The organism is Vibrio sp. S234-5 (assembly GCF_000960595.1).
Lineage (GTDB): Bacteria > Pseudomonadota > Gammaproteobacteria > Enterobacterales > Vibrionaceae > Vibrio.
Map to the genome: position 1 here is coordinate 57,672 of NZ_JZAM01000209.1, position 57,671 is coordinate 115,342.

The following is a 57,671-nucleotide window of genomic DNA, read 5'->3' on the forward strand; positions in this document are numbered from 1 at the left end:
TAGTTGTTTTACATCGGCAATCTCGGTGTCATTTAACACAAAGCGAAGACGTGTCAGACAATGGCTGACGCTAGCAATGTTGTCGCTACCCCCGACCAGCTCGATCAGACGTTGAACGTCTTGGCGCGCTATCTTACTCATAACTCTGTCCACCCTATTTTATGGATTTATGCAATTATAGTTGTTTTAATATGGGAACATTCCCATTTACAGGTTAAATAGTGCCAGTTTTCATAAATAAACAAAATGGGAACAGTCCCATTAATTGAGTAGGATCACAGTAAATTGGAAAAGCGTTTTATAATGAAGCGCTTAGCGAATCAGTGGTGCTTGGGTAAGATGGGTGATGGTTTCGTGACCACTCAGTTGGGAAATCAACATCTTAGCGGCTTTTTCACCCGCTAGGTGGTAGCCGGGATCAACGCTGAAGATCTTGGGAAAGAGAAAAGAGAGCAGCTCATTGCCACCGACGCCTGTCACGCGGACCTCTTCACGTCCGAGTTCTTGTAGACGTTTGAGCACGCCCAGCGCCAAGGTATCACTGGCACAGACAATCGCCTGCGTCTGCTCGGTGAGGACCTTATCCACTAAACGATACGCGCTCTCATGGCTCAATTTGCCCGTTTGATAAACTGGCGTCAGCTGATGTTGCTGACACCAATTCCGATAGGCGTTGAGACGTGCCAGACCGGTGGTTCGGTCTTCAGGATTGACACCAATATACGCGATATGGCGCAGGGATTGTGCCAGCAAATGCTCCAGCGCCAGTTCAATCACGCGTTGGTTGTCGTAGTTAATTGAAGAGACCGAGGTCTCTTCGGTCGCAATCACCACTACGCGGTGTTGCCATTCGGCGACTTGCTGCATGTCACAATCGGTAAAGCCAAACAAGATCAACCCATCCACATTGCGCCGCCGCAGTACATCCAAATGCTCATTGGTCTTGTCCCGGTCAAACTGGCTCTCCATGATCACCACATCGTATCCGGCTTGGTAGAAGATATTGAGCATGGTGCTCACCGCACGATTTTCTGAGGGAGAATCGAGACGCGAGATGATAACGCCCACCACTTTCTGGCTGCCACCGCGCATCGACTGCGCAGATTTCGACGGCACATAGCCCGACGCCGCAATCACTTCCTCCACTTTGGCACGCGTTTCTGGTTTGACTTTAGGGTCATTGGTCAGAACTCGCGACACGGTGGATTTCCCTACGCCGGACAAACGTGCGATGTCTAAAATGGTCAGCTTTTTATTCATATCGAGTCAAGATCACTCATTGGAGAAGAAAAAGGCCGCTTAGCGACCTTTCAGATGTTGTTTCACGTACTCGGGCACCTCACGGATGCTCTCCAGCACCGCGGTTGCCAGCGCTTCGCCTTGCTCTGTGAGCGGTTTTCCGGTCTTCACCAATAACTTGGTGCCGACACCAGCCGCGTCAGCGGCCATCATATCTTCCGCTTTGTCGCCCACCATAATCGAGTTGGCCATATCGATCTTCAAGAAATCACGCGCTGAAATAAACATGCCCGGCTTAGGCTTGCGGCAGTCACAATCTTGCTTGTAATCGCCAATACCGTGCTCGGCATGATGCGGGCAATAATAGATGCCGTCGAACTCAACCCCATTGTCAGCGAAATTCCAGTCCATCCATTGAGTCAGAGAGAGAAAGCGATCTTCACTAAACTTACCACGCGCTATCCCCGACTGGTTGGTGACCAAAACCAGTAAGTAGCCCATCTCTTGCAGGGCTTTGGTCGCTGCGAATACACCATCAATGTATTCGAAATCATGCTCATCGTGAACATACCCATGATCGACGTTAATCACGCCATCACGATCTAAAAAAACAGCAGGTTTGGCCAAAATCTATATCTCTGTCAACAGGGTAACTTAAAGCGCGATTATAACCGAAAAGGCGACGTTTGCGAGTTTCAACTGCCACACAGCCAGCTCAATCGCTCTGCATAGACTATTCTTCTCTATCTAATGACGATTTGATTGGTAAACCGCTAAACGTTTGGACGTCTAGACGTAAAAATATCTATTGACTTGAAAACGTGAAAGCCATAGCATCATCTGAAAAGTGAGCCAGCGCTCAAAATATTATTCTGTTGTCCCTGCACAGGTATAAAAATGATTGAAATTAGTCAGGTAAATAAAGTGTTTTATCAAGGCAGTAAGGAAATACATGCTTTGAAAAACATCAACTTACATATCGCAGAAGGCACCATTTTTGGTGTTATCGGATCATCGGGTGCAGGGAAAAGCACGCTGATCCGCTGCGTGAACATGCTCGAAGCGCCAAGCAGCGGCCGCATTGTGGTGGACGGCGTTGACCTCACCACCCTCAGCAAAGCGCAACTGGGCGAAGCACGCCGCAACATTGGCATGATTTTCCAGCATTTTAATCTGCTCTCCTCACGCAGCGTGTTTGACAACGTTGCCCTGCCACTGGAGTTGGCAGGCAAGAGCAAAGAGCAGATCAAAGAGAAAGTGACGCAGTTGCTCAAACTGGTTGGCTTATCGGACAAACAGGAAAGCTACCCTGCCAATCTCAGCGGCGGGCAAAAGCAGCGCGTAGCGATTGCCCGTGCTTTGGCGAGCGATCCGAAAGTGCTGCTGTGCGACGAAGCCACCAGCGCACTCGATCCGGCGACCACGCACTCGATTTTGGAACTACTGAAAGAGATCAACCGCAAGCTGAAAATCACTATGCTGCTTATTACTCATGAGATGGATGTGGTGAAAAGCATCTGCCACGAAGTGGCGATCATTGGCGACGGCGAACTGGTTGAAAAAGGCACGGTTGGCGAGATCTTCGCCCATCCGAAAACCGAGCTGGCACACGCGTTTATTCGCTCTACCTTGGATCTCTCCATTCCGGAAGATTACCAAGTGCGCTTGCAGTCAAAGCGTGTAGAAGGCAGCTATCCACTGGTCAGGCTGGAATTTACCGGAGCAACGGTGGACGCGCCGCTGGTGTCTCAGATCTCGCGTAAATTCAATATTGATATCAGCATTCTCAGCTCTGATCTCGATTACGCAGGCGGCGTCAAGTTTGGCATGATGGTCGCTGAGCTGTTTGGCAATGAAGAAGACGACAACGCCGCACTGGAATTTTTGCGCGAACATAACGTAAAAGTGGAGGTACTGGGTTATGTCCTTTAATACGATTGCACAGTGGCTGAGTTTAAATGGCGATCTCCTGCTGGGCGCAACTTGGCAAACCTTGTACATGGTGGCGGTGGCTGGCGTAGTCGGTTTTGCGATCGGCATTCCGCTTGGCGTGATTCTGCACACCAGCAAAAAAGGCGGTTTGTTGGAAAACACCAAACTCAACAAAACCCTTGGCGCCATTGTCAACGTAGGCCGCTCGGTGCCTTTTTTGGTGCTGATGGTGGCGATTATTCCGGTGACGAAATTACTGGTAGGCACGTTTATCGGCACCACCGCTGCCATCGTACCGCTGACCATAGGTGCGATACCTTTTGTTGCCCGTTTAATTGAAGGCGCGCTGCTGGAAGTGCCGTCTGGTCTGGTTGAAGCGGCGCAAGCCATGGGCGCTACGCCACTGCAAATTATCACTAAGGTACTGCTTCCTGAAGCGCTACCGACCATTGTTAACTCTGTCACTATCACCTTAGTGACGCTGGTCAGCTACTCCGCGATGGCAGGAACCGTTGGCGGTGGCGGTTTGGGCGATGTCGCCATCCGTTATGGTTTCCACCGCTACGACGTGGTGATCATGGCGGTGACTGTCGTCATGTTGATTGTGCTAGTACAGATTATTCAGTCTATCGGCGATGCAATTGTACGCCGCGTAGACCACCGCTAAGAATTGCAAGATAAAAATATAAGGAGATTTACGATGAAATTTAGCCTCAAAGGTTTATTGACGATTGCCGCCGCTGCCTCAGCACTGATTCTCTCTGGTTGTGGTGAAAAAGCCGCAGACAACAGCAAGATCAAAGTGGGCGTGATGGCAGGTGCCGAAGCCCAAGTTGCAGAAGTGGCGGCGAAAGTGGCCAAAGAAAAATATGGTCTAGATGTTGAGCTAGTGACCTTCACTGACTACGTCACACCAAACGCAGCGCTGGATGACGGCTCTATCGACGTCAACGCGTTCCAACACAAGCCGTACCTCGATCAACAAATCGCTGACCGTGGTTACAAACTGACTATCGCAGGCAACACCTTTGTTTACCCAATCGCAGGCTACTCAAAGCAAGTGAAATCGGTAGCAGAAATCCAAGACGGCGCGCGCATCGCTGTTCCTAACGATCCAACCAACCTTGGTCGTTCACTGCTGCTGCTGGAGCAACAAGGCCTGATCAAACTGCGTGACAAAGTTGGCCTACTGGCTACCGTTCGTGACATCGTTGGTAACCCGAAAAATCTGACTATCGTCGAACTGGATGCCGCTCAGCTCCCACGCTCACTGGACGACGTTGCTCTGTCTATCATCAACACCACTTACGCGAGCTCAATCAATTTGACTCCGCAAAAAGATGGCGTATTTGTCGAAGACAAAGAGTCACCTTACGTTAACCTGATCGTGGCGCGTCAAAACAACGTGCAAGCGGAAAACGTACAAAACTTTGTCAAAGCATACCAAACCGAAGAAGTGTACAAAGCGGCTTCTGAGATCTTCCAAGGCGGCGTAGTAAAAGGCTGGTAATTTCGAACGTCGAAAGCAAGAAATCATTGGGGTTGACGTGTAAACGTCAACCCTTTTTATTTTCAGCGATTACTTTAAGTGATCCCAAGAGATATTGGAGACGATACGGCACGTATCGCATTTGAAGTGGAAGATGTCGTGCAGCGCCTGCGCTTGTAGCCACTCACCGCCACATTTCGGACATTTACGCTTCTGCTCGTCCGCCAGCGAGGTGCCACCAACCCGATACTGATAGTAATAAGTCGGGATCTGCGTGAGGTACTCGATCCGCCCGCGCAAATCCCAGCCGCGACGAAACAGCACACTGTCAACATCACAAATCTCATGCAGCGCGGCGTGCTCAGCGCGGCAGCCGCCAGCCATCTGGATCTCATCACACGCTTGCCATTCCGTTTGCCATTTGATCACCGCTTTATGATCGCCGTTTAACGTCGGGCCATTGCGATACAACGGAATCGGCAGCAAGGTTTCACCGCTACGCAGCGGTGAGCAGGTGTGCACATAGGTGGTGTAGAGGACCTGCCAGCTTGGTGTCTCTTCATCGGCCGCTTGTTCTGAGTTGATATCCCGCCCCAGCAAGCGCATTTTCGGCGCTAGAAGCGCGGCTTCAGACAAACGGTCCAAGCACACGCGCACGAAATCCGAATGGTAGCGAGGATGCAAACTCTCTTTTTCCGGGCACACGACGCGGACAAAAAACTCGCCATCGCCCATCACAATCGGAAACTCACGCCCCAGCACTTGGCCGTTATAGCGCAGCGCATCCATCAAACCGTTAATCGCTTTGTCGACCGCGCTCACCGTTGTGTTATCAAAACATTCAAATTGCAATTCAACGACGTACATACTTACACCACAACCTCTAGATTCGCCAAAAACTCCGCCACATTTGGCGCAAGCACTTCTCTTTTGTCGGTGCCAAGCCTTTCTAAGATCACGTTCCCCGTGAGATTACAGATGGAAATCACGTCCAACTCGGCATCGGTTACGGCAATAAACACCGTCGGCTTGAGTTTCAAACGGCGCTGCGTCACCAAATGGCCCAAAATGTTCTCCTGCAAGCGGCTGAAGTCCTCTTCGCTCCATACTTGCAGCAGCGTCAGCTCATTACCTTGCCAAGTGGCGTTCATATCCGCCGCATACTGACTGCCGTAGAAAGCTTTGATGTCATCATGCAAAGTGAGCTCGATCGCGCGTTCGACATTGGCAAAATCGGCCGACTCGTCCAAAGCAACAGGCTGCCACCACACTTGATGTTCGGTTTTGCGTTGGATGCATGGAGAGTCGAGATCAACCAGATCGTCACTGCATGGCAGCTCATTATGTGTCTGTTGCCAGCACAGCTGAAAACGCTGGCTGAATTCGGCAAGCGCTTGTGAGACTGGATTGGTCATGAAAACTCCTAGTTATCCTGAGTTGCAAGATGGCTTTTAAGCGATGGATTAAGTAAAATTCCCGCCATTCTAATCGAAAATGACCACAAGTATGAGCAAATATTCTGACGCCAAAGAGCTGGCTGGCCTGACTTTGGGTAAAAAAACCGAATACGCCACACAATACGACGCAAGTTTACTTCAACCTGTCCCACGCAGCCTCAACCGCGACGATCTGCAATTGGGTGCTAACTTGCCGTTCATGGGTCACGACATCTGGACGCTGTACGAACTCTCTTGGCTCAACAGCAAAGGCTTGCCACAAGTCGCGGTGGGCGAAGTGTATATTCCGGCCACCAGCCCCAACTTGATTGAGTCAAAATCCTTTAAGCTCTACCTCAACAGCTATAACCAGACTCGCTTTGCCACTTGGCAAGCGGTGGTTGAACGCTTAACAAATGATTTATCCGCCTGCGCGGGTGAGCGCGTGACTGTGGAGGTCAATCCACTTAGCCACTACACACAACAACCGATTGTGACCATGGCGGGCGAATGCATCGACGATCAAGATATCGAGATCGAGAGCTACGCTTTCGACCAATCTCTACTGCAAGATGCTGCGGGACAGACGGTGGTGCAAGAAACGCTGCACAGCCATCTGCTGAAATCGAACTGCTTGATCACCAATCAACCCGATTGGGGCAGCGTGGAAATTGATTATCACGGCAAACATATTGATCGCGAAAAGCTGCTGCGCTATTTGGTCTCATTCCGTGAGCACAATGAATTTCATGAGCAGTGCGTCGAGCGTATTTTTACCGACATCATGAAGTACTGTGCGCCACAGAGCCTCACTGTGTACGCACGTTACACCCGTCGTGGTGGTTTGGATATCAACCCTTACCGCTCCACACAACAAGCAAAACCTGCGCACAACCAGCGTATGGCTCGTCAGTAACGATATCGCGTTGAGGGATTAAACATGGTGCGTTGGCAACGTCTAGTCGGCATTTTGGCTCTGCTTTTTAGCGTGCAGTTGCACGCTACGGTGCTCTCTTCCGTCTTATTGACAGAGGCTGAGCAGTTGGTGGATATCGAGCCAAGCCAAGCAAAGAAAATCGTGCAAAATTATCTGACTCAGCGCGAACTCACCAACAACCAAGAAAAAAGCCCTTCCGCGATTTCTCGCGACGACACCGACCGCACGCTGCGCACGCCAAGTGGCAGCGTCGAAGCGTATAAAATTCTCGCCCGTGCGGAATTTGCTTTAGGCAACACCCGTTCAGCGCTGGTGCAGCTCAATACCGCGGAACAGCTGACTAAAACCTTTCAACTGCCTTATCTCAATTTGGATGTGAAGCTGCTGCGTACCCAGTTGTTGTGGCAATTTGATAAAGACTACCTCAAAGCCAAACGCGCGTTAGACGAAATCAGCAGTCAGTTGGAGCTCGCCAGCACCTCTTTACAGATGACCGATAGCGTCAAGTACCGCTTGTTGATGCAGCAAGCGCTGCTCGCATCACAGCAAAATGATTTGCAACAAGCAGAGCGCTACTACGGCGAAGCACAAGAGCTGATTAAAAACAGCCGCTCTGAAAATACTCTGATTGATTACCACATCGCCGTCGGTGAGTTTTATCTCTCTCATCAAAAGTACAACTTAGCCTTGTCGGAACTGCTGTTTGGCTATTGGAAAGCGATTGAAGGCAACAAAAGCGCGCGACTCGCCAAAGTGAATCGACTGCTGGCACAACTGTTTGAAGAGCGCCGCGTGCTCGACAAAGCGCTGGAATACCTTTCGCAAGCGGCCGATTTTTATGATGGCTATCCCAATTCGCCTATCCTTGCTCAGGTGATGGAGAGAATGGGCAACATCTATTTTCGCCAAGGCAAATACAATTTGGCGCTGGTACACTACTTTAACGTGCTGGATCACGACAGCTCGACACGCGACGTACAGCAAGTGGTCAGCATTCGCCTAAGCCTCGCGGCAACCTACCTGCAACTTTATAACTATCCGTTGGCGGAGCAATATCTGGAACGCGCGCTTGAAGTGTTGGAATTTGCCGATATCCCGAAACTAAAAGCGCAAGCGGCGCTGCTCAAATCCGGCTTGGCCTTCTATCAAAACGACAGCCAAGGGGTCATCGCCAACGCCAACAAAGCACTAGATATCACCGCGAGCGCCGCAGAAGAACATTTGACGATCCGGCAACAAGCCTATCAATTACTATCGCTGGGCTACGAACAAGGTAAACAGTTTGATTTGGCGCTAGAGAGCCTGAAGCACTACAACCAGTTAGTGAGCATTGAACAGAAAAAACTCAATCAGATCAGTGAAGATGCGTTTCGTCAGCAAAAAGAGTTCGCCGAACAAACCATTCACTATACAGGCCAAGCTGAACAGCTCGAAAAAATTACCATCGAGCACGCCAAGTTCCAGAAAATCGCCTTTGCACTGTTTTTGCTCTCACTGGTACTGTTTTTACTCCTGATGAGACGAGGCGTGCTACTGCAGCGGCAAACGACGCAGATCGAACAGCTCACCGCCGATCTCTATACCCATTCGCGCTCCAAACTGCGTAACTTGCGCATGCTCAATGCGAAACTGTCCAATTCGCTGCGTAAAACCAATCAAACCTTTGAGCAGTGGCAACTCGGGGAACTGATCCATGAACCGCTGAATGACCGTTTGCGCTTCGTGATGATCGACCTGCCCTTCCTGCGCAGCATGTATGTGCAGCACGGGTACAAAGCGGGCTTAGAACTCGAACGGGCATTTGGTACGTTTCTTAGTGACAAAATCAGCAAGCCTTCACGCTTGTACCATTTTTCCGACGCGAACCTGCTTTACATCGAGCCCAACACAGAACGTCATTATTCGGCCGAAGACATTTTCGCCAAAGTGCAAGCTTGGGTTGATGAGTTTGCCGCTGTGCACCACATCAACCGCACTGTGCGCATGGGCATGGCCGATTACCCATTCTTACCTCGCGCCTACACGGCAATCAACGACCAAGAGTTGCTTGATCTGCTGCTGCTCGCCACGCACTTAGCACGCGAAGTCAGCTTGTTGGATAAGAGCAGTCACTATGTTTATCTAAAAGCTATCGACAACGCGCCCGCGGCGAGTCTTGCCTCCGGTAACATAAGGGATGCCGCGCAACAAGCGATCCATCAAGGGTTAATCAAAATGCACTCGTCTTACCAGAATGAGGACAACCTCAAAAATTTATTAAAAAATGGCTAAATCTCGCGCGCTTAAACCGCCAAATAGATGACGCTATAATGTTTTTTGTTATTATCAGGGTCATCGTTAAGTAGTACATGGACTGTGTTGTCGTTCACAATGGGCATTTTGGAATCCGATATTCAAGCGCAACTGCATCAGTTGAGTTGTCAATTAGACCAACTCAGGCTGACACATCGTGACACATCACTCAAATTCAAACGCGAACAGCTTGTTCTCAAGCGAATTGTGACTTCGCTGAGTGCCGCCTGTCAGGTGTCTGATGCTACACTGAGTCAAAATTTACAGGCTATCCAGCGCGAGCTGGAACAACAAAAAGATGTCAGTCGTTTGCTCCCGCGCTTGGTGGTGCTGGAAAGAATGCTGAGACAACGAACCGTGGCTATGGATAAACAGACCAGTTTTCTTGACGAGCAATTAAAGCACAGTGGCGAAACCCTGCAACGCGTAGCGGGCTTGCCCGCGCAACTCAAACGCGAACTGCGCAACCTGATGGGGTTTAGCCATGGCCAAGGGCGCAATGTCGATCACGCGGTCAAACTGCTCAATATCTATGAACGCGCGTTAAAAATTATCACCTCAAACTCTCGGCTCAACTTTAATGAGCAAAACAGTCTCGACAGAAATCAACTGGACTGCTTAGCGACAGAGCTGCAAAACGCAATTACCGAGTTGGACTTTGAAGGCGAGTCGGGCGATTTGCTGCTCGATATCCGCACTAAGCTGTTGCTCGGTGTCTCCGCGGAAGCGTTGATCGAACTCACTTTGCAGGTTTTGAAGTTGGTCATTGAAGGGACCCATTTCGAGCGTAAAGCGTCAGAGCAGTTTCTCGAACAGCTCAACGCTTCGCTTGCTGCCAATCTAAAAACCTCCCATCAGAATGTCGATCAAAGCCAAACTTACTTTGAGCAGCGCCAGCAATTTAATAAAGAGCTAGGCAAACTGGTGGCCAAAAGTCGCTTTTCGGTCGACAGCGCCACCGAACTTGAGCAGCTCAAAGCCACGGTTTCACCACTTCTGGCACAGATTGAATCACTTTCGCAGCGCTTGAGCCTCGCTGAAGAAAAAGAACAGGTGCTGCAAGAGCGGTTGCAATACGGGCAGCACCAGCTTGAAGCGGTATTTGACGTCACTCAAGACTATCGCCGCCGCTTGGAGGATCAGGCGCAGCGTATGCTGCTCGATCCACTCACCAAAGTGTATAACCGCACGGCGTTTAATGACCGTTTAGAGCTGGAATATCGACGTTGGATCCGCGCGCAACACAACTTACGAGTCGTGCTGCTCGACATCGATAGCTTTAAAGCCATTAACGACAGCTACGGCTACACCGCCGGCGACAAAGCGCTGAAAATCATTGCACGCACCATCCGTAAAGTCGCCGCAGATACCGACACGGTTGCCCGGTTTGGTGGCGAAGAGTTCATTCTACTGATTCCCGAGCAAACCGATGAATACGCGCTGAACTTGGTGAAAAAGATCCAAAGCGAAATCAGCAAACTGCCGTTTAAGTTTCGCGAGCAACAAATCACCATCACATTAAGTGCGGTTTCCACCGCGTTTGGTGAAGCGGATAACCCAGAATATGTCGTGGATCGCTTAGGCACCATGCTCAAAGAGAGTAAACAACGCGGCTTGAATCAGCTCGACTGGCGCTGAACAGTTGCACAAAAATACAGCAGACGAACCTGACTCTTCTGTCAGGTTCTGATTTTTCAACTAGTTATCACGTTTCTTTTCCGCCATCCTTTGCTAAGCTAACAAAACTCCCATGATTTTTGTGCCACAGAGCATGGCTCTGTGGCAGCAATCCAGCCTGCACTCCATTCGCCAATTTCTACAGCGACGTTATCTACAGGGCTCGGGTTGCCACTATTAACCACAATGCTAATAACCACAACGCTAAGCAAGGAGGCCTTATGATTACTCATATCAGCCCTGCAGGAAGTATGGATCTGCTCTCTCAGTTGGAAGTTGAGCGCCTAAAAAAAACCGCCTCTAGCGAACTGTATCAACTGTACCGCAACTGCACGCTAGCGGTACTCAACTCCGGTAGCCACACCGATAACTCCAAAGAGCTGCTGGATAAATATCAGTCCTTTGATGTCAACGTGATGCGCCGTGAGCGCGGCATCAAGCTGGAACTGACTAACCCGCCAGAGCACGCTTTTGTCGATGGCGAGATCATCAAGGGCATTCAAGAGCACCTGTTTGCCGTGCTGCGTGACATCGTTTACGTCAACATGCATTTGGCCGACAGTCAGCGCTTGAATCTGACCAACGCCACGCACATCACCAACCTGGTGTTCGCTATTTTGCGCAACGCGGGCGCGTTGATCCCGGGCATAGAGCCTAATCTGGTAGTGTGTTGGGGTGGGCACTCTATCAACCCGACGGAATATCAATACACGCGTGAAGTCGGCAGCGAACTCGGGCTGCGTGAGCTGAACATCTGTACGGGGTGTGGGCCGGGTGCAATGGAAGGGCCGATGAAAGGCGCGGCCATTGGTCATGCCAAGCAGCGCTACGCCCATCAACGCTACCTTGGTTTGACTGAACCATCAATCATTGCTGCTGAGCCGCCAAACCCAATAGTCAATGAACTGGTGATCATGCCTGACATTGAAAAGCGTTTGGAAGCATTTGTGCGCATGGCTCACGGCATCATCATCTTCCCCGGTGGTCCGGGCACCGCCGAAGAGCTGCTTTACATCCTCGGCATCATGATGCATCCGGAAAACGCCGAACAGCCGATGCCGATCGTCTTGACGGGGCCGAAAGAGAGTGAAGCCTACTTCCGTTCAATCGATGCCTTTATCGGCGATACCTTAGGCGAAGAAGGGCGTAAACACTACCAAATCATCATTGACAACCCGGCGGAAGTGGCGCGAGTAATGAAACAGGCGATGGGTAAAGTACGTCAGCATCGCAAAGACACCGGTGACGCCTACAGCTACAACTGGTCACTCAAAATTGAGCCTGAGTTTCAGTTGCCGTTTGAGCCGACCCATGATTCGATGGCGAGTTTAGATTTGCACCTGAATCAAAAACCGCAAGTGCTGGCCGCCAATCTGCGTCGAGCTTTCTCAGGGATTGTCGCGGGTAACGTCAAAGCGGAAGGCATTCGCGAAATCGAACGTAAAGGGCCTTTTGTGATTGATGGCGATCCGGTTTTAATGAAAAAGATGGACAAACTGCTGCGAGATTTCGTCGCGCAACATCGAATGAAATTGCCCGGCGGCAGCGCTTATGTGCCTTGCTACAAAATCGCACCAAGCTCAAACGGTGGTCGATAGCGCAGGGATTTTCCGTTACACTCAGGGGCCATTGGCCCCTTTTCTTTTTGCAGTATTTTGTTATGGCTATTCATCTTGTTATCATCGATGCGCTCAACCTTATCCGCCGAGTCAACTCCGCTCAGCCCGATCCGCACGACATCGCTAATACCATCACCAATACTGGCAGAACACTGCAACGCATTATCCGCGAAGCCCAACCCACTCATATTGTCGCCGTGTTTGATCACTTAAGCACCGACCGAGGCTGGCGCGCCAAAATCCTTCCTGAATACAAGCAAGGACGCAAACCCATGCCAGAGCCTTTGCTGCAAGGGCTGGAAAAAATTCAAGACGCTTGGTGGGAAATGGGTATTGACTCTTTGCTTTCCGAAGGGGATGAAGCCGACGATTTGGTGGCGACACTGGCACAAAAAGTCGCCAGTCACGGCGAAAAAGTGACGATTGTCTCTACCGATAAAGGCTATTGCCAACTGCTCTCTCCTACCCTGCAAATCCGCGACTACTTTCAGCATCGTTGGCTAGATGAGCCGTTTATTGCCAACGAGTTTGGCGTCAAACCGACACAGCTCGCCGACTACTGGGGTTTGGCAGGCATCAGTTCAAGCCAAGTGCCCGGCATTCCTGGTATTGGCCCGAAGGCAGCCAAAGAGATACTGACGCAGTTTGATGACATAGAGCAAGCCAATCAAGGTGATGCGCTGCCCACCAAATACCGAAAAAAGTTTGACCAGCATATTGATCAAGCGCGCCGCTGCAAACAGGTCGCAGCGTTAAAAACCGATATTGAACTTGGCTTTAATCTGCAAGATCTGCGTTTTAACCCCTCATCTTCATCGCAATAGTGCCAGGCAAATGCAACAGAATAGCCCATTCTTCACCGTACATTAGCCATCGCTATGTTTATCTCTCATGTGGTGTAATGGGTTACATTCACAATAATTAGATTAATTTAATCAATACCTTACTGAGTATTGATTATTCTATAATCATGATCACGGCACTATTGATAGATATCTCTATTTTTCATTACTCCAACAAGGAGTACAACAATGAAAAATATCATCTTACTTTCCCTATCCGTCGTTCTATCGCTGCCTGCTTTTGCTGAAACCTGTGGTCAACATTTGGAAAAAGGCATGCCTTCCGTTCACCCCGATCAAGTGTTGTGCCGTGAAGGCTACGCGGTCGGCTACAACTACACCACCAAGAATGCCGATTGGGTTGCTTACCACATCACGGCCGAGAGCGTGAATGCCTCGTACAAGCGCAGCAACAGCTTTAAAGTGGATAATGAGTTACCTGAGTATGCGCGCTCGACCTTAACCGACTACAGCAGTTCTGGTTACGATCGTGGCCATCTCGCCCCCTCTGCGGCGATGGATTTTAGCCAAACCTCCATGCAACAAAGCTTTTTGATGAGCAACATGTCTCCGCAGCTACCGGGCTTTAACCGCGTTGGTTGGCGACTGTTGGAAGAACACGTACGTGACTTAGCCAATGATTACCATGAACTCTACGTCGTCACCGGGCCGATTTATCAAGGTGGCGACGGCAGCATTGGTAACGGCGTGGCAATCCCGAGCGCTTTCTACAAAGTCATCTTAGATCCCGCGTTCAACGACGCGATAGCGTTCATCGTGCCGCACCGCGATGTGTCCGGCAGTGAACTGGTCAATTTTGTCACGACCGTAGACGAAGTTGAAAGACAGACTCAGCTCGATTTTTTCTCTGAAATCGCAGATGCCAGCGAAGAGAGCATGGAATCTCAATTGTGGGAGATGTGGCCGACATCGAACTAATGATTTGATTTTAAAAACATGAGAATGAAGAAACGCTCCGAGGAGCGTTTCTGTTTTAGCTGCGATTAATGCGGCGAAATATTGGATAAACACTGCACGTGCACAGTGATCTCTTCACGGTCGTGATAGAGATGCTTGGCTTGCAACCTGAATTTTACTTTATTCTCAATCAGGAACATTTTCAGGTTTTCAATATCTTGCAACACCTCGTCGTAGCGGCCTTTCATTGGCAATTTGAGGTTAAAGATCGCTTCTTTAGCCCAACCTTTGAGGATCCACTGCCCCATCAAGTGAGCAACGCGCGCCGGCTTTTCCACCATATCGCACACCAGCCAAGTGACGTTCTTACGATCGGGCTCAAACTTAAAGCCATCGACCATGTGATGACGTATCTGGCCGGTTTCCGTTAGGCTTTCCGCCATCATGCCGTTATCCACGCAGTGGACAAACATCGAACGTTTGACCAGCTGATAAGTCCAACCGCCCGGACACGCGCCGAGATCGACCGCCCACATTCCCGAGGCTAAGCGGGTATCCCACTCTTCGCGAGGAATAAAGACGTGAAACGCTTCTTCCAATTTCAGGGTTGAGCGACTTGGCGCATCGGCGGGAAATTTCAGACGAGGGATGCCCATAAAGAAGCGCGAATTGTTATCCGAGTAGGAGTACCCGACAAAACAGTGCCCTGAGGCCACAAAGCAAACGTGCAACACGGGCTTTTTCGCATGCTCTTTTGCCATTAGGAAACCTTTTCCGCGCAAGGCCTGACGCATTGGCACCGTGAACTTACGACAAAACTTCAGCAGCTCTTTCGCTTCATTGGTGTCTGGCGTTTCGATACGCAGATCACCACACATGGGGAAGCTATCGACTTCCTCAAGTTGAGATAAAATCGGGCTAATGCGATCCTCGGCGGGCAGATCGGTAAACTCCGCTGCGACAGCAAACATCTGCCTTGCAAAGATCAACGCGTTGAAATCCAACTCACGAGCTAGCCTGTCGGCATCGCCTGCTTGGTAGCACTCAAACAGGACGTATCCTGCGTTTTTAAACACGCGTGGAAAGCCATAAACCTCTAGCTGAGTCGCTTTATCTTGAATCTCACCGGCGCACTCTTTTTCAAAGCCGGGGCGACAATAGAGCATTAACTGTTTCACTTAGATACCTCGTTCGTTTTCAAAGCCGCGAGCATAAACACCAGCCAGCCGACCATAAACATCAATCCACCCAGTGGCGTTACAGGGCCAAACCATTTTATCCCCGTCAGCGCTAACGCGTATAAGCTGCCACTAAAGCAAAAGATGCCGATGATAAAGCAAATCGCAGCGATGAAAAAATAGTTTTGCGCTTTACTTGGCAACGTGCTGCGAAGCAGCAGTGCGCACAGCGCAATCGCCAAGGTATGCCAGAACTGATACGTCACTCCGGTTTCAAACACCTCGAGCAAATAGGGCGCTAAGCTGCTTTTCAAACCGTGTGCGGCAAAAGCCCCCAACGCCACCGCTGTCGCAGCAGAAGCGCCAACAAAGGCGAGTAACCACTTACTTCTCATTTTGCATTCCTTGAATAAAGGCGGTTAACTGCACAACCGCTGTATTGATATTGTCCTGATCACTCAGCCCTGAGCGTTTTCTCGGCTTAAAGCTGTGGTCACCATCGGGTAAAAATCGCATCTGCACCGCCGGAGAAAGCGGATACTCAGCGCACTCGCTTTGAGTGCCAAACGTGTCTCTTTCGCCTTGCAGGATCAGCGTGGGTTTGGCTATCACCGCAAGGTGTTCACCTTTGAACTTTTCCGCGTTACCCGGAGGATGAAACGGAAAACCGAGGCAGGCGATGGCGCTGACCAGTGGATGGTCGCCAAGCAGGCTGGCCATCCGACCGCCCATCGACTTGCCGCCAATCACCACAGGCACCGATGTAACCGACTCAATCACGTCAACAAACGCTTCGAGCAGTTTCGGCGCGCGATCTGGCGGCCGCTTTTTACCATCTTGAGCTCGTTTCACCATGTAGGGAAAATTAAAGCGGATGACACGAATGCCATTAGCGGCCAACCCTTGTGCCACAAGGGTCATGAAGGCGTGATCCATCGGCGCGCCTGCACCATGGGCAAAAATAAACACTGGCCCATCTTCAGGGCCATCAACCATGTAGGGCAGACTCATCCAACACCTCTTCTTGTTCTTTACGTGCAGTTGCTAACATCCAATCGCGGAACGTAGCGATGCGCCCCATCTCCGCCTGCTGATCATGACAAACCACATAAAAGGCATTCTTAGAGAGCAAGATTTCATCAAACGGGGCAATCAAGCGCCCGGCTTCCATTTCTGGCCGCGCCAACACATTGTTGCCGAGCGCGACTCCTTGGCCGTGCGCTGCCGCCTGCAACACCATGGTGGAGTGGCTGAAGATCGGCCCTTGATTGACATTCACCTCATCTAAACCGTTTTCTTTGGCAAACTGTTTCCAATCTTTTCTCGAGGTGTCATGCAGTAGGGTGTGATATTTCAAGTCACTTAGAGATTCTAATGGTTTGTTGCTTAAAAGTAACGAAGGTGAACAGAGCGGGATCAAGTACTCCTGATAGAGTTTGTCGGCACGCAGCCCGGGCCAATATCCGGCTCCATAGTAAATCGCCACATCAACGTCGTCGGTCAAAGAGCCTTCATCCATATCCACGGCTTTGATCCGGACATCGATATCGGGCTGCTGCGCGTTAAAATCGGCTAAACGCGGCACCAGCCATTGAATGGCAAAACTCGGCGGCAGACTGATGGTCAAAGCCCCTTTTTCACTGCGTTCCAGCACTTTATCGGTCGCTTCAGACAAGGCGGTAAAAATGTCTTTGATGTCGAGAAAGTAACTCTGCCCCTCTTCGGTGAGCAGCAGAGAGCGGTTACGGCGGCGAAACAGCTTCAAGGAGAGAAACTCTTCTAATGCTTTAATCTGGTGACTGACGGCGGCTTGGGTAACAAAAAGCTCCTCAGCAGCACGGGTGAAACTGAGGTGTCTGGCGGCGGCTTCGAACACGCGAAGTGAGTTCAGTGGCGGTAATCTACGTGACATACAACTTACTTACCATTAGTTTTTTTTAATCTGAAACATTATAAATTGTCCGTTGTGGAACAGCCAGAGAAATTCTATATTTCACCCCGCAACGCTGGCCTGAACGGCTTGATTCTCTTTAGAATCAATTGGCTTAGTTGTTGCGATGTTGTGTTTGCAAACTCGTATTTCGAGTTAGGTAGATTTCTACCATGATGTTTTGTCTCACTCCCTGTGACAAAACATATACTTCCTGTATTTATTTTTGACCTGTCTGTCAAATTTGTTACACCGCCTATATTAGGCGGTGTTTTTTTATCTGTCGAAAACACCTTTTACCCCGTTAAAACCGACAGGTAATAAAAAACCACAGGTAATAAAAAATCCGAGTGACAACACTCGGATTTCATGGACTTCAATAGATTTTCGGCGAACTATGGGCGATACACTTTCACGTTCTTAAAGCCTTGTTCTTGCAAATAAAGCGCTTGCAAACGGCTCATCACCCCACGCGCACAATAGAGCAGGTAGGTTTTCGATTGGTCTAAATCACCGAATTGAGTGCTGAGTTTGTAAAACGGAATGTGCTTAACCTCGATGCCTTCGATTTCCAGAGGGTTATCATCCTCTTCATCCGGGCTGCGGATATCAAGCACAACCGCATGTTCTTCAATCGCTTGAACTTGCTCAACTTCCGGCGCTGCCTGCTCAGACTCTTTGGCAATGTCGCGAATGTCCATCTGACGGGCATTGCGCACCACTTGCTCGAGAATGGCAAAATCGAAGTTGGCTTCTTCTGCTTCCAGCTTCTCTTTCACCGCTTTAACGGTCGGTTTTTTCGAGATCACGCCACAGTATTCCGGCATCGTCTTAGCAAAATCTTCGGTGCCAATGTCACGCGCCAGTTTGATGATCTCATCTTTGTCCCAGTTAATCAGAGGGCGCAAAATCAAACGGTCGGTCACGTTATCGATATGACGCAAGTTGGTGAGGGTTTGGCTCGACACCTGCCCCAGCGCTTCACCTGTCACCAGTGCTTGGATGTCAAACTTCTCGGCAACCATGCCCGCTGCGCGCATAAACATACGCTTGAGCACCACCCCCATCTGACCATCTTCGACTTTCTCCAGGATTTCGCCCACCACAGGCTCAAAATCGACCGAGATAAAACGCACCTTGGCCGAAGAGCCGTATTTGTTCCACAGGTAGTGAGCGACTTGCTTCACGCCAATCTCATGAGCCGGGCCGCCGAGATTGAAGAAGCAGTAATGCACTTTTGAACCGCGCTTGATGTGCAGATAGCTCGAGACACCTGAGTCGAAGCCACCAGAGATCAGGCTGAGAACATCTTCCTGAGTTCCGAGAGGGAAACCGCCCAGCCCTTTGTAATGCGCGAGGATCTGATTGAGCTTATCGTCAATCACCTCAACTTTGATGGTCACTTCTGGGTTGTGCAGTTTGACCGATGCGCTCGCAACGGCTTGGTTTAAACCACCACCGACATAACGCTCAAGTTCAATCGAAGTGAAATCGTGTTTGCCACGACGCTTAGCGCGCACCACAAAAGTTTTGTTTTCGATGCGCTCGCGATTGAGCTCCAACACCTGCTCATAGATATGGTGCAGGTCGTTAAAGTCAGATTGCTGCACTTCCAATATCTGTTGGATACCCGGCGTGCTGGTGAGAATTTCCAACACTTGCTGACGATATTGGTCGCTGTTCGCTGCCACTTCGATGTGGTCGCGACGGTTAAATACAGCCACAGATTCAGTGCGATTCTGAATAATGATGCGGATGTTGCTCTCAAGAATCTTGGTAAAGCGCTTACGTACCGATTCACTCTTTACAAAAATTTCTGGATGGGGCTTTACAATAAATTTCATAGTTCGATTCGCAATCTGTTGGCTATCAAAGAACACCCGCGTTACTGCGAAGGTGTCGGCGTTAGGGCGCAAGATTATACACGAATTATACCTATAAAAAAGACGAGCATTGCTGCTCGCCTTGGTGATTACTGGTGGTTATTGAGGAAGGGCTGGTATTTCATCGCTATAGAGTGGCTCCCCTTGCATGATGCTGATCTCTACCCGACGGTTCTTCGCTCGGTTTTCGTCAGTGTCATTGGGAACTAATGGCTCAGTATCTGCCATTCCCCGCACACGCAAGCGTTGATGGGAGAAACCACGCACCTTTTCCATCTCTTGCGCCACCGACACCGCACGCTGTGCAGAGAGATCCCAGTTAGAACGGTACAGTTCCGAATCCAACTGCAAACTGTCGGTATGGCCAGAAATGCGCACAATGCCCGGCACATCTTTCACCAATTCGGCAATTTGCCTTACTAATGGGCGAAACTTTGGTTGCAAGAATGCAGAACCTTCAGGGAAGGCGCCTTTTTCTCGCATACGAATGACGATTTGCTGGCCAAGGTTCTCCAGCTCGATCGCACCTTGCTCTATCTCTCGCTGCAATGCTTTCTTGATGCTCTCCATCACGGTTTCCATCTCTTGCGACATAGACTCGGCTTGCTGCTGCTGGCGCTCTTCCTGGGTATTTTGATTGCTTTGCGTCGAGGTTTCCGGCGACTGACCACCAGTCAGTTTTCCTTCATCGCGCTTCGTGCCGCCCGCGCGATCCGATTCGCCATCGTGAAACTCTAACGTCTGCTGAGTAATGTCGATCGTCTGCTGCATGATGACGTCAATTGGCGTTGGCTCGGGGCGCCCGGGGCGAAACTCTTGAGCAATAATGCTGGTGCCCTTGGGAATATCTTTCACCTCAAGACGGTTTTGCACCCCAAAGGCAAACTTCATCGAACCTGCGATCTGCTTAAACTTGAGCACATCCATCTCAGAAAACGACAGCAGCAACACGAAGAAACACATCAGCAATGACATCAAGTCAGCGAATGTTCCCATCCATAACGGCAATCCGGGAGGGGGACATTTACACTTCTCTTCATCGTCCATCACTCACTCCCGTGATTACTCGTTAACGTCGAGAGCACGTTTACTCTCATTGAGATAGTTTTTCAAATAGCCGTCAATCACTCGTGGGTTTTGCCCATCTTGAATCGCGAGCACGCCGTCCATAATCAGGCGGCGATTGAGCGTCTCTTGGTCACGGCGCAGTGCCAATTTGTCAGCGATAGGAAAAAAAATCATGTTCGATAATACCGCGCCGTAAAGAGTCGTCAAAAGAGCAACCGCCATCGCAGGGCCGATGGACTTCGGGTCATCCATGTTAGATAGCATCGCCACCAGGCCAACCAGTGTACCTATCATCCCCATTGCCGGGGCAACGTCACCAAAGGCGCGAAATACCCCTGTTCCTTGCGTGTGACGCTCATCGGTCAGCGCAATGTCTTTTTGTAATGCAGCTCGGACTACATCAGCATCGTGGCCATCCACGAGCAAATCGATTCCTTTTTGCATAAAACTGTTGGAGATTTCCATCTCTTCCAGAGCGAGAAAGCCACCTTTACGCGCCGCGTCTGCCATTTCAACAATTTTGGCGATCAAATCCTCTGGCTCATCTGCCTTAAACATAAATGCTTTGCCAGCGACTTTAGCCGCGCCGAAAAACTGCCCCATTGTGAACTTCATCAACACAACAAAGACCGATCCACCGACAACAATCAGGATGGAGGTCACATCGACGAACATCATGATGCTGCCGCCAAGAACCATCGCCATGACAACGAAGGCAAGGCCACCAATCAAACCTAAAAGGGTTGCTAAATCCACAAAGCACTCCTCATGCTATTTATGTTTTTACTGCTGCGGGAAAAAACAGATTATTTCTTTTATCGACAACGATTAAGCTTCTTTTAGTAAAAACTTGGCTATTGAATCACAAAAAAGGCGGTAAGCGGCAAAATCTCCGTCGACCACCACGCTTTACGACTAAAGCAAGTGTACGACGATAGCCCATTTACTGCCATTGGCTTGGGCAAGTTTACTGCCATTTGCTAAGAGTGGAAGCTTGTTTTTGTTCTCGCTCGCTTCCTCTATAATAGTCGCCCTCAATTTCAGATAAATTTCCCTGCTTAAATTTGACCAAGCAAGCACGCTAAGGTAACTTTCGGGCATTCTTTACAAGGCAGAAACAGTATGGCGACGAAGAAACCAGAAAACATGTCCTTCGAGGCAACCATCGAAGAGCTGGACGGTTTGGTAGATCAACTGGAAAACGGTGATTTGACCTTAGACGATGCGCTGAAAAAATTTGAGCGTGGTATCGCGCTCGCCAGAGCCAGCCAAGCGAAACTCAGCGAAGCAGAACAACGTGTCAGCATTCTTCTTAGCGAAGACGATCAAGCGCCGCTGAGCGATTTCACTATTCCGTCAGAGTAATTTTTTGCATGAATAATTCTATGATTGACGTATTGACGTCGTATCAAAAGCGCAATAATGAGCAACTCCATCATTGGTTGGACGGTTTACCGCACCAAAATCAGGCGCTGATCCAGGCGATGCGGTACGGTCTCGTTCTGGGTGGCAAACGCGCTCGCCCCTTTCTGGTTTACATTACCGGCGAGATGCTCGGCTGCGCGCCAGAAGAGCTTGATACGCCCGCTTGCGCCATTGAGTGTATTCATGCCTATTCTCTGATCCATGATGATCTCCCGGCCATGGACGACGATGAGCTGCGCCGCGGCCAACCAACCTGCCATATTAAGTTTGACGAAGCGACCGCCATTCTCACCGGCGATGCGCTGCAAACTCTGGCCTTCTCCATTCTTGCTGAAGGGACCTTGTCTGCACAAGGCGAGTCGCAGCGCGTACGTATGGTTCAAGCACTCGCAGAAGCCTCAGGCGCTCAAGGCATGTGTATCGGCCAAGCGCTCGATCTGGCTGCGGAAAACCGCTTGGTTAGCCTAGAAGAGCTAGAAGAGATCCATCGCAATAAAACTGGCGCTCTGATGCGTTGCGCAGTTCGACTTGGCGCGCTCGCAGCGGGAGAAAAAGGGCGTGAAATTCTGCCGCAACTAGACCAATACGCCGCCGCCGTTGGCCTCGCGTTTCAAGTACAAGATGATATTTTGGACATCATCAGTGACACCGAAACGCTCGGAAAACCGCAAGGTTCTGATCAAGAACTCAACAAAAGTACCTATCCTGCGTTGCTTGGTTTAGACGGCGCTATTGAGAAAGCTCACACTCTGTTACAGGAAGCACTTCAAGCTTTGGATGCAATCCCATACAATACCCAATTACTCGAAGAGTTCGCCCGATACGTCGTCGAGCGCAAGAACTAAACTATAAGCGCGCATATTTATGACTCTTGATATTTCAAAGTACCCAACACTGGCACTGGCAGAAGATCCGCAGGAGCTGCGTCTGCTCCCAAAAGAGACGCTGCCAACGCTGTGCGATGAGCTGCGTACCTATCTGCTTAACTCCGTCAGTCAGTCAAGCGGTCACTTAGCATCCGGCCTTGGCACAGTCGAACTCACAGTCGCTCTGCATTACGTCTACAACACCCCCTTTGATCAGTTGATCTGGGATGTGGGCCACCAAGCCTATCCGCACAAAATTCTTACCGGCCGCCGTGAGCAAATGTCCACTATTCGGCAAAAAGGCGGTTTGCATCCGTTTCCTTGGCGTGAAGAGAGTGAATACGACACTCTGTCTGTCGGGCACTCTTCCACCTCCATCAGCGCCGCTTTGGGGATGGCAATCTGCGCGGAAAAAGAGGGGAAGAATCGCAAAGTAGTGAGCGTGATTGGTGATGGCGCAATTACCGCGGGCATGGCTTTTGAAGCGATGAACCACGCAGGTGACGTACACGCGGATATGCTAGTGATCCTCAATGACAATGAGATGTCGATTTCAGAAAATGTTGGGGCGCTGAATAACCATCTAGCGCGTCTCTTGTCTGGCAACTTTTACACCTCTATGCGTGAAGGCGGTAAGAAAGTCCTCTCAGGTATGCCACCAATTAAAGAGCTGGTGCGTCGCACCGAAGAGCATCTTAAGGGCATGGTTGTGCCGGGTACGTTGTTTGAAGAGCTGGGCTTTAACTACATCGGCCCGATTGACGGCCATGACGTCACGGAACTGGTGAAAACACTTAAAAACATGCGTGAGCTGAAAGGCCCACAGTTTTTGCATGTGATGACCAAAAAGGGCAAAGGCTACGAGCCAGCTGAGAAAGATCCGATCGGCTATCACGGCGTGCCTAAGTTTGATCCCGCACGCACTAGTTTGCCCAAAAGCAGCGGCGGTAAACCGAGCTTTTCGAATATCTTCGGTGATTTCCTTTGTGATATGGCGGCGCAAGATCCCAAGTTAATGGCGATCACTCCGGCCATGCGTGAAGGCTCTGGCATGGTGCGTTTTTCCAAAGAGTATCCAGAGCAATATTTCGATGTGGCGATTGCCGAACAGCACGCCGTGACACTGGCAACCGGCATGGCGATTGGCGGTTACAAGCCTGTCGTCGCCATCTATTCGACCTTCTTGCAACGCGGTTATGATCAGTTGATTCACGATGTGGCTATTATGAATCTGCCAGTGATGTTTGCTATCGATCGCGCGGGATTGGTCGGTGCGGATGGCCAAACTCACCAAGGTGCATTTGACTTAAGTTACCTGCGCTGCATTCCCAACATGCTGATCATGGCGCCAAGTGATGAGAACGAATGCCGACAAATGCTTTACACTGGCCACCAGCATAACGGTCCGAGCGCGGTACGTTATCCTCGCGGCAGTGGTATGGGCACACCGATTGAAGAGGCGTTTACCGCCCTCGAAATTGGCAAAGGCCGCCTCATTCGAACGGGTGAGAAAGTGGCGATTCTCAGCTTCGGTACCTTCTTGGCAAATGCCCTCAAAGCGGCCGACAACCTTAACGCGACCGTCGCCGACATGCGTTTTGTTAAACCGCTTGATGAAGCGCTGATCCGCCAACTGGTTGCCACACACGATGTGATTGTCACCGTGGAAGAAAACGCCATCGCTGGCGGCGCTGGTGCCGGTGTTGTGGAATTTTTGATGCAGGAAAAACTCATCAAACCCGTTCTCAATCTTGGTCTGCCGGATAAGTTTATTCCTCAAGGTACCCAAGAAGAGCTGCATCAAGAGCTTGGGCTAGATGCCAATGGCATTGAGCAGGCAATTTTGGCTTACCTAGCCAAATAGTTCGCTTCTAGCAATGAAAAAGGGTTGGCTCAATTTGCCAACCCTTTTGTTCTCCAACACTCACATTGCCATACATAACGCCGCTTAACTTAGCCAGCCTGCGTAGTAGCCTACCAAGTAGAGAGCGAGCGCTGACATCACGCCCGCCACAATGTCATCAAGCATAATCCCCAAGCCGCCATGCACTCGTTTATCCAACCAGCCAATGGGCCACGGCTTAACCATGTCGAAAAAGCGAAACAGCACAAAACCAGTCACCAGCCATTGCCATTCACTCAACGGAATATTGAGCGCTGGCACAATCAACATAGTGATCCAAAACCCGGCAAATTCATCCCACACTATCGAACCGTGGTCGTGAACGCCCATATCCGCCGAGGTAACTTGGCAGATTTTTATCCCCAGCACACACGCAAGCAGTACAACCAATAAATAGATGGGTAATGGCAGGTAAGCCAGCAGAAGGAAAAAAGGCACAGAAGCCAGCGTCCCCATGGTACCGGGCACCACTGGCGACAAACCGCTGCCAAAACCGGTGGCCAGTAAATGCCAAGGATTACTCAATGAGAGCTTCGCCAACGGGTTACTCATTTGTTTTGCCCCTTAAAGTGATCAAAACCGCAAAGTTGCCAATCCAACTTAGTGCCGTTGTCATGCAGTTCAAAAAAGCCTTGTGGACGAATTTGCCCGATGCAGGTGACTTTGCAACCAACATGCGCCAGGGAACTTTCTAACGAGCCGCGGCTCTCTTCTGGGACGGTGAAACAGAGCTCGTACTCTTCGCCGCTGGTAAGCGCATATTGCTGCGCCGTCTCTCGATCATCGAGAAATGAAAGCAGCTCTGATGAGATAGGCAGTTTCGAGACGTCAATGCTCACACCGACGCCTGAGCGCTGCAGAATATGGCCCAGATCCGCAACCAGACCATCGGAAATATCAATCGCCGCCGATGCCAGCCCCACCAAGGCTTGTCCGGCCAAAATGCGCGGCATACTCAGGTAGTGTGCCTTCTCCAGCGCCAAAGCGGCTGGGCGGCTGCGCTGCGCGCCATTAAGGATCACATCAAGGCCCGCTTTGGCATCACCCAAGGTGCCCGTCACAAACACGTAGTCTCCCGGTTTCGCGCCACTGCGTTTGAGCGCTTTTCCTTCGGGAACGTAACCTTGCACCGTCAGCGTTAAACTCAGTGGCCCTTTGGTGGTATCACCGCCAATCAACTGGATGCCAAAATAGTCGGCTAGCTTGAAGAACGCATCACAAAAAGGCGCAAGCCAAGTTTCGTCTGGTTCTGGCATGGTTAACGCCAAAGAGACCCACGCAGGTGTCGCGCCCATGGCCGCCAAATCACTGATATTCGAAGCCAACGCCTTGTGCGCCACCCAAGCCGGATCGGCTTCTGGCAAAAAATGAGTGCCACAAACTAAGGTATCGGTACTGATAGCCAGTTGCACATTGGCGAGAGGTTTTACCAGAGCACAGTCGTCTCCAGCGGCAAGGTAAACATCTTTACGTTGTGCCTGACGGCCAACGAAGTATTTTTCAATCAGATTAAATTCGCCTGAGATCAAAATCCTTTCCTTTGTATAAAAAAGGTCAGCAAGTGCTGACCTTTTTTTGTAGAACGCTTGTTACTTTTTGCGAACATGCGGTGCGGCTTTATCCAACACACCGTTGACGAATTTGTGGCTATCTTCTGCCGCAAACACTTTCGCTAGCTCAATCGCTTCGTTAATGACCACTTTGTAAGGGACATCTTCACGACGCGTCATTTCGTACATTGCCAGACGGAGCAATGCCAGCTCCATCATATCCAGATCCTGCATAGGGCGTGAAACGTAAGGACGAATCTTGCTATCCAGTTCCGCGTGACTCAATACAACACCGGTCAACAAGTCACGGAAGTATGCAACGTCAGTTTCAGGAGCAGTCAACGCAGGCTCAGCAGCGCGATGTTCTTCTTCATCGTACTTTTCACCTGACAAAAATTGCTCTTCGATGGTGGCAACATTTTCTTTAGTAATTTGCCATGAGTAAATTGCTTGTAAAGCGAATTGACGTGCATTACGACGTGCGGCTGGTTTCACACTGGCCCCCATTAGGAATCGATTTCAGAAAGAACGTTGATCATCTCAAGCGCGCTCAGTGCAGCCTCTGCACCTTTGTTACCAGCCTTGGTTCCTGCGCGTTCAATAGCTTGATCGATCGTATCAACAGTCAAGACACCAAATGCGACTGGAATGCTAAATTCCATCGACACTTGTGCCAGACCTTTATTCATTTCACTACAAACATAGTCAAAATGCGGCGTGCCACCACGGATAACTGTGCCCAGAGAAACAATCGCATCATACTTGCCAGTTTTAGCAACACGTTGAGCAACCAGAGGAAGTTCAACTGCACCAGGGCAACGTACGACAGTGATGTTGTCATCGCTAACTTGTCCGTGACGCTTTAAAGTATCGATGGCACCAGACAATAAACTTTCGTTAATAAAACTGTTGAAACGAGAAATAACGATAGCAATTTTTGCGTTTGGCGCGGGGAAGCCACCCTCGATCACTTTCATAAGCCTTCCTTTAACTATGTTCATCAAGTGAGAATCGCCGGATTCTAGCACAAATTTGTGAGCAATATCTAATGGTATTTCGCCGCCGATTATCCTGCCAGCGGTGCCGTTATCTGCCAGTTTTAGTCCGTTAGGAGGAAAAACTCAGATAAAAAACGCAGCCAAGCGGGGCTGCGTTTCTCTTATCGGTCACACGAACGTCAGTTGGCTATTCACACACGTATTCAACGACGTTGAGACCAAAGCCGCCCAGCGCATGGTATTTCTTGTTTGATGAGGAGAGCAGACGCATGTCATGCACCCCAAGATCGGCCAGAATTTGAGAACCAACCCCAACACGGCGTGATGTTCCCTGTTTTTTCGCCAGTTTCGGCGCATCGTCTTTATCTTGCGCTTCAAACATTTTCACGCGGTGGATCAAAAGCTCCGGCGACTCTTCGTTGCCAAGAATAACCAGCACCCCACCCTCTTGGCCGATACGGGCCATCGCTTTATCGAGCGTCCAACTGCGCTCAGCATTGCGGTCACTGCGCAATAGATCGGTAAAGGTGTCTTGCAAATGCACGCGCACCAATGGTGTGTTTTGTTTTAAATCGCCTTTGCACAGAGCAAAATGGATCTGCTGGTCGATGATGTCGCGATAAGTAACCAATTCAAATTCGCCGTATTCCGTCGGCAGTTGGCACTGAGCGACACGCTCGATGGTGGTTTCGGTGTTGTTGCGATACTCGATAAGATCAGCGATGGTGCCTAACTTCAAACCATGCTTTTCAGCAAACAGTTCTAAATCTGGGCGACGCGCCATGGTGCCGTCATCATTGAGGATCTCGACAATCACGGAGGCAGGCTCCAACCCGGCAAGGCGCGCCAAATCACATCCCGCTTCGGTATGACCTGCGCGAGTTAATACGCCGCCATCTTGCGCCGCGAGAGGAAAAATGTGCCCCGGCTGAACCAGATCCGCCGCTTTCGCTTCTTTGGCAACCGCAGCTTGCACGGTACGCGCGCGATCGGCGGCAGAAATCCCGGTGGTCACCCCTTCGGCCGCTTCAATCGAGACGGTAAAATTGGTGGTGTACTGGGCATTATTGTCCTGCACCATTGGTGGCAGGCCAAGACGCTTGCAGCGCTCTTTGGTCATGGTCAGACAAATCAGGCCTCGCCCGTGGGTCGCCATAAAATTAATCGCTTCAGGCGAAATGTGTTCTGCGGCCATGATCAGGTCGCCTTCGTTTTCACGGTCTTCGTCATCCATGAGGATAACCATTTTCCCCAAACGAATATCGTCGATAATTTCCTGTGGAGTGCTGATCGGCATAGTCTCTTTCCTGTCAATTAAGTGCAGAGCGTTAGATTCTGTGTAGTCTGAATTATCGTCTCAATGTGTCAATAAGCGTGCTAACGTTCTGTGAACTAAGCAAAACCATTCTGTTGCAGAAACGCCATCGTAAGGCGAGATTCGGGTGCCTCTTGCGCCTGATTTCCTTGCAACAGACGCTCCATGTAGCGCGCTAGCACATCCACTTCCAGATTCACTTTGCGCCCAACGTGGAAATCATTGATGGTCGTCTCTTCGCCGGTGTGCGGTACGATCGTCAGCTTAAAGGCGTTTTTACGCAGGTCATTGACGGTAAGACTGATGCCATCAACCGTAATCGAGCCTTTTTCGGCGACGTACTTGCTTATCTCTGCAGGCATGTTTACCCAGAACTCGATCGCCCGGCCAACCTGATTGCGCTCAACGATTTCCCCTACGCCATCAACATGCCCCGACACGATGTGTCCGCCAAAACGGGTGGTTGGCAACATGGCTTTCTCTAAATTGACTTTGGAACCCACTTGATAATGCGCAAACCCGGTTTTTTTCAGCGTCTCTAGGGAGAGATCGGCGCTGTAGTAGTTCGGGCCAAAATCAATCACGGTCAAGCAAACGCCATTGGTGGCAATACTGTCACCTAACTTCACGTCCGACATATCCAGCTTACCGGTTTGCACCGTCACGCTAATGTCTTCACCGCGCGGAGTGATCGCCGTCAGCGTGCCTACGGCTTCAATAATTCCTGTAAACATTTAATTTTCTTTCTCTTTAGGGGTCGCGATGATGCGGATATCAGGGCCGACCATGCGTACGTCTTTAATGGTTAAATCCATCACTTGCGCCATATCGCTCAGACCAAGTGCGCCAATCAGCCCACGCCCATCACTGCCCATTAACTTAGGGGCTAGGTAGACAATCAACTCATCAACCAAGCCTTTGCTGAGCAAAGCACCAGCCAAAGTGGCCCCAGCTTCAACCCAGACATGATTGACGTTGAATTTGTGGGTAAGGCTTTGCAGCGTACGAGACAGATCCAGACTGCCTTGCTCATCAAACTCTGGAGCAAGATCGCCAAGTGGACTGACAACCACTCGTTCCCCAGGCGTTTGGAAAAGTTTGAGCGAAGAAGTGAGTTGCGACTGACGATCCAAAATCACTCGTACAGGCTGGCGCAGGTTACGTTCTTCATAGTGTGCTTGCACTGAAGCAGGCAGCTCAGACCAACGCACATTGAGTGAGGCGTTATCTTCAATCACGGTTTTGCTGGTCGATAAAATCGCCCCCGCTTTGGCGCGAAACCGTTGTACGTCACGGCGGGCATTCGCGGAGGTAATCCACTGGCTTTGACCGTTGCTAAGCGCACTTTGCCCATCTAAGGATGCGGCCATTTTCAGCTGCACAAACGGCATCCCTGTTTGCATGCGCTTAATAAAAGCAGGGTTGAGAGCGACGGCCTCGGCTTCCATGAGGCCGACGTGCACGTCAATACCGGCATCTCGCAGCATTTGAAAACCGCGTCCGGCCACTTGCGGATTCGGATCTTGCATCGCGCCAATCACTTTCGCTACGCCCGCCTTAGTCAGGCCTTCGGCACACGGTGGAGTACGGCCATAGTGAGAGCAGGGCTCTAAGGTCACATACGCCGTTGCGCCGCGTGCTTTTTCACCCGCCATGCGCAGGGCATGCACTTCCGCATGCGGCTCGCCAGCTCGCGCGTGATAGCCTTCGCCAACGATTTCTCCGTCACGCACCAACACACAACCCACATTCGGGTTTGGCGCAGTGGTATAGATGCCCCGTTTGGCAAGGGCAATTGCCCGAGTCATCATTTGGTAATCAAAAGCGGTAAATGGGGATGGGGTCATGGCTAATCTTCTAACCTCGCAATCTCTTCGCCAAACTCGCGAATATCTTCAAAGCTACGGTAGACAGAGGCAAAACGGATGTAAGCCACTTTATCGAGATGTTTGAGTTGCTCCATGACTAAGTTACCAATCATTTTACTCGGCACTTCCCGCTCACCCGTCGCTCTGAGCTTAGATTTGATCATGCTGATCGCCAATTCAATCGCATCAGCGCTGACTGGGCGTTTTTCCAGTGCACGCTGTATGCCACCGACCATTTTGTCTTCATTGAATGGTTCACGGTTGCCGTTGGACTTGATCACTTTCGGCATCAGCAACTCAGCCGTTTCAAATGTGGTAAAGCGTTCATTACACGCTAAACATTGACGACGACGACGAACTTGATGCCCGTCGGCCACCAAACGAGAGTCGATCACTTTGGTGTCGTTTTCGGAACAAAAGGGACAATGCATATCACCTCCCAATAATGGATAAGCCGGTCAACACTCGAGGAGCAAAAATGGACTTTTCGCTTGTTTTATTCAGCCTAATTCGAGTGATGAAATGTGAGCTAGTGTAGCGGAATTGCCTAAGCGAATAAAACAAAAAGGGGCCATGATGGCCCCTTTCGCGCTGATATTCGCAGGTTATGTTAACTGCGTGGCAGGTAATTGGCCTTGCCGACCCATTTGTAGCTGGTGAGCTCTTCCAAGCCCATTGGGCCACGGGCGTGCAGTTTTTGCGTTGACACGGCCACTTCAGCGCCGAGACCAAATTGCGCGCCATCGGTAAAGCGGGTAGACGCGTTGACGTACACCGCCGCCGAATCCACTGAGTTAATAAAGCGCTCAGCATTTTCCAAACTGTTGGTCATGATCGCATCCGAATGGCTGGCGTTGTGCTCACGCATATGTTCAATCGCTTGGGCCACATCCACCACCACTTTCACGCCCAGTGTGTAGCTTAGCCATTCCGTGTCAAAGTCACCCTCTTGCGCATCGCGCAGATTGTCGGCACTTCCCATCAACGCTTTCGCTTGCGGCTCTGCGACAAACGTCACTTTGTCATTCAAACGCGCCACCAGCATCGGCAAGAACTCGGCTGCAACCTGCTGGTGGACTAACAGCGTGTCCAGCGAGTTACACGCCGATGGGCGCTGCACTTTGGCGTTTTCAACGACGTCGAGTGATTTTTCTAGGTTTGCGCTCTCATCAACAAAAATATGGCTGATGCCAAAACCACCGATGATGACCGGAATGGTGCTGTTCTCTTTGCACATTTTGTGCAGACCAGCACCGCCGCGTGGAATGATCATGTCCACGTACTCATCCATTTTCAGCAGTTGATTGACCAACTCGCGATCAGGCTTTTCAATATACTGCACCGATGCGGCTGGCAGCTTGGCTTTGGCCAGTGCCGATTGAATCACATTCACCAGTTCCATGTTGGAGAAGAACGTCTCTTTCCCGCCACGTAGAATGCTGGCATTACCCGTTTTCAGACACAGCGCGGCGATATCAATGGTCACATTCGGGCGCGCTTCATAAATAACGCCAACCACCCCTAATGGCACGCGGCGGCGAGAAAGCTGCATGCCGTTTTCCAACACTTTACTGTCAATCTCACTACCCACAGGGTCAGCAAGGCTGATAACGTTGCGTACGTCGTTAGCGATGCCATGCAAGCGCTGTTCATTAAGAAGCAAGCGATCCAGCATTGCGTCGCTTAAACCCGCCTGACGCCCCAGTTCAATGTCTTTTGCATTCGCGGCTAAAATATCCGCTGCGTTAGCCTCAAGCTCATCGGCAATCAGCGCCAATGCGCGGTTTTTCTGCGCCGTGGAGGCGGTCGCGAGTTGAAAAGCCGCCTCTTTTGCCGCTTTGCCTAAATTGGTCAATTCCACCTGAAATCCTCTTTGCTGTTGCCGACTATTCTTGAATCACCACCATGTCATCACGGTGAATCACTTCTGAACCATAGTCGTAGCCCAAAATAGAGATGATGTCTTTACTGTGTTTCCCTGCGATTTTTGCCATATCTTGGTGCGAATAGCTGGCGATACCACGAGCGATCAGTTGGCCTTGTTCATTGGTGATGCGGACCACTTCACCACGAGAAAACTCGCCCAACACTTTGGTGACCCCTTTTGCCAGCAGACTGCTGCCTTTTTCCAGCACCGCTTTCACAGCGCCGCCGTCGATGACGATGTCACCAGAAGCGGCTGGGCCAGCCAAGATCCAGCGTTTGCGGTTTTCCAATGCCTCTTCGCATGGCAAAAAGCGTGTGCCTTGCGGCGCATCACCCAGTGAATCAAAAATCACGTTCTCTGCGCGGCCAGCAGCGATGATGACTTCAATACCTGCGCGGCGAGCAATATCGGCCGCTTGCAGTTTGGTCGCCATGCCACCAGTACCAAGCGTGGTGCCACTCCCGCCCGCGATTTTACGTAACGTGTCATCGATGGTTTTCACTTCTTTGATCAGCTCCGCATTGGGATCTTTGCGCGGATCGGCTGTAAACAGCCCTTTTTGATCGGTGAGCAGCAAAAGCTTATCTGCACCACATAAGATGCCCACTAAGGCAGAAAGGTTGTCGTTGTCGCCGACTTTGATTTCGCTGGTGGCCACGGCATCATTTTCGTTTACCACCGGAATGATGTCGTTCTCGACCAAGGCATTGATGGTGTCACGCGCGTTAAGAAAACGTTCGCGATCTTCTAGATCCGCACGAGTGAGCAGCATCTGGCCGATTTTAATCCCGTAGATGGCGAACAACGATTCCCACGTCTGAATCAACTGGCTTTGCCCAACAGCCGCCAGCAACTGCTTGCTCGCCATCGCATTGGGTAGCGCCGGGTAACCTAAGTGCTCTCGCCCGGCAGCAATTGCCCCTGACGAAACAACGACCACCGAATGGCCTTGCTTTTTGAGTTCTGCACACTGGCGAGCCAGCTCAACCATATGAGCTCGGTCAAGTGCCAACGTACCACCGGTTAACACGCTGGTGCCCAGCTTCACAACGACCGTTTTTGCCTGGAATGCTGCGCTGCTTTGTTGATTCGTAGTCATGATGTCTTCTGAAATGAAACACAAATTAAGATAAGAGTGGTTGTTTTAGCAATCTAATCGGCAATTCACAAGCAGAAAAGGTGCGAAAATCGCACCTTTTTAATTGTTAGAGCGCAAGCCTTAGAAAATCAGACAAATTCTACCGACTCGTCATGATAGGCGACGGTTAACTTAAACTGTTCATCCAAGGTTTTCACCAGCTTGGCATGAAAACAGTGCTGAGTTTGGTTCACTTCCGTCGCGACTTTTTTAGGCAGCGCTTCATTGAGCCAATTTCCGTCAGTATCGTATTTTCCCGCATGGTATTTTGCCGTGAATCCCCCTTCGACAGATTCAAGTACCATCCACCAGCCCCAAAACTCACGCAGTTCAGGGGACTTTCGATCATCTACACAAACAGACAAGCAGTCAAAGTAGTAATGCCCTTCCTTAGACTGAGGGTCTCTCAGGTAAGGCCCCATCGCACGCAGTTTGGTCAACAAACGGTTGTGAGTTGGGTTATTCGTCACTTCTGACATGTTGAATCTCCATTTTCTTCAATGTTAAGAATGACAATAATTTTTATTTATCATGAGGTTATTTTATTAAACTCATATTTCACTCTTGACTAAATTAGGAGGTTTGTCACCTTAATAGTTCATCTTCCAGCCACTTTATCGCCAAATCGAGGGATTGCTCATATCCTTGTGTAATTGTTTTGGCGCTAATTTGCTTCGCTTTGCCATAATTGCTGTAAAGCGCAACTAACTGATTGTCTGAATGGGGAGAAACGGGGTCGCCTTCTAAACTCATTGCCAAGATTGGCACTTTGGTTTTGCGGCTTGAAAGGAACCCTTGCACTTTTAAAGACCACGCCGCCATTTGCCCGGAGAGGCTGTAAATATCCACGACATTTTTGCCAAGCCTCGAAGCGAGGACATCGAGATACATCTTCGGCATGCTTTGCAGTTTTTGCGGTGAAGCAAATACATGATGAATCGGTGCACCGAGCGTCACACACGCTTTGATTTTTTCCTGCTCAAGGAAAGATAAGCGCACCATAGTGTTGCCACCAAAACGAAATCCAATCAGGCCAACACGGTGGTGGTCCACATAAGGAATGGAAAACAGTTCATTCAATACGGCTTGATGCAGACAACTGTAGTCCTCGGTTAACGGCCATTTGGCGCTGTAGCCGACGGACGGCATGTCTACCGTCAGCATGGCAATGTCATGTTTAGCCAGATGATCACGAAACAGTCGCCACATATCGGTTTGCAAGCTGTCGAGACCCGCACTGACGATCACCACCGGATGCGGTTTATCGGTATTAGTCAAATGCAGATGAGCAACAATGGTGCCCTTTTCGTAAGGGATCTCCAGTTGTTTAATGATGTATTGGCTCTTCTCGGCGGCTTCGAGATAAGCGCGATTGGCCAGCACCTGAGCTTGCAGGGCTAAATTGTCGTTTTTAAGGTGAGGATATCCGGCAATGCTGTAGCAGAGTGAGGCCGAAAACAGCTCTTCTGCTGCCTTTTCCTTGGCCATCTCAGCGGCTCGCTTTTGATGCAACATCCCCAGTTTTGTCCACTCATAAGCCCAGTTACCACTGTGATAACCCATGACGGTATCCAGCCACTGCTCGTCCGTACGGGAATGTTTTGAAGAGGCGATAGAGGCCAAAACTTGCTCTTGCTCTATAGGATCAACGCCTTGCCATACCCACTGCAAACGGCGCAAGTTGCGATACCAAGCGTAACCCGTTTTGGCTTTCTGTTCGTCCAGCAGTGACTGGCTGGTTGGCATATATTGAGTTAATGCCGAGGTTTCTTTCGCCTGTTTATGCTTCACAAACAGAGTTTCAGACAAGTTTTTGCTGGTTTCTTCTTCAGACATACATGACTCAGGGCACTTAGCTAACATCAGAGATTTAGGCGAAACAGTATAACAGCAATAAAAAAAATGGCCCATGCAGGGGCCATTTTTTTACGCGTTAACAACGGTTTTACTTTTGCTTGCGATTGACTGGCTCTGCATAAGAGAGCGCCATATCCCAAGGTTGTTCAATCCATGTATCTTGTGCAATATCAACAACGTAGTCATCGAGCAGCGCTTTACCTGATGGCTTGGCACACACAGCAATCAATTTCGCTTTTGGATACATTTCACGCAACTTACGTGCTGTATCACCGCTATCGACCAAATCTTCAACGATCAAATAGCCTTCACCATCGCCTTCTGGCGCTTTGATGACGGTCATGTCACGCTGGTGATCATGATCGTAGCTAGAGATGCAAATCGTGTCGACGTAGCGAATACCCAACTCACGTGCCAAGATAGCACCAGGAACCAAACCACCGCGACTCACGGCCCAGATACCTTTCCACTGCTCTGCTGGCATTTGTTGCTCAGCCAGTTTGCGGCAGTAAGTTTGCATGGCATCCCAAGTAATAACGAATTTGTTGCTCATTGTAATAACCTAATTATTTGAAAATCTGTTGCCCCAAACGGTTTTCGGGCTCTCATCATGATGAGAGCCCGAAAAGTAATAGAATGTCTGGGTTTCGAGCTGCGCAAACGATTATTCTACCGGAACGCAACAGCAAAAGCTATTAAGCGAAAAGATACTTAACGATAAAGATCGCCGCCATCACCCACACACTCAAAGAGACATCGCGCCCTTTACCACTGAACAACTTAATGGCGGCATAAGCGATAAAGCCAAGCGAAATACCTTCCGCGATAGAGAACGTTAAGGGCATCAGCAGGCAGGTTACTACCACTGGCGCCGCTTCAGTGAGATCGCGCCAATCAATGCTCACTAGACCCGAAAGCATCAAGATTGCCACGTAGAACAGCGCTCCCGCTGTCGCATAAGCTGGGATCATGCCCGCGAGAGGAGAGAAGAACAGTGCCAACAGGAACAGCACACCCACCACGACCGCTGTCAAACCAGTACGACCGCCAGCGGCTACTCCAGAGACGCTTTCGATATACGAGGTGGTGTTTGAAGTACCTAGCAGTGCGCCAACCGAAGTTGCCGTCGAGTCCGCTAGCAGTGCTTTGTTCAGACGAGGGATCTTACCATCTTTTTCGATCAGGTCAGCTTTGGTTGCGACACCAACCAAGGTGCCGGCAGTATCAAACAGGTCAACAAAAAGGAAAGCAAACACGACCGAAATCATGCCAACTTCAAATACCGCGGAGAAATCTAGCTGTAAGAAAGTCGGAGCAATACTTGGCGGTGTTGACATCACACCAGCCCATTGCACATCGCCAAAAACCAGGCCCAATCCGGTTACCGCCAGGATAGCGATCATTACCGCACCTTTAACACCGCGATGTACTAAGGCGATAGTGAGGAAGAAACCAACAGAAGCAAGAACGGGAGCCAGAGAAGTAATATGACCGAGAGAAACCAGCGTTGCTGGGTTGTCAACAACAATACCTGCATTTTTCAGGGCAATGAAAGCCAAGAACAGCCCGATACCCGCTGAAATACCCGTTCTCAATGAAAGTGGAATGGAGTTGATGATCCACTCACGGATCTTAAAAATACTCAATAAGATGAACAGCACACCAGAGACAAACACCGCCGCCAGCGCGACTTGCCAAGTGTAGCCCATGCCTAACACCACCGCGTAGGTAAAGAAGGCATTCAGGCCCATGCCAGGTGCTTGCGCGATCGGACAGTTCGCCCACAAGCCCATAATGAAACAACCAATCGCTGCAGCAAGACAGGTTGCAACAAATACTGCTCCACGATCCATTCCTGCATCGGCAAGAATCGCTGGGTTAACAAAAATGATGTAAGCCATCGTTAAAAAGGTGGTGACACCTGCGATGATCTCAGTGCGCACATTGGTGCCATTTTCACTGAGTTTAAATAGCCTTTCGAGCATGATCGAATCCTGTAAGAGTAAAAAGTAAACGGTTGCGTAATCGATTGGCTGCCGATTATAAAGTTATCAAATAACAAATTCCAGATAGATTTTTTACTCGAATCGAGATTTCACTGGCTTCAAAGACAGAAAAAAGTAAGTCGAACGATGAAGAATGATATTTTTCTTTAGGAAACAATAAGAAAAAACAACAGGTTTAAGAACTGGTATGCAGAAAAAATCGACAATGTCATAAACTTTCAATAAATAAATCGACCGCTTTGCCGTTTTTACATTACAAAAATGCGGTCAAACCGACCAAATGCGGTCAATAAAATACATAGAGGAGAAATCGAGGTAGGACAAAATGCGGGCATAAAAAAACGCCACTCAACAAGAGTGGCGGTAGAATCATGTCAGCACTATTACTGAAAGAAAATTCCAATTTATAGGGGTGAACAAACTGTTCAGGGTCACATGCCGTTGGTTAACTGGATTATTTGTAACCAAAGCTTGTTGGGTAAGCAAAGTTACTGGTGTAAACCGAGTGGTTGGACCAAAACATTGCAGAAGCTAAACCTTTCATAACTATCACCTTTACTAAATCAATAAGACACGTTTGATTTCTCGGTTCCTTGGAGGCGATAAAACGGACTCATCCTTTGAGCATTTCTTTCTTCGCTTAAGAAGTTGGTTATAAATATACCACAAAGAAATTTTATTACAAGTTTTTTAGTGACTTTTATCACATAAATTTCTTTTATTGACTAGCATCAATCTTTTAACGAAATTAAATTACAAAAATATCATTCGGAACTTTGCATAAAGAAAGGAAGCCGCGAAACGTACACAAATAAGCAAGTGAACGTTCACAGAATGTGACACTCTCGTTGTAAGCGCATCGTCAACGCAACTACTCGCCATACTCTGCTAGTGGTATGCTTACTGCTGATTTATTATCAGCAGACTCGGCATTTATGCGCAGAAATCGGTCTGCTGCAGTACGCCATCTGGCAAATAATATGTAAAGGAGTCATCCGTGTCTGAATTCCATTCTGAAATCAGTAGTCTGTCCCCCGCTCCCCTTTGGCAGTTTTTCGACAAAATTTGTTCTATCCCTCATCCATCTAAACATGAAGAAGCGCTCGCGCAGTACATAGTGACTTGGGCAACGGAGCAAGGGTTAGAGGTTCACCGTGATCCAACGGGCAACGTATTTATTAAGAAACCAGCCACCGCGGGTATGGAAAACAAAAAAGGTGTTGTGCTACAAGCGCACATCGATATGGTTCCACAGAAGAATGAAGACACCGATCATGACTTTACCCGCGATCCTATCCAGCCATACATCGATGGTGAATGGATAACCGCAAAAGGCACCACGCTTGGCGCAGATAACGGCATCGGCATGGCCTCTTGCCTTGCTGTACTGGCATCAAGCGAGATCAAACACGGCCCACTTGAAGTGCTGCTGACCATTGATGAAGAAGCGGGCATGACTGGCGCATTTGGCCTTGAAGCAGGTTGGTTGGAAGGTGAGATTCTCCTCAACACCGACTCAGAGCAAGAAGGCGAAGTCTACATGGGCTGTGCGGGTGGCATTAATGCAGAGCTGTTTTTTGATATCCAACGTGAAGCGTTACCACAAGGTTATGTCGCCCGCCAGCTGATTCTTAAAGGGCTCAAAGGCGGCCACTCAGGCTGTGATATTCACACAGGTCGTGGCAACGCAAACAAACTGATGGCGCGCTTTTTAGCAGGCCATGCCAATGAACTCGACATGCGTCTGATTGAGTTCCGTGGTGGTAGCTTGAGAAATGCCATCCCTCGCGAGGCCTTTGTCACCGTTGCGCTGCCTGAGGAAAACCTCAGCAAACTGGCAAAACTGTTTGAGTTTTACACTGAGCTGCTCAAATCTGAGCTCGGTAAAGTGGAAACCAATTTGGTGACCTTTAATCAAGAAGCATCCAGCGACGCACAAGTCTTGGTGATGGCCGATCAACAGCGTTTGATTGCCGCGCTCAACGCTTGTCCAAATGGCGTAATGCGCATGAGTGATGAGATTGAAGGTGTGGTTGAAACATCGCTCAATGTCGGTGTGATCAAAACCGAAGAGAATAAAGTAAGCGTATTGTGTCTGGTTCGTTCGCTGATCGATTCAGGCCGTACTCAAGTGGAAAGCATGCTGAAATCAGTCGCAGAGCTTGCCGGAGCACGTATTGAACTTTCTGGCGCTTACCCAGGTTGGAAGCCAGACGCCGATTCTGAAATCATGGCGATTTTCCGCGACATGTACCAAGGCATTTACGGCCACAAACCGAATATTATGGTGATCCACGCAGGTCTGGAATGTGGTCTGTTTAAAAAACCTTATCCTCAAATGGACATGGTTTCTTTCGGTCCAACGATTAAGTTCCCTCATTCACCTGATGAGAAAGTGAAGATTGACACCGTCCAACTTTACTGGGATCAAATGGTTGCGCTATTGGAAGCTATTCCAGAAAAAGCGTAAGACAACTTGCTAGCAACTTTCTTAGGGCTCCTGTGGGAGCCCTCTTTATTTCATCAACGCTTTTTGTCGTACCCGCAATAAGACAGAATGGTGTATAACTTTGCCAGTTGATAAAGTCGCAATGATAGTAAAGGCAGGAAGTACTATGGTTCGCAATAAGAAAAATAAGATATTTGAGATTTTGGGGCACAAGATCAAACCGGGGCAGAGAGAAGAGATCGAGTTAGATGCCGCTCAGCTCTACACGCACTCACCACTGTCAATTCCAATTGAAGTGATCAACGGCCGCTATGCGGGACCGGTTATCATGGTCAACGCAGCCATTCACGGCGACGAACTCAATGGTGTGGAAATTGTTCGCCAGTTAATCAATAGTTTAGATCCACAAAAAATCCGTGGCACAGTGATTGCCGTGCCGATCGTCAACGTTTTTGGTTTCATTCACAAATCACGCTATTTGCCAGACAGACGCGATCTTAATCGCTGTTTTCCGGGCAGTGAGAAAGGGGCGCTGGCATCACGCATGGCTCATACATTTTTCAACAATGTAGCGCTAAGAGCGGACTACATTATCGATCTGCACACAGGTGCGATTCACCGCACCAACCTGCCGCAGATCCGCGCCAATCTCAGCAACCCCGAGACACTGAAGATCGCCAAAGTTTTTGCGGCCCCAGTGATCGTCGATTCTGCTCTGCGCGATGGCTCCCTTCGCTCGGAAGCAGAAAAGTGTCAAATTCCGGTTTTAACCTATGAAGCGGGTGAAGCGCTACGTTTTGATCCGCTTTCTATCAGCGCCGGTGTTCATGGTGTCAAACGGGTGATGCAGTCCATTGGCATGCTGCGCGCCAGCCGTAAACGCTTCCCTGATCCGGTGATTGCCAAATCAACCAGTTGGGTACGCGCTTCGGGCAACGGCATTCTGCGCACTGTGGTCAATCTCGGTGCCAAGGTAGAGAAAGGAGAAACACTTGCCTACATCAGCTCTCCCCTTGGTCATGATGAAGTTGAACTGCTAGCACCTAAAGGTGGGATTGTGATTGGCCAACAAACGCTACCTCTGGTGAATGAAGGCGATGCTATCTTCCATATTGCCTACTTCCGTCAAGACGATGACTCAGTAGAACAAGTGGTTGAAAGCTATATTGAAGAGTTGGTCGACGCCGACGCCGACACTATTACCACTGGGCAGATCCCGTTATAAACTCGCCCCGGTTTTTACTGGGGCCATACAAATCGATACAGAGCCATAATTGAACAACGTTTAATTCGTTTTTATTATGTTTGGCTGTTATTTCCTGTGTCGATTCTGATTCAATGCTACCCAAACGTTTTCATCTCTCGCTCAGCGCTATGCTGCTGAGCCCCTCTCTTTTCGCACACTCTGCTGGAGAGCCAAGTGGCGAAATAGCCCAGTACCTACAAGAACAGTTCACCGTTCAACGACTAAAGAACGATACTGACCTTTTAGGTCAAACAGCGCCAACAGACTTAGATCTGGATGCGCGCCCCGCTCAGGTTGAATGGCAAATCGACAGCGTACAAAACCGACCCAAGTGCATTTTGACACAAAAAGAAAACGCCACTTCTCACGTAGATTTCGATTACGGTGAAGCCAACGATCTGTCGGATGGCTTACAACACATTGATCTACCAAAGAAAAAGAGCCGACAGGTTTATCAGCAATCGCTTGTACCATCAGGTAAATGGGGTAATCAACCGCCGTATGTCGTAAAAAACGACGCCTCACTCAGCCTGTCGATTTCCTCCGATTGCTTCGAATAAAACGGCAACGCCAAAAGATGAAAAGAAAAAAGCCCTGACTGCGAATCAGGGCTTTTCTGTTTGGTCAGAGAGCGTTAGCTTACGCTTCGTCGTCTTCTTCATCATCCATTTCGGCGTCACGTGTGCGGCGTAATTCAGCTTTACGAATTTTCGCGCTTAGCGCTTCCGCTTCACGTTCCTTACGCATTTGGCCTTTGCGCTCGTTACGAACAACTTGGTTTTGCACAAACTCAGCCAGCTCTTTTTCCGCCCAAGCTTGAGCCAGCGCTTCACTTTCAAAACCCATTTGGCGCTTGGAGACAACTGTCTTACGAGATGTCACTTGACGAGTGATCTCTGCCGCCCAACCTTCACGTTTTTCAGTTACGCGGATAGCAAATTTTTTGTTTTTCGACATTTGAAAGTTTCCTAAGGGAGTATTAAGGGATCAACGCCATCCCTTGGCAAGCGCGGTATTAGAGCACAAATAAAAGAGGTTGGCTATCCATCACTGGATAAAAAAACCGCCAGAGCAAAGCCCTAGCGGTTGAAGAGATAAGGTACTGTTACTGGCGATTAACCGAGATTCTTACGCGCGTTTTGGAACATACGCATCCAGGCACCATTTTCACCCCAGTTATCTGGGTGCCATGAGTTCGCCACAGTGCGGAAGACACGCTCTGGGTGCGGCATCATGATGGTGACACGGCCGTCTTTGGTTGTCAGACCGGTAATCGCATTGGGTGAACCGTTCGGGTTGTTCGGGTATTGCTGCGTCGGCTGACCGAAGTTATCCACGAAACGGACTGCAACCGTACCAGATTGTTCAATCGCATTGAGGTGCGCTTCATCGCGAACTTCCACGCGACCTTCACCGTGAGAGACCGCAATCGGCATACGAGAACCCGCCATCCCATCGAAGAACACAGAATCTGACTTCTGCACTTCAACCAGGCTAAAGCGCGCTTCAAAACGCTCCGATTCGTTGCGCACGAAACGTGGCCACAAGTCTGCACCCGGGATCAGTTCTTTCAGGTTAGACAGCATTTGACAACCGTTACATACACCTAGCGAGAACGTGTCCTGACGGTTGAAGAACTGCTCGAACTGTTCGCGAGCCTGCGCATTGAACAGCACCGATTTCGCCCAACCTTCACCCGCGCCCAGCACGTCACCGTAGGAGAAGCCACCACACGCGACCAGACCTTGGTACTCATCCAGCACCGCTTGACCGGTCAGAATGTCGCTCATGTGAATGTCGACTGCGTCAAAACCCGCACGGTCAAACGCTGCCGCCATTTCAACGTGTGAGTTCACGCCCTGCTCACGCAGAATCGCCATCTTAGGCTTCGCGCCGGTATTGATCATCGAAGCTGCAATGTAAGGTGCCGCAACATCTTGGTTGACATCAAAGCTCAGTGACACATTCAGACCTGGGTCTGAGTTGTCTTTTTTCGCCGCAAATTCTTGATCGGCACACGCTGGGTTGTCGCGCATCGCTTGCATCTTGTGCGTGGTCTCGGCCCAGATGGTACGCAGTTCAGTGCGTGAGCGCTCAAGCAGAATCTCATCACCTGAGGTGATAACGAAATTGTCTGACGCTTCTACCTGACCAATCAGATGTGAACAATCCGCCAGACCATGAGCCGCCAGCGTGGCCATTACCACATTCAGTTCATCGTTCTTAACCTGAATCACCGCACCCAACTCTTCGTTGAACAGCGCCGCCAGCACGTCGTCACCCAGCGTTTCAATGTTAGCTTTCACACCACAGTGACCCGCGAACGCCATTTCAGCCAGGGTGACAAACAGACCACCGTCGCCTTTATCGTGGTAAGCCACGAGTTTGTCGCTGCGAACCAACGTTTGTATCGCATCGAAGAAGCCTTTCAGTTGATCGGCGTTGTCCACATCCGCTGGCTTGTCACCCAACTGCTTGTACACTTGCGCCAGTGCCGTCGCGCCGAGACGATTCTGACCGTTACCCAGATCCACCAGCAGCAAAGACGTTTCACCCAGTCTTTCCATGGTAGCAGGCGTACGCAGTTGGGGTGTGATGGTCTTACGCACATCTTCCACACGCGCAAACGCTGTGATGACGAGCGACAGCGGCGAGGTCACTTCTTTGTTTTCGCCGTTCTCGTTCCACTTGGTCTTCATCGACATCGAGTCTTTACCAACAGGAATGGTCAGGCCCAGCGCCGGACACAGCTCTTCACCCACAGCTTTCACCGCTTCGTACAGACCCGCATCTTCACCCGGGTGACCGGCTGGAGACATCCAGTTCGCTGACAGTTTGATGTGTTTGATATCGCCGATATCCGTCGCCGCGATGTTGGTCAGAGACTCACCCACCGCCAGACGCGCCGATGCGCCGAAGTCAAGCAGAGCGACAGGAGTGCGCTCACCCATCGACATCGCTTCACCGTGGTAAGTGTCGTAGCTTGCTGCCGTTACCGCGCAGTTGGCCACTGGCACCTGCCAAGGACCAACCATCTGGTCACGAGCCACCAGACCCGTCACGGTGCGGTCACCGATGGTGATCAGGAAGGTTTTCTCAGCCACAGCCGGCAGACGCAGCACGCGATCCACCGCTTCATTGAGTTCGATACCGCTGCGGTCAATCGCCGGGCTGGTCACTTTCAGCGTGGTCGCTTCACGGTGCATTTTCGGCGGCTTGCCAAGCAGAATGTCCATCGGCATATCGATTGGCATGTTATCGAAGTGGCTGTCTTCCAGAGTCAGATGACGCTCTTCCGTCGCCACGCCCACCACTGCATAAGGTGCGCGCTCACGCTTACAGATGGCATCAAACATCTCCATGTTCTCCGGCGCAACCGCCAGCACATAACGCTCTTGCGATTCGTTACACCAGATTTCCAGCGGGCTCATGCCCGGTTCATCGTTTGGCACGTCACGCAGTTGGAATTTACCGCCACGATCGCCGTCGTTAACTAGCTCAGGCAGTGCGTTCGAGATACCACCCGCGCCCACATCGTGGATAAACGCGATTGGGTTCGCATCGCCCAGTTGCCAGCAGCGGTCGATCACTTCCTGACAACGACGTTCCATCTCTGGGTTTTCACGTTGTACTGAAGCAAAATCCAAATCTTCTGCCGACTGACCCGACGCCATGGAAGACGCCGCACCGCCGCCCAGGCCGATGTTCATCGCCGGACCGCCCAGCACGATCAGTTTCGCGCCAACCGGGATTTCTTTTTTCTGTACGTGTTCGTCACGAATGTTACCCATACCGCCAGCAATCATGATTGGCTTGTGGTAACCACGGATCTCTTCACCCGCGTGTGAGGTGACTTTCTCTTCATAAGTACGGAAGTAACCCAGCAGGTTTGGACGACCAAATTCGTTGTTGAATGCCGCGCCGCCCAGAGGACCTTCAATCATGATATCCAGCGCGCTGACGATGCGGCTTGGTTTACCAAAATCACTTTCCCAAGGCTGAACGAAGTTAGGGATGCGCAGGTTAGATACCGTAAAGCCCACCAGACCCGCTTTTGGCTTACCGCCGATACCCGTTGCGCCTTCATCACGAATTTCACCGCCGCTACCTGTTGACGCACCTGGCCAAGGCGAAATCGCCGTTGGGTGGTTGTGCGTTTCCACTTTCATCAGAATGTGGGCATCTTCGTGGTGGTAAGTGTATTGACGCGAGTCCGGATCCGGGAAGAAACGGCCGACTTTCGAACCGGTCATCACCGCTGCGTTATCTTTGTAAGCAGACAGCACGTGATCCGGCGTGGTTTCGAAGGTGTTCTTGATCATCTTGAACAGCGATTTGTCCTGATCAACACCGTCGATCGTCCAATCCGCATTGAAAATTTTGTGTCGGCAGTGCTCAGAGTTTGCCTGAGCAAACATCATCAGCTCGATGTCATTCGGGTTACGACCCAGCTTGATGAAGTTCTCCACCAAGTAATCAATTTCATCTTCCGCCAGTGCCAGACCAAGGGAAACGTTGGCTTCTTCAAGCGCAACTCGGCCGCCTGCCAGGATATCCACCTGAGTCATTGGCGCGGGTTCTGCCACGCTAAATAGCGCTTGTGCCGCGTCGAGTTCAGTGAACACCACTTCCATCATGCGATCGTGCAGCAAGGCTTGCAGAGTGGTTATCTGCTCTTGCGTCAGCGCCGCTTCGCTCTCAACGTAGTACGCCGTACCGCGTTCCAGACGTTTGATCGACGCCAGGCCACAGTTGTGCGCAATGTCGGTTGCTTTAGAAGACCAAGGAGAAATAGTGCCCGGACGAGGCGTCACCAGCAGGAGTAAACCCTGTGGCTCGTGTTCTTGAATGGTTGGACCGTAAGTCAGCAGCTTCTCTAACTTTTCCAGTTCCTGAGCATCTAACTCGGTTTTGAGGTCGGCAAAGTGCATGAACTCAGCGTAAATACCGCTCACAGGCAGGGCTTGTTCACGACAAAGTTCCAGTAGTTTGTTAACACGAAACTCAGAAAGAGCTGGGGAGCCACGCAAAATTCTCATGTGCTTAGGTCTCTTATGCAATTGATTAAGGTGATATTGGAATAAATTCAAAAGCTTAATGAAAAACTTGCGAACTTATGCCGATTCCACCTCTCCTTTGCGGGCGCATTATAAAGGATTTGTTTTTGTGATGTAACAGCAAAAGCAACCGTTTGCGTCATTTTTTTTGTCAAACTGGCAATACAGGCAAAATGTTCTGTCGCTTGAACATCGGCGATGAGAAATCAGGCTTTTACTTTGCCAGTGCTGCGAGCTTTGATATAAAGGGACCAATTGCTTCTTGAGAATATCGTTAATGCGCTTGATCCCGTTAGCCAGAATCCGCCACTATCTTCTACTCTCGGCCGCCGTGCTGATACTCTCTGCCTGTCAGATAGAGTCAAAACCCGCCAGCGAGCTGGATCAGATCAAACAACGTGGCGTACTGCGCGTGGGAACGCTCAATAACCAGCTCTCTTACTACATCGGCCCCGATGGTCAAGCCGGTTTAGATTATGAACTGGCCCGTCAATTTGCTGATCAACTCGGCGTGCGTTTGGAAATCAAACCCGCTTACCGCCAAGCCGAGCTATTTCCTATGCTCAAGCGTGGTGATATTGACCTGATCGCGACCGGATTGAGCCAAAGCAAAAATGCCGTTAACCAGTTTCGCCCGGGACCTGCGTATTACTACGTCAGCCAACAAGTGGTGTACAAGAATGGCGATTTACGCCCGCGCAATCTTGAGCAGCTCATTAGCTACCAATCAGAAAAACAACAGAACACCAGCAGCGAAGCGCAAGACGATGACAGCATCAATGACGCCGCTGCCGCTACGTTACAAGTGGTTAAACAATCTCAGTACGCTTCCACGCTCAGAAGATTGCAGAAGGATTACCCCGAGCTTGCCTTCCAAGTGATCTCCAACGCTGACACCAACGATCTGCTGAAAAAGGTTTCGCAAGGTGAACTGCGTTTTACCGTGACCGATTCGGTTGAGCTCTCTCTTGCCCAGCGTTTGTATCCAGACCTTGCTCTGGCTTTTGAGCTGACGGAAGATCAGCCCGTCTCTTGGTTTGTGCGCCGCTCGCCAGATGAGTCGCTGTACGCCATGTTGATCGAGTTCTTTGGCGATGTGAACCAATCGGGGGAGCTGGCGCGTCTGGAAGAAAAGTACATCGGCCACATCGGCTCCTTTGATTATGTCGACACGCGTGCCTTTATTCGTGCGCTCGACAGCCGCTTACCGAAATGGGCACCGCTGTTTGAGCAATATTCGGCGGAATTTGACTGGCGTTTGATCGCTGCATTGGCCTATCAAGAGTCCCATTGGAACCCGCTGGCTAAATCACCAACGGGTGTGCGCGGCATGATGATGTTGACCCTACCTACGGCGAAAAGCGTTGGGGTGAGAAATCGCCTCGATCCGGAACAATCGATCAAAGGCGGTGTTGAGTATCTGCGTCGTATTGTCTCGCGAGTGCCAGAGTCGATTCCCCAGCATGAGAAAATTTGGTTTGCCTTGGCTTCTTACAATGTTGGCTTTGGTCACATGATGGACGCGCGCCGTTTGACTAAAAAACAGGGCGCTAACCCCGACTCTTGGGGCGATGTCAAAGAGAGATTGCCACTGCTAAGGCAGAAGAAATATTTTAGCCAAACCCGCTACGGCTTTGCCCGTGGTGATGAGGCAAGAAATTACGTGGAAAACATTCGCCGCTACTATCAGTCGATCATCGGTCATGTGGGACAACGCTCTTATTTACCAGCCAATGATGACGGGGAAATATTGGTTATTCCACCGCTTGAAGGCGAAGAGCTACTCACCCCCGATGAGATATCGGATGTTGCAGCAGAGACGTCGGATGAGGCAGAGATCTCATCTGTCTCGGCAGAAAAGTAGTTTCTGCCGAGGATTTTTCTCTCGGTGGATTGATTTTTGGGGAAGGATTTCTCTAAAATCGCCCATTCGCTATTTACTGGCGCGTTGTCACTGAACGCGCCTTGTAGCCAGTAGAGACGGCTTTTGCGCCCGCTGCGCTTGAGTTCTCAGTCAACCATTCCCATTAACCTAAGTGCTTCGTTTCTTCACTCCCAGTGATGGGAACAAGCAGAGCTGATGGGGATTTTTTGTCGTAAGCAGGAGGTCGTGATGTTGAAACGTCGTGTCCAATCAAAACGCCTGAATAAAACCGTTGCCGCTAACCGCCGCAAACGTAAATTAGCCAACACTAAAAGAAAAATCAGCGAACGTAACCGAATTTACGTTCATCTCGTTAATCACGCGTAATTTTGTGCAAACATCTACACAGTGAGATGTTTGCCCGCTTTTCTCTCTTCTCACTAGTGAGCCACGCCATTATCTTGCCCAGCATCGCGCTTTGCCGCGTCTTTCTGCGCTTTGATCTCTTTGCGCCGACGTTGGAAAAACGCCTGCAGTTGCTGGCGGCATTCCTCTTCCAACAACCCCTTTTCCACCGTGGCATAGTGATACGCCGCCTGACTGCTGAACAGATCCATCACCGTACCTGCCGCACCGGCTTTGAGATCCGGCGCACCATAAACGATGCGTTTAACTCTGCTGTGCAGCAAGGCGCCCGCACACATCGGACACGGTTCAAGCGTCACATACAAGGTAGTATCGAGCAGACGATAGTTATGCAGCGCCGCGCCCGCTTTGCGCAGTACCTGAATTTCGGCGTGCGCAGTGGCATCGCAGGCACCTATGGAGCGGTTCCATCCTTCCGCAATGATCTCGCCATCTTTGACCAGCAACGCACCGACGGGCACTTCACCTTCCGCTTCAGCCTGCTGGGCAAGTTCCATCGCTCGGCGCATGAAATGTTCATCTTCAGGGGTAAAAGTGGCGGTTGTATCAGTCATGGAAACCTCATCTGTTGGGGGCGCAATTATAGCGACATCGCTGGTGCAGATAAATGCTGCGCCAGATAATCCACCAGCAAACGTACTTTCGACGATAAATGGCGGTTTTGCGGATAAAGCGCCCAGACCCCTTCCCGATCATCACGATAACTTGGCAACACTTCGACCAAACGGCCCGAAAGCAGATGCTCTTCGACGTAATAATCCGGCAGTTGCGCCAGCCCCATACCTTTGAGCACCGCATCCAGCAATACGACGCCGCTGCTGCAACTGAGGCGTCCTTTGACACGAATCGAGCGCGACTGCTGATTTTCTTTGAAACGCCAGTGATCGTATGTTCCGACCAGACAACTGTGTTTAGTCAGTTCAGACAGAGTGTGCGGCGTGCCACATTGGGCAAGATAGTCCGGCGTCGCACAGACATACAAATGGCGGTTGCTCAGACGACGGGCAATAAAGCTGGAATCGTCCAACTGACCAAGACGCACCGCAACATCCACGCCCTGCTCAATCAAATCCAGTTTCTGGTTTGTCAGGACTAATTCCAACTCCAGCTTCGGATGCTGCAGCAAGAAATCGCTCAGCAAAGGCGCAATTTTCTGTTCGCCGTAGGTAACAGGCGCCGTCACTTTCAGTTTACCTCTCGGCGTTTGTTGCATCTGAGTCACAGTCAGCTCAGCCTGCTCCAGCCCCTCCAACAATGCACGGCATTGCTGGTAATAGACCTGACCGGCTTCGGTGAGCGAGACTTTGCGCGTCGTGCGCAGCAGCAACTTGACCCCCAGCCGCTCTTCCAGCAACGCAATCCTTCGGCTGACATTCGCCACCGAGGTCACCAAGCGTTTTGCTGCCTGAGTAAAACTGCCTGTCTCTGCGACGGCAACAAATTCACTGACCCCTTCCCAACTCGCCATTTCACCTTATCCGTTGTTTATTATTACAATACCGTAAAAGTTATTCTCATTTTGACCCAATTATACCGCCAAATGAAAGGACTATACTGACAATCTTGGCTGGGCGTTTAGCCGCGCCCCCACTCGATTGCAATGTATGAAAAGGAATCACTCCATGTCTCAAGACAAATTCATTAAATCTCGCGCCGCGGTTGCCTGGGGCCCAAATCAGCCACTGAAGATGGAAGAAGTGGACGTTATGCTGCCACGTAAAGGCGAAGTTCTGGTGCGCATCGTCGCTTCGGGCGTTTGCCACACGGACGCGTTTACCCTGTCTGGTGATGATCCTGAAGGCGTATTCCCGGCGATCCTTGGCCATGAAGGCGGTGGTATCGTTGAAATGGTTGGTGAAGGCGTCACCAGCGTGGAAGTGGGCGATCACGTCATTCCACTCTACACCGCCGAATGTGGCGAATGTAAGTTCTGTAAATCAGGCAAAACCAACCTGTGTAGCGCTGTGCGTGCCACTCAGGGCAAAGGCTTGATGCCAGACGGCACGACGCGTTTCTACAAAGATGGCGAACCCATTTTCCACTACATGGGCTGTTCAACCTTCTCTGAATACACCGTGCTGCCAGAAATTTCGTTAGCGAAAGTCAACAAAGAAGCACCACTGGAAGAGATCTGTCTACTGGGTTGTGGCGTGACCACGGGTATGGGCGCAGTCATGAACACCGCTAAAGTGAAAAAAGGCGACACCGTTGCCATCTTTGGTCTGGGTGGTATCGGCTTGTCCGCGATCATCGGCGCTCGAATGGTTGGCGCGAGCCGCATTATTGGTATCGATATCAATGAGAAGAAATTCGAACTGGCGAAACAACTGGGTGCAACCGACTGCATCAACCCACAGAAATTTGATAAGCCGATTCAGGACGTCATCATCGAGATGACTGATGGCGGCGTCGACTTCTCGTTTGAATGTATCGGCAACGTGAACGTAATGCGTCAGGCGCTGGAATGCTGCCACAAAGGTTGGGGCGAATCCGTCATCATTGGTGTTGCAGGCGCAGGTCAGGAAATCTCTACCCGCCCATTCCAACTGGTAACTGGCCGAGTATGGCGCGGCAGCGCATTTGGCGGCGTGAAAGGCCGTTCACAACTGCCGGGCATTGTTGAGCAATATCTGGCGGGGGAATTTGGTCTGCAGGAGTTCATTACTCACACCATGCCACTCGACGAGATCAACCAAGCGTTTGAGCTGATGCATTCGGGTGAAAGCATTCGCTCGGTGATCCATTTCAAATAATCGCCCCCCTCAGCAATGACGGGTGGCGCTGACCGGATAATAGAATGTTGCCGCCAGCAAAGCGGCAACATTGTTTGGGCAGGCAATACCTCGTCAAAGGAGTCACCATGAGTTTAACCAATCTTACTCAGGCCAAAGTGTTTGATGGCTGGCACAAGCAGTATCAGCATCATTCGGACGTGTTGAGCTGCGACATGCGCTTTGCGATTTATCTGCCGCCTCAAGCCACCGCAGGCACGCCAGTCCCTGTATTGTACTGGTTGTCTGGGCTGACCTGCACCGATGAAAACTTTATGCAAAAAGCCGCCGCGTTTCAAAAAGCGGCCGAACTGGGTATTGCGATTGTCGCGCCGGACACCAGCCCCCGTGGCGAGCACGTACCGGATGATCCCGACGGTGCGTACGATTTCGGCTTGGGTGCAGGCTTCTACCTCAATGCGACACAGGAGCCATGGAAAGCCAACTATCAGATGTACAGCTACATCGTTGATGAATTACCGAAACTTATCGAAACACATTTTCCAGTCAGCACACGTAAGGCGATTTCTGGCCACAGTATGGGCGGCCACGGCGCATTGACCATTGGTGCGAAAAACCAGAACCACTACACCTCAATTTCTGCTTTCAGCCCAATCTGCCATCCGATGGCGGTGCCATGGGGTCAGAAAGCGTTTCGCCATTATCTGGGCGACGACAAATCGGCCTGGGAACACTACGACGCGGTCGAACTGTTTAAATCGCACTTGGTGCGCACCCCCATTCTGATTGATCAGGGCGAAGCGGATAGCTTCCTGCAAGAGCAGCTCCAGCCGGAAACACTGATGAGCGTCGCTAAAGAGAGGGATATTGACATCACGCTGAGAATGCATCCTGGCTATGACCACAGCTACTTCTTTATCCAAAGCTTTATTGCCGATCATTTGGCGTTTCACGCGAAATACCTCAAAACCAAGTAACGGCACCGATATGAAAAAGCCCGCTGTCGCGGGCTTTTCTTTTATCTACATGCTGTAGGTGTACGGCGCCTGAATACCAAGTGGAATGCCTAGCGCCCAGTAAGCGAGCAAGAACAACGTCCAGCCAATCAGCATCGCAATCGAGAATGGCATCATCAGTGACGCCAGCGTGCCGATCCCCGTCGCTTTCACGTAACGCTGGCAGTACACCACCACCAGCGGGAAGAACACCATCAACGGTGAAATGATGTTCGATACAGAGTCGCCCACGCGGTAAGCCGCCTGAGACAACTCGGGAGAAATCCCTACCGCCATCAGCATCGGCACCAGAATCGGGCCGATCAACGCCCATTTGGCAGACGCTGAACCGATCAGCAAGTTAACCGCAGCCGTTAACAAGATCATGCCAACGATGGTCGCTTCACCGGGCAAGTTCATCGCTTTAAGCCCTTCGGCGCCGTAAAGCGCCAGCATGGTACCCAAATTGGATTGTGCAAACGCAGCAAGAAACTGAGCGCAGAAGAATGACATGACGATATAAGCGCCCATAGTCGACATGGTATCCGCCATCGCTTTGATGATGTCATTGCTGGTTTTAAATGTGCCCGACACTTTGCCGTATACATAGCCTGGAATGATAAACAGGATAAAGATCAGTGGCACAATCGATTTCATGATCGGCGCAGAAAACGCGGTGATTTCCCCTTCAGGAGAACGCAGTGCCGAGTTTTCTGGCAGCAACGCCACTACTAAAAGTGCAATGCCAGCCAACATCGCCCAGCCCGCGTAACGGAAAGCTTTCGACTCGATGTCAGTGAAGGAACCAAGATCAGGCGCTTCTTCGGCATCCACGTCTACAGGCATTTTCTGCAAACGTGGTTCAATGATTTTCTCGGTCACATACCAGCCAATCGCGACGATAAGGACTGAGGAGAGGCCGGTGAAGAAAATATTGGCCAGAGGATTAACCACGTATTGAGGATCAAGCACTTGTGCAGCGGTCTGAGTAAAGCCAGCCAACAGAGGATCGATACCAGAAGGAATAAAGTTGGCAGAGAAACCGCCGGATACGCCAGCAAACGCCGCGGCAATACCCGCCAGAGGGTGGCGGCCCGCTGCGTGGAAAATGATCCCGCCCAGTGGAATCACCAACACATAACCCGCATCGGCCGCAGTGTGCGATACAATCGCCACCAGAATCAGCATCGGCGTGAGCAGTTTCGCTGGGGTGAAGTTGAGCATTTTCTTCAGGCCCGTGGTGATAAAGCCCGAAGAGTCGGCAACGCCGACACCCAGCATCGCCACCAATACAATGCCAAGTGGCGCAAAGCCTGTGAAAGTTTTCACCATGTTTGCGAGAAAGCTTGCTAAAGATTCGCCAGTCAAAAGGTTGTTGATCGCAAGTGCTTCACCGGTGCGTGGGTTGGGAATGTCAAACGTCACATTCGACAGCAGAGCAGATGCGGCCCACGTGATGATCAATGCCCAGAAGAACAAGATAGCGGGATCTGGAATTTTGTTCCCTGCCCGCTCGATAAAGTTCAGAAAACGATCCATTCCGCTCGGCTTCGGAGATGGTGCTTGATTTACTGCTTGGTTACTCATGGTAACTCCATAATCAATGATGTTGCTGTGTCAGACGAATATAACTTATCGTTTTCGCCTTTTTTCAACGTCATATTCTATTAAAAGCGCAAATCAAAAGCACAAGATTCCGTCAATTTTTCCATATTCGGAGACATATTTTGCAAAAAATGCGATCAGCAAAAACAATTCACTAACATCCCCAACCGCGAAAATGCAACAAAGTAAGCACCAATTTTTAATACATTGTGGTTATTTTTTTCTGCAACCAAGACAGGAAGCAGCGAAAAGCAATTTAGTGCGTATCAAACTCGCTGTATTTGGAAATCATGGTTTTGAGCTCAACAGACTGGGGATAACCAAGGCGATCGGTCCAAGTGGTTTGAATATGAATAGTTTTCAATGCCCCAGAGAGAGCGGTGGCGGGGACGCTCCAAGTCACTGTATAAGGAGGATGAGACGCATCCGAGCCTGCCACGATATCATCGGCAAAGTTGGCCACTGTAATTGCCGAAGATGCAGTTGCACCACGAGTGCGGAACCATTCTAACTTTTGCTCGGCTAAGTTAAGAGCCTCAATACTCTGAATGGCGTAGTCGGCTTTTTGTTCGATGTAAACCTGAAGTTTGACTAAACCCAGAGCACCAATACCAATCAGCACAAAAGAAATCATCACTTCCAATAAACTAAAGCCACGTTGTTTATTGTGCATTCCAGCTTCCTTCTTGCCATTGAATATTATTAGAAATAGAGGTCGGTCTTTTTCTTGAGTCAAATATCAAATTCATTGAACCTGCGATAGAAACACCTAAGCCATCACTATCAAATCCATATCCACCAACTGCGTAAAAAGAGCCAGCATCAACATAGACTGTTTGGTTTAAATCTGTATATTGTTTACCAATTGTAAAATCAGTTGGGGCTCCGTCGGATGTAGCAAACAGACTATCCCAATAATTTTTCAAATTTTCTGGGATAAATTGTGGTTTTGTTTTATCGACTAAATGAAATAGTGTTCCTCCAAATGTCGTTGCGCCTGTGTTAATAAAAATCCCATCTTGAATGACTAAGGTATATTTCTCATGGCTACCTTGAATGACTAAATTTCCGTTAATTGCACAATTACCTGTTATCCAAACTTGGTCGACATTCTTAAACGCATCTTCAATAACTTTTTTGCAATTCTTTGCATCGGTAATATTTATTCTGCCCGCTTCAGGAAAGGATGATTTTACTTTGGCAATATTTTCTGGTGTTTTTTTGTAGCCAAAGAATGAATTAAAAGGATCCGCATCCGAATTGTAGACAAAATCATCTTTTAAGCTTGAATTAGAGGTTTCTGGTTTGTCCGTTTTTGTAATTGATGTTCCCTTTTCCACAGTAACATTCGTTGTCGTGTTTGAAGTACAATCTCCAGCCGGAGAGCCTGCATACAAAGCATTTTCGTCTATTCCTTGAGTTATATATTTGCTCTCCGATGACGGAGCTTTGATGGTATAGCTGTATTTGTACGTAATTGACACGCATTCATATTTACCATCTGCATTGGGAGCTCCATTGGCATCTGGCTTTACGTTCAATTGCCCAAAAGTAGTGAGCCTTGAGGTGGTTTGTATCGCCCCTTTTCCTGTGCTTGTAGACCTAGAGAAGATTTTCTCTAAATTTGACCAATCATTTTGCGTTTTAGCGTGAATTCTATAGGCTGAGCCACCTAAATCTGATACATATAATTTTTTGAGTTTTAATGAATTTTTACAAATAGCATCTAGTTCAGTGTGATCGTCAGGAATTACAGATGCAATTCTCGATACGTCTTCTTTCACATAGGTAAACAAACACTCCAATCCCCCCTCTGCAAGCCAGTGATCTTGCCTTGACTTGACTTCATTTTGTGCTCGCTTAATTTGGTAAAACAGCGTTTTATAGGAGCCCAAAGTGATCACTAAAGCGACCGAAAGCAATATCGATGTGATTAATAATGTTGCTACCCCTTGTTGATATTGACGCATCATTGCCAATTCCTTTGTTGAACTTGTAATGACATCGCATGAGAAACCGATGAGTCTTTTTTTAATTGAGCCTTCATAGAAATAGTAACAAATGCACTTTCTGCTGAATCACCCAACAATACTTTTTTATTAATATCAAACTGAGTCACTTTAATCTGTTTAGGATCAAATAGATCGAAACAACCTTTAGCAGCGGATACAACTTTTATAGGTAACGAAGAGTCATTTTGACAATATTCCAACATGCCACTATTTAGTCTATAGATAGTATTACTTGTTTGACTCGATGTTTTCCGATAAACATAACCAATCGCATTTGATTGCTGGTAAAGTACGGTGGTTGAACCAGAAAGCATCATTGAGTTTGTTGCTATACCATCGAACCCCGCTCGCTGAATATCCTCTTTAATTTGCTGCATCACGCTGTTCATTTGCTGAAGAAGCATGATTTCTTTGCTGCGTTGAGCAGCAGATTTTTGATTGGAGAGAAAAACAGAGCCAACAATAGTCAGGGCCATTCCTCCTAGTAATGCCGCGATCATAAACTCAACTAGCGAGCTTCCAAGTTGCTTAACACTTTTCAAAGCCATACATTGCCTCGCTTACAGTGCAGAGCTTGATACGACCAGCTCGGTTATGGACCACGACTTTAATCGGTTTCTGATCCGTTTCTGATAGTTTAATCGTGATATTGCCCGCTTCTAGGGGATTACCCATCACATGATCAAACTCAAGAGTATTGAGTGTACCTGTATTGGAAACCCATACATTGCGATATCGGCGACCATCAAAGACAGCCAAGGTATTGGCACTGCTTACAGCTGAAGAGGAAGAAGCCGTAGAGAGAGATAAGGTCCATTTTCCATCCGATGCAGGAAGTCCATCGATATGCACCCACAAATCTTGGTTACGAAGCACTGCCTCTGATTTCGCTTGAATAAGAAAACCATGTATTTCATTGGCTAAGTTAACTGCTTTTGTTTGCTGACTCACTTTTGAAAAATTAGGTGATGCAAAAAGTAACAATACAGTTAAAACCACAACCGTAATTAAGAGCTCCAAGAGTGTAAAGCCGCGATGCATTTCCCAAAATCCTTTGCAAACAGCGAGATAATAATGAATCAACTTGCATAGATGCTAACAGCTATCAAAAATAGTGCAGAGCTTAGAAGAGAAGTATGGAAATGATTCGAAGAAATTTTTGTAACCCAATCACTGTTCAACACAAAGGCATGACATTGATCGAAATAATGATTGTGGTTGTGGTCGTCGGCATCTTAGCCGCCATTAGCTATCCAAGTTATAGCAAGTACGTTATTGAGTCGCATCGAACGGTGGCAAAAGCGGATATGGCTAAAATACAGTTAGAATTGGAACGAAGTTATAACGGTGGTTACCAATGGTCGCAGATTATTTCCGGCGGCAATTGCATAATTTGTGACTCTATCGCGGAGCGATATGAGTTTTCTGTTGCCAGTTCCGCAACCATGTCGTACACCATTACCGCGACAGCAAAAACCACTAAAGGTCAAAACAACGACCCATGCCTAGCCAATGAAACGGTGAAGAAAATGACGCTCGATTCCACCAACACCGCGAAACCAGCGGCGTGTTGGTAGCAAGAAAGTAAAAAGCCCGTTTGGCAACACCAAACGGGCTTTTTTAGCTTAGAAAGCGCTATGAACTAGCTAGTGAGATCGTCAAAGAACTTCTTCACGCCGTTAAAGAAACCTTCCGATTTTGGCTTATGCTTAGTCGCCGCTTCGCCGCCGCAAGATTCCTCAAACTCTTTCAAAAGTTCTTTTTGACGAGCACTGAGGTTGATTGGCGTTTCAACCACAAGCTTAACGATCAGATCGCCGATGGCACCGCCGCGAACACCTTTGACGCCTTTGCCGCGCATGCGGAACATACGCCCTGTTTGCGTTTCGCTTGGCACTTTTAAGCTCACGCGACCGTCGAGTGTTGGCACTTCGACTTCGCCACCCAATGCCGCCATCGCAAAGCTCACTGGCACTTCACAGTAAAGGTTGT

56 protein-coding genes (2 of these 56 cut by a window edge) are annotated in these 57,671 nt (G+C 49.7%); 20 read left to right on the plus strand and 36 right to left on the minus strand.

The window, feature by feature from the left end; genetic code table 11:
* From treB to gmhB, 3 genes are all read right to left on the minus strand, one after another.
* On the minus strand, window positions 1-141 hold the 5' end (the start) of the coding sequence (gene treB / locus UF06_RS12010; protein ID WP_045570656.1) for a PTS trehalose transporter subunit IIBC. Its footprint begins 1,284 nt before the window's first position; the window shows 141 of its 1,425 coding nt (coding positions 1-141); the start codon lies at window positions 139-141; the stop codon falls past the left edge of the window.
* Between the two features lie 171 nt (window positions 142-312).
* The gene (treR, locus tag UF06_RS12015) at window positions 313-1,260 is read right to left on the minus strand and encodes a trehalose operon repressor TreR (RefSeq protein ID WP_045570657.1); all 948 of its coding nucleotides are present in this window, start codon (window positions 1,258-1,260) and stop codon (window positions 313-315) included.
* Window positions 1,261-1,299: 39 nt separating this feature from the next.
* Window positions 1,300-1,866 carry a D-glycero-beta-D-manno-heptose 1,7-bisphosphate 7-phosphatase gene (gmhB, locus tag UF06_RS12020; RefSeq protein WP_039424488.1) on the minus strand — a complete coding sequence of 189 codons (567 nt, stop codon included), beginning with the start codon at window positions 1,864-1,866 and terminating at the stop codon, window positions 1,300-1,302.
* Window positions 1,867-2,136: 270 nt separating this feature from the next.
* On the opposite strand from gmhB, the gene metN reads away from it, so the two are divergent.
* Genes metN through UF06_RS12035 form a run of 3 tightly spaced genes read left to right on the plus strand, consistent with a single transcriptional unit; the run spans window position 2,137 to window position 4,681 of the window.
* Window positions 2,137-3,171, plus strand: coding sequence for a methionine ABC transporter ATP-binding protein MetN (gene metN / locus UF06_RS12025; protein ID WP_045570658.1), 1,035 nt, complete (start codon window positions 2,137-2,139; stop codon window positions 3,169-3,171).
* Complete coding sequence (locus UF06_RS12030) at window positions 3,161-3,838, plus strand: methionine ABC transporter permease (RefSeq protein ID WP_045570659.1); 678 nt, start codon at window positions 3,161-3,163, stop codon at window positions 3,836-3,838. Before metN ends, UF06_RS12030 begins: the two co-directional genes overlap by 11 nt.
* 33 nt (window positions 3,839-3,871) lie before the next feature.
* Window positions 3,872-4,681, plus strand: coding sequence for a MetQ/NlpA family lipoprotein (locus tag UF06_RS12035; protein ID WP_039424478.1), 810 nt, complete (start codon window positions 3,872-3,874; stop codon window positions 4,679-4,681).
* A gap of 69 nt (window positions 4,682-4,750) precedes the next feature.
* Here the strand turns inward: UF06_RS12035 and UF06_RS12040 are convergent, their stop codons facing one another.
* Entirely contained in the window at window positions 4,751-5,527 is a 777-nt protein-coding gene (locus UF06_RS12040; protein WP_045570660.1) for a Zn-ribbon-containing protein, read from the minus strand.
* 2 nt (window positions 5,528-5,529) lie between these two features.
* A complete protein-coding gene (gene syd, locus UF06_RS12045) occupies window positions 5,530-6,075 on the minus strand; it encodes a SecY-interacting protein (protein ID WP_045570661.1) in 546 nt (181 codons plus the stop codon).
* A gap of 91 nt (window positions 6,076-6,166) precedes the next feature.
* Here syd and queF point away from each other — a divergent pair, with 91 nt between their 5' ends.
* From queF to UF06_RS12075, 6 genes are all read left to right on the plus strand, one after another.
* Entirely contained in the window at window positions 6,167-7,012 is an 846-nt protein-coding gene (gene queF / locus UF06_RS12050) for an NADPH-dependent 7-cyano-7-deazaguanine reductase QueF (protein WP_045570662.1), read from the plus strand.
* A gap of 24 nt (window positions 7,013-7,036) precedes the next feature.
* On the plus strand, window positions 7,037-9,304 hold the full coding sequence (locus tag UF06_RS12055) for a tetratricopeptide repeat protein (RefSeq protein WP_045570663.1): 2,268 nt from the start codon (window positions 7,037-7,039) through the stop codon (window positions 9,302-9,304).
* Window positions 9,305-9,403: 99 nt separating this feature from the next.
* Entirely contained in the window at window positions 9,404-10,963 is a 1,560-nt protein-coding gene (locus UF06_RS12060) for a GGDEF domain-containing protein (protein WP_045570664.1), read from the plus strand.
* Between the two features lie 260 nt (window positions 10,964-11,223).
* The gene (gene ppnN, locus UF06_RS12065) at window positions 11,224-12,600 is read left to right on the plus strand and encodes a nucleotide 5'-monophosphate nucleosidase PpnN (protein WP_045570665.1); all 1,377 of its coding nucleotides are present in this window, start codon (window positions 11,224-11,226) and stop codon (window positions 12,598-12,600) included.
* A 62-nt stretch (window positions 12,601-12,662) separates the two neighbouring features.
* Window positions 12,663-13,445, plus strand: a complete 783-nt coding sequence (gene xni / locus UF06_RS12070) for a flap endonuclease Xni (RefSeq protein ID WP_045570666.1) — start codon at window positions 12,663-12,665, stop codon at window positions 13,443-13,445.
* Between the two features lie 207 nt (window positions 13,446-13,652).
* A complete protein-coding gene (locus UF06_RS12075; protein WP_045570667.1) occupies window positions 13,653-14,402 on the plus strand; it encodes a DNA/RNA non-specific endonuclease in 750 nt (249 codons plus the stop codon).
* A 65-nt stretch (window positions 14,403-14,467) separates the two neighbouring features.
* Here UF06_RS12075 and rlmM read toward each other — a convergent pair whose 3' ends face one another.
* From rlmM to pomA, 7 genes are all read right to left on the minus strand, one after another.
* Window positions 14,468-15,559, minus strand: coding sequence for a 23S rRNA (cytidine(2498)-2'-O)-methyltransferase RlmM (rlmM, locus tag UF06_RS12080; RefSeq protein WP_039461050.1), 1,092 nt, complete (start codon window positions 15,557-15,559; stop codon window positions 14,468-14,470).
* Window positions 15,556-15,954 (minus strand): DUF423 domain-containing protein, encoded by a 399-nt coding sequence (locus UF06_RS12085; protein WP_045570668.1) that lies wholly within the window; start codon window positions 15,952-15,954, stop codon window positions 15,556-15,558. The genes rlmM and UF06_RS12085 overlap by 4 nt, the downstream gene beginning before the upstream one ends.
* Window positions 15,944-16,570 carry an alpha/beta fold hydrolase gene (locus UF06_RS12090; RefSeq protein WP_045570669.1) on the minus strand — a complete coding sequence of 209 codons (627 nt, stop codon included), beginning with the start codon at window positions 16,568-16,570 and terminating at the stop codon, window positions 15,944-15,946. Before UF06_RS12090 ends, UF06_RS12085 begins: the two co-directional genes overlap by 11 nt.
* Window positions 16,548-17,471, minus strand: coding sequence for a transcriptional regulator GcvA (locus tag UF06_RS12095; RefSeq protein ID WP_045570670.1), 924 nt, complete (start codon window positions 17,469-17,471; stop codon window positions 16,548-16,550). The genes UF06_RS12090 and UF06_RS12095 overlap by 23 nt, the downstream gene beginning before the upstream one ends.
* A 413-nt stretch (window positions 17,472-17,884) precedes the next feature.
* Window positions 17,885-19,333 (minus strand): tRNA uracil 4-sulfurtransferase ThiI, encoded by a 1,449-nt coding sequence (thiI, locus tag UF06_RS12100; protein WP_039424443.1) that lies wholly within the window; start codon window positions 19,331-19,333, stop codon window positions 17,885-17,887.
* Window positions 19,334-19,471: 138 nt separating this feature from the next.
* Window positions 19,472-20,419 carry a flagellar motor protein MotB gene (locus UF06_RS12105; RefSeq protein ID WP_045570671.1) on the minus strand — a complete coding sequence of 316 codons (948 nt, stop codon included), beginning with the start codon at window positions 20,417-20,419 and terminating at the stop codon, window positions 19,472-19,474.
* Window positions 20,420-20,434: 15 nt separating this feature from the next.
* The gene (gene pomA, locus UF06_RS12110) at window positions 20,435-21,196 is read right to left on the minus strand and encodes a flagellar motor protein PomA (RefSeq protein WP_045570672.1); all 762 of its coding nucleotides are present in this window, start codon (window positions 21,194-21,196) and stop codon (window positions 20,435-20,437) included.
* 366 nt (window positions 21,197-21,562) lie between these two features.
* Here pomA and xseB point away from each other — a divergent pair, with 366 nt between their 5' ends.
* Genes xseB through dxs form a run of 3 tightly spaced genes read left to right on the plus strand, consistent with a single transcriptional unit; the run spans window position 21,563 to window position 24,595 of the window.
* The gene (gene xseB / locus UF06_RS12115) at window positions 21,563-21,805 is read left to right on the plus strand and encodes an exodeoxyribonuclease VII small subunit (protein ID WP_039424437.1); all 243 of its coding nucleotides are present in this window, start codon (window positions 21,563-21,565) and stop codon (window positions 21,803-21,805) included.
* A 20-nt stretch (window positions 21,806-21,825) separates the two neighbouring features.
* Window positions 21,826-22,710 carry a (2E,6E)-farnesyl diphosphate synthase gene (gene ispA / locus UF06_RS12120; protein ID WP_045570673.1) on the plus strand — a complete coding sequence of 295 codons (885 nt, stop codon included), beginning with the start codon at window positions 21,826-21,828 and terminating at the stop codon, window positions 22,708-22,710.
* A 19-nt stretch (window positions 22,711-22,729) separates the two neighbouring features.
* Window positions 22,730-24,595, plus strand: a complete 1,866-nt coding sequence (gene dxs / locus UF06_RS12125) for a 1-deoxy-D-xylulose-5-phosphate synthase (protein WP_045570674.1) — start codon at window positions 22,730-22,732, stop codon at window positions 24,593-24,595.
* Between the two features lie 84 nt (window positions 24,596-24,679).
* Here the strand turns inward: dxs and pgpA are convergent, their stop codons facing one another.
* From pgpA to UF06_RS12195, 14 genes are all read right to left on the minus strand, one after another.
* Complete coding sequence (gene pgpA, locus UF06_RS12130) at window positions 24,680-25,186, minus strand: phosphatidylglycerophosphatase A (protein ID WP_045570675.1); 507 nt, start codon at window positions 25,184-25,186, stop codon at window positions 24,680-24,682.
* Window positions 25,183-26,160 (minus strand): thiamine-phosphate kinase, encoded by a 978-nt coding sequence (gene thiL, locus UF06_RS12135; RefSeq protein WP_045570714.1) that lies wholly within the window; start codon window positions 26,158-26,160, stop codon window positions 25,183-25,185. Before thiL ends, pgpA begins: the two co-directional genes overlap by 4 nt.
* A gap of 63 nt (window positions 26,161-26,223) precedes the next feature.
* On the minus strand, window positions 26,224-26,691 hold the full coding sequence (nusB, locus tag UF06_RS12140) for a transcription antitermination factor NusB (RefSeq protein WP_045570676.1): 468 nt from the start codon (window positions 26,689-26,691) through the stop codon (window positions 26,224-26,226).
* A complete protein-coding gene (gene ribE, locus UF06_RS12145) occupies window positions 26,691-27,161 on the minus strand; it encodes a 6,7-dimethyl-8-ribityllumazine synthase (RefSeq protein ID WP_039424426.1) in 471 nt (156 codons plus the stop codon). Before ribE ends, nusB begins: the two co-directional genes overlap by 1 nt.
* A gap of 208 nt (window positions 27,162-27,369) precedes the next feature.
* A complete protein-coding gene (ribBA, locus tag UF06_RS12150) occupies window positions 27,370-28,479 on the minus strand; it encodes a bifunctional 3,4-dihydroxy-2-butanone-4-phosphate synthase/GTP cyclohydrolase II (RefSeq protein WP_045570677.1) in 1,110 nt (369 codons plus the stop codon).
* A gap of 95 nt (window positions 28,480-28,574) precedes the next feature.
* The gene (locus UF06_RS12155) at window positions 28,575-29,231 is read right to left on the minus strand and encodes a riboflavin synthase (protein ID WP_045570678.1); all 657 of its coding nucleotides are present in this window, start codon (window positions 29,229-29,231) and stop codon (window positions 28,575-28,577) included.
* Window positions 29,232-30,344 (minus strand): bifunctional diaminohydroxyphosphoribosylaminopyrimidine deaminase/5-amino-6-(5-phosphoribosylamino)uracil reductase RibD, encoded by a 1,113-nt coding sequence (gene ribD / locus UF06_RS12160; protein ID WP_045570679.1) that lies wholly within the window; start codon window positions 30,342-30,344, stop codon window positions 29,232-29,234.
* Between the two features lie 2 nt (window positions 30,345-30,346).
* Entirely contained in the window at window positions 30,347-30,796 is a 450-nt protein-coding gene (nrdR, locus tag UF06_RS12165) for a transcriptional regulator NrdR (RefSeq protein ID WP_011149678.1), read from the minus strand.
* A gap of 179 nt (window positions 30,797-30,975) precedes the next feature.
* Window positions 30,976-32,226 (minus strand): glutamate-5-semialdehyde dehydrogenase, encoded by a 1,251-nt coding sequence (locus tag UF06_RS12170; RefSeq protein ID WP_045570680.1) that lies wholly within the window; start codon window positions 32,224-32,226, stop codon window positions 30,976-30,978.
* Window positions 32,227-32,251: 25 nt separating this feature from the next.
* The gene (proB, locus tag UF06_RS12175; protein ID WP_039424408.1) at window positions 32,252-33,391 is read right to left on the minus strand and encodes a glutamate 5-kinase; all 1,140 of its coding nucleotides are present in this window, start codon (window positions 33,389-33,391) and stop codon (window positions 32,252-32,254) included.
* A gap of 128 nt (window positions 33,392-33,519) precedes the next feature.
* Complete coding sequence (crl, locus tag UF06_RS12180) at window positions 33,520-33,909, minus strand: sigma factor-binding protein Crl (protein WP_039424405.1); 390 nt, start codon at window positions 33,907-33,909, stop codon at window positions 33,520-33,522.
* A gap of 106 nt (window positions 33,910-34,015) precedes the next feature.
* Window positions 34,016-35,266 carry an esterase FrsA gene (frsA, locus tag UF06_RS12185; RefSeq protein WP_045570681.1) on the minus strand — a complete coding sequence of 417 codons (1,251 nt, stop codon included), beginning with the start codon at window positions 35,264-35,266 and terminating at the stop codon, window positions 34,016-34,018.
* 109 nt (window positions 35,267-35,375) lie between these two features.
* On the minus strand, window positions 35,376-35,840 hold the full coding sequence (gene tet(34) / locus UF06_RS12190; protein ID WP_039424401.1) for an oxytetracycline resistance phosphoribosyltransferase domain-containing protein Tet(34): 465 nt from the start codon (window positions 35,838-35,840) through the stop codon (window positions 35,376-35,378).
* A 142-nt stretch (window positions 35,841-35,982) separates the two neighbouring features.
* Window positions 35,983-37,272: an NCS2 family permease gene (locus UF06_RS12195; RefSeq protein ID WP_045570682.1), complete on the minus strand. Its 1,290-nt coding sequence runs from the start codon at window positions 37,270-37,272 to the stop codon at window positions 35,983-35,985.
* A gap of 1,018 nt (window positions 37,273-38,290) precedes the next feature.
* On the opposite strand from UF06_RS12195, the gene UF06_RS12200 reads away from it, so the two are divergent.
* From UF06_RS12200 to UF06_RS27760, 3 genes are all read left to right on the plus strand, one after another.
* On the plus strand, window positions 38,291-39,763 hold the full coding sequence (locus tag UF06_RS12200) for an aminoacyl-histidine dipeptidase (protein ID WP_045570683.1): 1,473 nt from the start codon (window positions 38,291-38,293) through the stop codon (window positions 39,761-39,763).
* 145 nt (window positions 39,764-39,908) lie between these two features.
* On the plus strand, window positions 39,909-40,967 hold the full coding sequence (locus UF06_RS12205) for a succinylglutamate desuccinylase/aspartoacylase family protein (protein WP_045570684.1): 1,059 nt from the start codon (window positions 39,909-39,911) through the stop codon (window positions 40,965-40,967).
* Between the two features lie 113 nt (window positions 40,968-41,080).
* Complete coding sequence (locus UF06_RS27760) at window positions 41,081-41,548, plus strand: hypothetical protein (protein ID WP_052702555.1); 468 nt, start codon at window positions 41,081-41,083, stop codon at window positions 41,546-41,548.
* Window positions 41,549-41,627: 79 nt separating this feature from the next.
* Here the strand turns inward: UF06_RS27760 and UF06_RS12215 are convergent, their stop codons facing one another.
* Window positions 41,628-41,945 carry a DUF3622 domain-containing protein gene (locus UF06_RS12215; protein WP_045570685.1) on the minus strand — a complete coding sequence of 106 codons (318 nt, stop codon included), beginning with the start codon at window positions 41,943-41,945 and terminating at the stop codon, window positions 41,628-41,630.
* Window positions 41,946-42,103: 158 nt separating this feature from the next.
* Window positions 42,104-46,027: a phosphoribosylformylglycinamidine synthase gene (gene purL, locus UF06_RS12220; protein WP_045570686.1), complete on the minus strand. Its 3,924-nt coding sequence runs from the start codon at window positions 46,025-46,027 to the stop codon at window positions 42,104-42,106.
* A 295-nt stretch (window positions 46,028-46,322) separates the two neighbouring features.
* On the opposite strand from purL, the gene mltF reads away from it, so the two are divergent.
* Both mltF and UF06_RS26115 read left to right on the plus strand, forming a co-directional pair.
* A complete protein-coding gene (mltF, locus tag UF06_RS12225) occupies window positions 46,323-47,909 on the plus strand; it encodes a membrane-bound lytic murein transglycosylase MltF (protein ID WP_045570687.1) in 1,587 nt (528 codons plus the stop codon).
* Between the two features lie 249 nt (window positions 47,910-48,158).
* Window positions 48,159-48,296 (plus strand): hypothetical protein, encoded by a 138-nt coding sequence (locus tag UF06_RS26115; RefSeq protein ID WP_139046343.1) that lies wholly within the window; start codon window positions 48,159-48,161, stop codon window positions 48,294-48,296.
* A 53-nt stretch (window positions 48,297-48,349) separates the two neighbouring features.
* On the opposite strand, the gene tadA is transcribed toward UF06_RS26115, so the two are convergent.
* Window positions 48,350-48,889, minus strand: coding sequence for a tRNA adenosine(34) deaminase TadA (gene tadA, locus UF06_RS12230; protein ID WP_045570688.1), 540 nt, complete (start codon window positions 48,887-48,889; stop codon window positions 48,350-48,352).
* A gap of 26 nt (window positions 48,890-48,915) precedes the next feature.
* Window positions 48,916-49,803, minus strand: a complete 888-nt coding sequence (locus UF06_RS12235) for a LysR substrate-binding domain-containing protein (RefSeq protein WP_045570689.1) — start codon at window positions 49,801-49,803, stop codon at window positions 48,916-48,918.
* Between the two features lie 154 nt (window positions 49,804-49,957).
* On the opposite strand from UF06_RS12235, the gene UF06_RS12240 reads away from it, so the two are divergent.
* Window positions 49,958-51,088, plus strand: a complete 1,131-nt coding sequence (locus tag UF06_RS12240) for an S-(hydroxymethyl)glutathione dehydrogenase/class III alcohol dehydrogenase (RefSeq protein WP_020328115.1) — start codon at window positions 49,958-49,960, stop codon at window positions 51,086-51,088.
* Window positions 51,089-51,195: 107 nt separating this feature from the next.
* On the plus strand, window positions 51,196-52,044 hold the full coding sequence (gene fghA, locus UF06_RS12245; RefSeq protein ID WP_045570690.1) for an S-formylglutathione hydrolase: 849 nt from the start codon (window positions 51,196-51,198) through the stop codon (window positions 52,042-52,044).
* A gap of 45 nt (window positions 52,045-52,089) precedes the next feature.
* Here fghA and UF06_RS12250 read toward each other — a convergent pair whose 3' ends face one another.
* The 5 genes from UF06_RS12250 to UF06_RS12270 all read right to left on the minus strand — a co-directional run bounded on the left by UF06_RS12250 (window position 52,090) and on the right by UF06_RS12270 (window position 56,720).
* Window positions 52,090-53,649: an AbgT family transporter gene (locus UF06_RS12250; RefSeq protein WP_045570691.1), complete on the minus strand. Its 1,560-nt coding sequence runs from the start codon at window positions 53,647-53,649 to the stop codon at window positions 52,090-52,092.
* A gap of 274 nt (window positions 53,650-53,923) precedes the next feature.
* A complete protein-coding gene (locus tag UF06_RS12255) occupies window positions 53,924-54,340 on the minus strand; it encodes a prepilin-type N-terminal cleavage/methylation domain-containing protein (RefSeq protein ID WP_045570692.1) in 417 nt (138 codons plus the stop codon).
* On the minus strand, window positions 54,330-55,640 hold the full coding sequence (locus UF06_RS12260) for a hypothetical protein (RefSeq protein WP_045570693.1): 1,311 nt from the start codon (window positions 55,638-55,640) through the stop codon (window positions 54,330-54,332). The genes UF06_RS12255 and UF06_RS12260 overlap by 11 nt, the downstream gene beginning before the upstream one ends.
* Window positions 55,637-56,227 (minus strand): pilus assembly protein PilW, encoded by a 591-nt coding sequence (locus tag UF06_RS12265; RefSeq protein ID WP_045570694.1) that lies wholly within the window; start codon window positions 56,225-56,227, stop codon window positions 55,637-55,639. Before UF06_RS12265 ends, UF06_RS12260 begins: the two co-directional genes overlap by 4 nt.
* Complete coding sequence (locus UF06_RS12270) at window positions 56,208-56,720, minus strand: GspH/FimT family pseudopilin (protein WP_045570695.1); 513 nt, start codon at window positions 56,718-56,720, stop codon at window positions 56,208-56,210. Before UF06_RS12270 ends, UF06_RS12265 begins: the two co-directional genes overlap by 20 nt.
* Before the next feature lie 101 nt (window positions 56,721-56,821).
* On the opposite strand from UF06_RS12270, the gene UF06_RS12275 reads away from it, so the two are divergent.
* Complete coding sequence (locus tag UF06_RS12275; protein WP_139046344.1) at window positions 56,822-57,256, plus strand: type IV pilin protein; 435 nt, start codon at window positions 56,822-56,824, stop codon at window positions 57,254-57,256.
* 65 nt (window positions 57,257-57,321) lie between these two features.
* On the opposite strand, the gene dnaJ is transcribed toward UF06_RS12275, so the two are convergent.
* Window positions 57,322-57,671, minus strand: the 3' end of a protein-coding gene (gene dnaJ / locus UF06_RS12280) for a molecular chaperone DnaJ (protein ID WP_045570697.1). It continues 796 nt past the right edge of the window; the window shows 350 of its 1,146 coding nt (coding positions 797-1,146); its start codon lies off the right edge, out of view; the stop codon is at window positions 57,322-57,324.

Bases quoted from the DNA above. Each gene is read 5' to 3' on its own strand.
- UF06_RS12060 (WP_045570664.1), top strand. From the start codon at position 9,404: ATGGGCATTTTGGAATCCGATATTCAAGCGCAACTGCATCAGTTGAGT.
- frsA (WP_045570681.1), bottom strand. From the start codon at position 35,266: ATGTCTGAAGAAGAAACCAGCAAAAACTTGTCTGAAACTCTGTTTGTG.
- nrdR (WP_011149678.1), bottom strand. From the start codon at position 30,796: ATGCATTGTCCCTTTTGTTCCGAAAACGACACCAAAGTGATCGACTCT.
- UF06_RS12235 (WP_045570689.1), bottom strand. From the start codon at position 49,803: ATGGCGAGTTGGGAAGGGGTCAGTGAATTTGTTGCCGTCGCAGAGACA.
- proB (WP_039424408.1), bottom strand. From the start codon at position 33,391: ATGACTACGAATCAACAAAGCAGCGCAGCATTCCAGGCAAAAACGGTC.
- UF06_RS12105 (WP_045570671.1), bottom strand. From the start codon at position 20,419: ATGGACGATGAAGAGAAGTGTAAATGTCCCCCTCCCGGATTGCCGTTA.
- purL (WP_045570686.1), bottom strand. From the start codon at position 46,027: ATGAGAATTTTGCGTGGCTCCCCAGCTCTTTCTGAGTTTCGTGTTAAC.
- metN (WP_045570658.1), top strand. From the start codon at position 2,137: ATGATTGAAATTAGTCAGGTAAATAAAGTGTTTTATCAAGGCAGTAAG.
- UF06_RS12085 (WP_045570668.1), bottom strand. From the start codon at position 15,954: ATGAGAAGTAAGTGGTTACTCGCCTTTGTTGGCGCTTCTGCTGCGACA.
- fghA (WP_045570690.1), top strand. From the start codon at position 51,196: ATGAGTTTAACCAATCTTACTCAGGCCAAAGTGTTTGATGGCTGGCAC.
- UF06_RS12040 (WP_045570660.1), bottom strand. From the start codon at position 5,527: ATGTACGTCGTTGAATTGCAATTTGAATGTTTTGATAACACAACGGTG.
- UF06_RS12055 (WP_045570663.1), top strand. From the start codon at position 7,037: ATGGTGCGTTGGCAACGTCTAGTCGGCATTTTGGCTCTGCTTTTTAGC.
- UF06_RS12075 (WP_045570667.1), top strand. From the start codon at position 13,653: ATGAAAAATATCATCTTACTTTCCCTATCCGTCGTTCTATCGCTGCCT.
- ispA (WP_045570673.1), top strand. From the start codon at position 21,826: ATGATTGACGTATTGACGTCGTATCAAAAGCGCAATAATGAGCAACTC.
- UF06_RS12155 (WP_045570678.1), bottom strand. From the start codon at position 29,231: ATGTTTACAGGAATTATTGAAGCCGTAGGCACGCTGACGGCGATCACT.
- UF06_RS12205 (WP_045570684.1), top strand. From the start codon at position 39,909: ATGGTTCGCAATAAGAAAAATAAGATATTTGAGATTTTGGGGCACAAG.
- UF06_RS12095 (WP_045570670.1), bottom strand. From the start codon at position 17,471: ATGTCACGTAGATTACCGCCACTGAACTCACTTCGCGTGTTCGAAGCC.
- nusB (WP_045570676.1), bottom strand. From the start codon at position 26,691: ATGGGGGCCAGTGTGAAACCAGCCGCACGTCGTAATGCACGTCAATTC.
- ribD (WP_045570679.1), bottom strand. From the start codon at position 30,344: ATGACCCCATCCCCATTTACCGCTTTTGATTACCAAATGATGACTCGG.
- ribE (WP_039424426.1), bottom strand. From the start codon at position 27,161: ATGAAAGTGATCGAGGGTGGCTTCCCCGCGCCAAACGCAAAAATTGCT.
- pgpA (WP_045570675.1), bottom strand. From the start codon at position 25,186: ATGAGTAACCCGTTGGCGAAGCTCTCATTGAGTAATCCTTGGCATTTA.
- xseB (WP_039424437.1), top strand. From the start codon at position 21,563: ATGGCGACGAAGAAACCAGAAAACATGTCCTTCGAGGCAACCATCGAA.
- mltF (WP_045570687.1), top strand. From the start codon at position 46,323: ATGCGCTTGATCCCGTTAGCCAGAATCCGCCACTATCTTCTACTCTCG.
- UF06_RS12260 (WP_045570693.1), bottom strand. From the start codon at position 55,640: ATGATGCGTCAATATCAACAAGGGGTAGCAACATTATTAATCACATCG.
- UF06_RS12090 (WP_045570669.1), bottom strand. From the start codon at position 16,570: ATGAGTCTGCCCTACATGGTTGATGGCCCTGAAGATGGGCCAGTGTTT.
- queF (WP_045570662.1), top strand. From the start codon at position 6,167: ATGAGCAAATATTCTGACGCCAAAGAGCTGGCTGGCCTGACTTTGGGT.
- UF06_RS27760 (WP_052702555.1), top strand. From the start codon at position 41,081: ATGCTACCCAAACGTTTTCATCTCTCGCTCAGCGCTATGCTGCTGAGC.
- UF06_RS12030 (WP_045570659.1), top strand. From the start codon at position 3,161: ATGTCCTTTAATACGATTGCACAGTGGCTGAGTTTAAATGGCGATCTC.
- UF06_RS12265 (WP_045570694.1), bottom strand. From the start codon at position 56,227: ATGGCTTTGAAAAGTGTTAAGCAACTTGGAAGCTCGCTAGTTGAGTTT.
- UF06_RS12255 (WP_045570692.1), bottom strand. From the start codon at position 54,340: ATGCACAATAAACAACGTGGCTTTAGTTTATTGGAAGTGATGATTTCT.
- UF06_RS12240 (WP_020328115.1), top strand. From the start codon at position 49,958: ATGTCTCAAGACAAATTCATTAAATCTCGCGCCGCGGTTGCCTGGGGC.
- thiI (WP_039424443.1), bottom strand. From the start codon at position 19,333: ATGAAATTTATTGTAAAGCCCCATCCAGAAATTTTTGTAAAGAGTGAA.
- UF06_RS12215 (WP_045570685.1), bottom strand. From the start codon at position 41,945: ATGTCGAAAAACAAAAAATTTGCTATCCGCGTAACTGAAAAACGTGAA.
- ribBA (WP_045570677.1), bottom strand. From the start codon at position 28,479: ATGCCGATCAGCACTCCACAGGAAATTATCGACGATATTCGTTTGGGG.
- UF06_RS12195 (WP_045570682.1), bottom strand. From the start codon at position 37,272: ATGCTCGAAAGGCTATTTAAACTCAGTGAAAATGGCACCAATGTGCGC.
- treR (WP_045570657.1), bottom strand. From the start codon at position 1,260: ATGAATAAAAAGCTGACCATTTTAGACATCGCACGTTTGTCCGGCGTA.
- UF06_RS26115 (WP_139046343.1), top strand. From the start codon at position 48,159: ATGTTGAAACGTCGTGTCCAATCAAAACGCCTGAATAAAACCGTTGCC.
- dxs (WP_045570674.1), top strand. From the start codon at position 22,730: ATGACTCTTGATATTTCAAAGTACCCAACACTGGCACTGGCAGAAGAT.
- ppnN (WP_045570665.1), top strand. From the start codon at position 11,224: ATGATTACTCATATCAGCCCTGCAGGAAGTATGGATCTGCTCTCTCAG.
- syd (WP_045570661.1), bottom strand. From the start codon at position 6,075: ATGACCAATCCAGTCTCACAAGCGCTTGCCGAATTCAGCCAGCGTTTT.
- UF06_RS12275 (WP_139046344.1), top strand. From the start codon at position 56,822: ATGATTCGAAGAAATTTTTGTAACCCAATCACTGTTCAACACAAAGGC.
- tadA (WP_045570688.1), bottom strand. From the start codon at position 48,889: ATGACTGATACAACCGCCACTTTTACCCCTGAAGATGAACATTTCATG.
- crl (WP_039424405.1), bottom strand. From the start codon at position 33,909: ATGTCAGAAGTGACGAATAACCCAACTCACAACCGTTTGTTGACCAAA.
- xni (WP_045570666.1), top strand. From the start codon at position 12,663: ATGGCTATTCATCTTGTTATCATCGATGCGCTCAACCTTATCCGCCGA.
- UF06_RS12270 (WP_045570695.1), bottom strand. From the start codon at position 56,720: ATGCATCGCGGCTTTACACTCTTGGAGCTCTTAATTACGGTTGTGGTT.
- UF06_RS12035 (WP_039424478.1), top strand. From the start codon at position 3,872: ATGAAATTTAGCCTCAAAGGTTTATTGACGATTGCCGCCGCTGCCTCA.
- UF06_RS12250 (WP_045570691.1), bottom strand. From the start codon at position 53,649: ATGAGTAACCAAGCAGTAAATCAAGCACCATCTCCGAAGCCGAGCGGA.